40 protein-coding genes are annotated in these 47,398 nt (G+C 60.8%); 17 read left to right on the top strand and 23 right to left on the bottom strand.

Annotated elements, in window-relative coordinates:
• The first annotated feature begins 53 nt into the window (after positions 1–53).
• From trpE to NW852_RS12260, 4 genes are all read left to right on the top strand, one after another.
• On the top strand, positions 54–1,550 hold the full coding sequence (gene trpE / locus NW852_RS12275) for an anthranilate synthase component I (protein WP_414372345.1): 1,497 nt from the start codon (positions 54–56) through the stop codon (positions 1,548–1,550).
• Positions 1,551–1,556: 6 nt separating this feature from the next.
• Positions 1,557–2,354 (top strand): phytanoyl-CoA dioxygenase family protein, encoded by a 798-nt coding sequence (locus tag NW852_RS12270; protein WP_414426786.1) that lies wholly within the window; start codon positions 1,557–1,559, stop codon positions 2,352–2,354.
• Between the two features lie 83 nt (positions 2,355–2,437).
• On the top strand, positions 2,438–3,502 hold the full coding sequence (gene chlG / locus NW852_RS12265) for a chlorophyll synthase ChlG (RefSeq protein ID WP_414372284.1): 1,065 nt from the start codon (positions 2,438–2,440) through the stop codon (positions 3,500–3,502).
• A gap of 156 nt (positions 3,503–3,658) precedes the next feature.
• Entirely contained in the window at positions 3,659–4,114 is a 456-nt protein-coding gene (locus NW852_RS12260) for a hypothetical protein (RefSeq protein ID WP_414426785.1), read from the top strand.
• A 20-nt stretch (positions 4,115–4,134) separates the two neighbouring features.
• Here NW852_RS12260 and NW852_RS12255 read toward each other — a convergent pair whose 3' ends face one another.
• The 3 genes from NW852_RS12255 to NW852_RS12245 all read right to left on the bottom strand — a co-directional run bounded on the left by NW852_RS12255 (position 4,135) and on the right by NW852_RS12245 (position 7,269).
• Positions 4,135–5,502, bottom strand: coding sequence for an MFS transporter (locus tag NW852_RS12255; protein ID WP_414426784.1), 1,368 nt, complete (start codon positions 5,500–5,502; stop codon positions 4,135–4,137).
• A gap of 66 nt (positions 5,503–5,568) precedes the next feature.
• Complete coding sequence (locus NW852_RS12250; RefSeq protein ID WP_414372286.1) at positions 5,569–6,981, bottom strand: aspartate ammonia-lyase; 1,413 nt, start codon at positions 6,979–6,981, stop codon at positions 5,569–5,571.
• Positions 6,982–6,990: 9 nt separating this feature from the next.
• Positions 6,991–7,269, bottom strand: coding sequence for a hypothetical protein (locus tag NW852_RS12245; protein WP_414365574.1), 279 nt, complete (start codon positions 7,267–7,269; stop codon positions 6,991–6,993).
• 300 nt (positions 7,270–7,569) lie between these two features.
• Between NW852_RS12245 and infC the strand changes: the two genes are divergently transcribed.
• The 3 genes from infC (at position 7,570) to NW852_RS12230 (ending at position 10,686) form a co-directional block, all read left to right on the top strand.
• Positions 7,570–8,127 carry a translation initiation factor IF-3 gene (gene infC / locus NW852_RS12240; protein WP_414365575.1) on the top strand — a complete coding sequence of 186 codons (558 nt, stop codon included), beginning with the start codon at positions 7,570–7,572 and terminating at the stop codon, positions 8,125–8,127.
• Positions 8,128–8,142: 15 nt separating this feature from the next.
• Complete coding sequence (gene bcp / locus NW852_RS12235; RefSeq protein WP_414365576.1) at positions 8,143–8,607, top strand: thioredoxin-dependent thiol peroxidase; 465 nt, start codon at positions 8,143–8,145, stop codon at positions 8,605–8,607.
• Positions 8,608–8,742: 135 nt separating this feature from the next.
• The gene (locus NW852_RS12230) at positions 8,743–10,686 is read left to right on the top strand and encodes a serine/threonine-protein kinase (RefSeq protein ID WP_414372287.1); all 1,944 of its coding nucleotides are present in this window, start codon (positions 8,743–8,745) and stop codon (positions 10,684–10,686) included.
• A gap of 144 nt (positions 10,687–10,830) precedes the next feature.
• Here NW852_RS12230 and NW852_RS12225 read toward each other — a convergent pair whose 3' ends face one another.
• The 3 genes from NW852_RS12225 to NW852_RS12215 all read right to left on the bottom strand — a co-directional run bounded on the left by NW852_RS12225 (position 10,831) and on the right by NW852_RS12215 (position 13,388).
• Positions 10,831–12,345: a DUF697 domain-containing protein gene (locus NW852_RS12225; protein WP_414372288.1), complete on the bottom strand. Its 1,515-nt coding sequence runs from the start codon at positions 12,343–12,345 to the stop codon at positions 10,831–10,833.
• A gap of 262 nt (positions 12,346–12,607) precedes the next feature.
• On the bottom strand, positions 12,608–12,775 hold the full coding sequence (locus NW852_RS12220; RefSeq protein ID WP_414365579.1) for a hypothetical protein: 168 nt from the start codon (positions 12,773–12,775) through the stop codon (positions 12,608–12,610).
• A 61-nt stretch (positions 12,776–12,836) separates the two neighbouring features.
• Entirely contained in the window at positions 12,837–13,388 is a 552-nt protein-coding gene (locus NW852_RS12215) for a fasciclin domain-containing protein (RefSeq protein ID WP_414372289.1), read from the bottom strand.
• A 157-nt stretch (positions 13,389–13,545) separates the two neighbouring features.
• Here NW852_RS12215 and NW852_RS12210 point away from each other — a divergent pair, with 157 nt between their 5' ends.
• Positions 13,546–15,303: a phospholipase D-like domain-containing protein gene (locus NW852_RS12210; protein ID WP_414372290.1), complete on the top strand. Its 1,758-nt coding sequence runs from the start codon at positions 13,546–13,548 to the stop codon at positions 15,301–15,303.
• Between the two features lie 18 nt (positions 15,304–15,321).
• On the opposite strand, the gene NW852_RS12205 is transcribed toward NW852_RS12210, so the two are convergent.
• Positions 15,322–16,296, bottom strand: a complete 975-nt coding sequence (locus NW852_RS12205; RefSeq protein WP_414365581.1) for an acetyl-CoA carboxylase carboxyltransferase subunit alpha — start codon at positions 16,294–16,296, stop codon at positions 15,322–15,324.
• Between the two features lie 171 nt (positions 16,297–16,467).
• On the opposite strand from NW852_RS12205, the gene NW852_RS12200 reads away from it, so the two are divergent.
• Positions 16,468–17,001: a hypothetical protein gene (locus tag NW852_RS12200; protein ID WP_414426783.1), complete on the top strand. Its 534-nt coding sequence runs from the start codon at positions 16,468–16,470 to the stop codon at positions 16,999–17,001.
• Between the two features lie 23 nt (positions 17,002–17,024).
• On the opposite strand, the gene NW852_RS12195 is transcribed toward NW852_RS12200, so the two are convergent.
• The 7 genes from NW852_RS12195 to nrdJ all read right to left on the bottom strand — a co-directional run bounded on the left by NW852_RS12195 (position 17,025) and on the right by nrdJ (position 26,669).
• Positions 17,025–17,504, bottom strand: a complete 480-nt coding sequence (locus NW852_RS12195) for a bis(5'-nucleosyl)-tetraphosphatase (protein WP_414372295.1) — start codon at positions 17,502–17,504, stop codon at positions 17,025–17,027.
• Between the two features lie 5 nt (positions 17,505–17,509).
• Positions 17,510–18,745: a hypothetical protein gene (locus tag NW852_RS12190; protein WP_414372297.1), complete on the bottom strand. Its 1,236-nt coding sequence runs from the start codon at positions 18,743–18,745 to the stop codon at positions 17,510–17,512.
• Positions 18,746–18,812: 67 nt separating this feature from the next.
• Positions 18,813–19,013, bottom strand: a complete 201-nt coding sequence (locus tag NW852_RS12185) for a hypothetical protein (protein ID WP_414377308.1) — start codon at positions 19,011–19,013, stop codon at positions 18,813–18,815.
• A gap of 32 nt (positions 19,014–19,045) precedes the next feature.
• The gene (locus tag NW852_RS12180; RefSeq protein ID WP_414426782.1) at positions 19,046–21,232 is read right to left on the bottom strand and encodes an argonaute PAZ domain-containing protein; all 2,187 of its coding nucleotides are present in this window, start codon (positions 21,230–21,232) and stop codon (positions 19,046–19,048) included.
• A gap of 59 nt (positions 21,233–21,291) precedes the next feature.
• On the bottom strand, positions 21,292–21,690 hold the full coding sequence (locus NW852_RS12175; protein WP_414372300.1) for a hypothetical protein: 399 nt from the start codon (positions 21,688–21,690) through the stop codon (positions 21,292–21,294).
• 107 nt (positions 21,691–21,797) lie between these two features.
• The gene (locus tag NW852_RS12170; protein ID WP_414372302.1) at positions 21,798–22,994 is read right to left on the bottom strand and encodes a hypothetical protein; all 1,197 of its coding nucleotides are present in this window, start codon (positions 22,992–22,994) and stop codon (positions 21,798–21,800) included.
• An 87-nt stretch (positions 22,995–23,081) separates the two neighbouring features.
• Entirely contained in the window at positions 23,082–26,669 is a 3,588-nt protein-coding gene (nrdJ, locus tag NW852_RS12165) for a ribonucleoside-triphosphate reductase, adenosylcobalamin-dependent (RefSeq protein ID WP_414426781.1), read from the bottom strand.
• Between the two features lie 331 nt (positions 26,670–27,000).
• Between nrdJ and NW852_RS12160 the strand changes: the two genes are divergently transcribed.
• From NW852_RS12160 to NW852_RS12150, 3 genes are all read left to right on the top strand, one after another.
• Positions 27,001–28,215 (top strand): site-2 protease family protein, encoded by a 1,215-nt coding sequence (locus tag NW852_RS12160; RefSeq protein ID WP_414372306.1) that lies wholly within the window; start codon positions 27,001–27,003, stop codon positions 28,213–28,215.
• 86 nt (positions 28,216–28,301) lie between these two features.
• Positions 28,302–29,609 carry a M16 family metallopeptidase gene (locus NW852_RS12155; protein ID WP_414426780.1) on the top strand — a complete coding sequence of 436 codons (1,308 nt, stop codon included), beginning with the start codon at positions 28,302–28,304 and terminating at the stop codon, positions 29,607–29,609.
• Positions 29,610–29,625: 16 nt separating this feature from the next.
• Positions 29,626–30,909 carry a M16 family metallopeptidase gene (locus NW852_RS12150; protein ID WP_414426787.1) on the top strand — a complete coding sequence of 428 codons (1,284 nt, stop codon included), beginning with the start codon at positions 29,626–29,628 and terminating at the stop codon, positions 30,907–30,909.
• Positions 30,910–30,995: 86 nt separating this feature from the next.
• Here the strand turns inward: NW852_RS12150 and NW852_RS12145 are convergent, their stop codons facing one another.
• Positions 30,996–31,715, bottom strand: a complete 720-nt coding sequence (locus NW852_RS12145) for a DUF554 domain-containing protein (protein WP_414372310.1) — start codon at positions 31,713–31,715, stop codon at positions 30,996–30,998.
• 158 nt (positions 31,716–31,873) lie between these two features.
• On the opposite strand from NW852_RS12145, the gene NW852_RS12140 reads away from it, so the two are divergent.
• Together NW852_RS12140 and NW852_RS12135 are read left to right on the top strand one after the other, a co-directional pair.
• Positions 31,874–32,398, top strand: coding sequence for a GNAT family N-acetyltransferase (locus NW852_RS12140; RefSeq protein WP_414364013.1), 525 nt, complete (start codon positions 31,874–31,876; stop codon positions 32,396–32,398).
• Between the two features lie 3 nt (positions 32,399–32,401).
• Positions 32,402–33,112 (top strand): esterase/lipase family protein, encoded by a 711-nt coding sequence (locus NW852_RS12135; protein ID WP_414363992.1) that lies wholly within the window; start codon positions 32,402–32,404, stop codon positions 33,110–33,112.
• A gap of 6 nt (positions 33,113–33,118) precedes the next feature.
• On the opposite strand, the gene psb29 is transcribed toward NW852_RS12135, so the two are convergent.
• Positions 33,119–33,838, bottom strand: a complete 720-nt coding sequence (gene psb29, locus NW852_RS12130) for a photosystem II biogenesis protein Psp29 (protein WP_414363993.1) — start codon at positions 33,836–33,838, stop codon at positions 33,119–33,121.
• 151 nt (positions 33,839–33,989) lie between these two features.
• Here psb29 and proB point away from each other — a divergent pair, with 151 nt between their 5' ends.
• Positions 33,990–35,105 carry a glutamate 5-kinase gene (gene proB, locus NW852_RS12125; RefSeq protein WP_414372314.1) on the top strand — a complete coding sequence of 372 codons (1,116 nt, stop codon included), beginning with the start codon at positions 33,990–33,992 and terminating at the stop codon, positions 35,103–35,105.
• Between the two features lie 22 nt (positions 35,106–35,127).
• On the opposite strand, the gene arsJ is transcribed toward proB, so the two are convergent.
• Together arsJ and NW852_RS12115 are read right to left on the bottom strand one after the other, a co-directional pair.
• On the bottom strand, positions 35,128–36,414 hold the full coding sequence (arsJ, locus tag NW852_RS12120; RefSeq protein WP_414372316.1) for an organoarsenical effux MFS transporter ArsJ: 1,287 nt from the start codon (positions 36,412–36,414) through the stop codon (positions 35,128–35,130).
• Positions 36,415–36,441: 27 nt separating this feature from the next.
• Positions 36,442–37,452: an ArsJ-associated glyceraldehyde-3-phosphate dehydrogenase gene (locus tag NW852_RS12115; protein WP_414363996.1), complete on the bottom strand. Its 1,011-nt coding sequence runs from the start codon at positions 37,450–37,452 to the stop codon at positions 36,442–36,444.
• A gap of 373 nt (positions 37,453–37,825) precedes the next feature.
• Here NW852_RS12115 and NW852_RS12110 point away from each other — a divergent pair, with 373 nt between their 5' ends.
• Positions 37,826–38,392, top strand: coding sequence for a hypothetical protein (locus NW852_RS12110; RefSeq protein ID WP_414426779.1), 567 nt, complete (start codon positions 37,826–37,828; stop codon positions 38,390–38,392).
• Between the two features lie 54 nt (positions 38,393–38,446).
• Here NW852_RS12110 and murI read toward each other — a convergent pair whose 3' ends face one another.
• Positions 38,447–39,325 (bottom strand): glutamate racemase, encoded by an 879-nt coding sequence (murI, locus tag NW852_RS12105; protein ID WP_414377734.1) that lies wholly within the window; start codon positions 39,323–39,325, stop codon positions 38,447–38,449.
• A 54-nt stretch (positions 39,326–39,379) separates the two neighbouring features.
• Positions 39,380–41,251 (bottom strand): N-acetylmuramoyl-L-alanine amidase, encoded by a 1,872-nt coding sequence (locus NW852_RS12100; protein ID WP_414372319.1) that lies wholly within the window; start codon positions 41,249–41,251, stop codon positions 39,380–39,382.
• 160 nt (positions 41,252–41,411) lie between these two features.
• On the opposite strand from NW852_RS12100, the gene NW852_RS12095 reads away from it, so the two are divergent.
• Positions 41,412–42,530, top strand: coding sequence for a hypothetical protein (locus NW852_RS12095; protein WP_414426778.1), 1,119 nt, complete (start codon positions 41,412–41,414; stop codon positions 42,528–42,530).
• Positions 42,531–42,589: 59 nt separating this feature from the next.
• Here the strand turns inward: NW852_RS12095 and NW852_RS12090 are convergent, their stop codons facing one another.
• The 3 genes from NW852_RS12090 to NW852_RS12080 form a co-directional block, all read right to left on the bottom strand.
• Complete coding sequence (locus NW852_RS12090) at positions 42,590–44,890, bottom strand: DUF1796 family putative cysteine peptidase (protein WP_414426777.1); 2,301 nt, start codon at positions 44,888–44,890, stop codon at positions 42,590–42,592.
• 329 nt (positions 44,891–45,219) lie between these two features.
• Positions 45,220–46,554, bottom strand: coding sequence for a sensor histidine kinase (locus tag NW852_RS12085; RefSeq protein WP_414372325.1), 1,335 nt, complete (start codon positions 46,552–46,554; stop codon positions 45,220–45,222).
• 24 nt (positions 46,555–46,578) lie between these two features.
• Entirely contained in the window at positions 46,579–47,160 is a 582-nt protein-coding gene (locus tag NW852_RS12080) for a tRNA-(ms[2]io[6]A)-hydroxylase (protein WP_414338312.1), read from the bottom strand.
• Positions 47,161–47,398 lie beyond the last annotated feature (238 nt).

The raw sequence follows: 47,398 nt of genomic DNA, 5'->3' as shown, positions 1-47,398 counted from the left end.
TGGTTGCCCGCCTTAGGGTAAAGTCGAGAGGCAAACCGCAGGAAGTGCAGGCCATGATCTCCCCTTCCCTGAAGGAGTTTCTCGCCCTCAGCCAACAGGGCAACTTCATCCCGGTGTACCAGGAATGGGTGGCGGACTTGGAAACGCCTGTCTCTGCCTGGTACCGGGTCTGTGCCGGGCGGCCCTACAACTTTTTGTTGGAATCGGTGGAGGGAGGGGAGCAGGTGGCCCGCTACAGCTTCCTCGGCTGCGATCCCCTGTGGGTGCTAGAGGTGCGCGGGGATCAGGCCTTGCAAATCCACCGCGACGGGCGTCGAGAACAGCACCACGGGGATCCCTTTGCCATTTTGGCCCGCTGCCTGCAGCCCTATGAGCCGGTGCACCTGCCGGAGTTGCCCAGCAGCATTGGCGGGCTGTTCGGCTACTGGGGCTATGAGCTGATTCGCTGGATTGAGCCCAAGGTACCCATCCATCCCCCGCAGCCAGGGGATCCGCCCGACGCCATCCTAATGCAGGTGGACAGCATCCTGATCTTCGACCAGGTGAAGCGCAAGATCTGGGTGGTGGCCTTTGCCGACACGCGCCAGCAGCCGGCGGAGCAGGCCTACGCCCAAGCTTGCCAGCGGGTGGAAACGCTGCTGCAACAGCTCAGCGCTCCCCTGTCGCTATCCCACTTCAGCCTCGACTGGAAGCCCCACCTGCCCGATGCCATTCCCCCCAGCACCCTCAGCCGCGCCGCCTACTGCCAGGCGGTGGAGCAGGCCAAAGCCTACATCCGCGCCGGCGAGATCTTTCAGGTGGTGCTCTCGCAGCGCTTGACCAGCCGCTTTGACGGGGATCCCTTTCGCCTCTACCGCTCCCTGCGGCTGATTAACCCCTCCCCCTACATGGCATTTTTGCAGTTTGGGGATCTGTGCCTGATTGGCTCCAGCCCAGAGGTGATGGTCAAGCTCAGCCGGGTGGGGGAAGAGCGCATCGCCACCGTGCGTCCCATCGCCGGCACCCGCCCCCGCGGCGCCACCCCTGCCGAAGACCGCCAGTTGGAGCAAGAGCTCTTGGCGGATCCCAAGGAGCGGGCGGAGCACGTCATGCTGGTGGACTTGGCCCGCAACGACCTGGGAAGGGTCTGCCGCCTGGGATCCGTGCAGGTGGACGACCTGATGCAGATTGAGCGCTACAGCCACGTGATGCACATCGTCAGCAACGTGGTAGGGCAGTTGGATCCCCGCCACAGCGCCTGGGATCTGCTACGGGCCACCTTTCCTGCCGGCACCGTTACCGGCGCCCCCAAAATTCGCGCCATGCAGATTATCCACGAGCTGGAAGGGTGCCGCCGCGGCCCCTACGCCGGTGCCTACGGCTACTATGACTTCTCCGGCCAACTGAACACCGCCATCACCATCCGCACCCTGCTGGTTCAACGGGGCCAGGTGAGCGTCCAAGCCGGGGCGGGCATCGTGGCCGACTCGGATCCAGAGCGGGAATATCAAGAATGTTTGAACAAGGCGCGGGGCATGCTGATGGCAGTGGCCAGTCTGCAAAAGGGGTAAAGGTTCATGTTAGCCGAGGTGCGCTTTAGCCATACAGGACAGCAGCCGGATCCGGAGACCGTAGAGCAGGCGTTTCACCTGTTTTCCACCGAGGGCTACCTGGTGCTGCCGGAGATCTTCCCCACGGCGCTCATCGACAAGCTGCACAGCAGCTTTCTGGCCACCTACAGCCGCTACTGCACCCACGAGAACCACACCGACGCCCTGTTGGTGGGCAATCGACGAGTGATGGTGACGGTGCGCCTGGAGGGGCCCTTTAACGATCCCCTGCTCTATGCCCACCCCTTAGTCCTGCCTATTTTGCAGCGAATCTTGGGATCAAGCCTGATCCTGAGCGGGATGGGGGTGGTAGTTTCTCTGCCGGGATCCGCCGACCAACAGGTTCACCGGGATCTCTCCCACCTCTTCGGCGACGCAATTCTGGATGCCATCATCCCCTGCTATGCCCTCAATCTTCTCATTCCGCTGGTGGATGTCAACGAAGAGAACGGCATAACCCGTCTCTGGCCCGGCAGCCATGCCGTTTTCGAGGCCCACTACACCGAGCTGGTCCGGCAGATGCCCTTTGTCGATCCGCCGCTGGCCAAGGGATCCTGCCTGCTGTTCGATTACCGCTTGATCCACCTAGGCCGGGCCAATCGTTCTACCGCTCCCCGGCCCCTCCTTTACAACACCTACAGCCGACCTTGGTTCCGGGATCCCGTCAACTACACCCGGCAGCCCCCCTTGGTGATCCCGGCAGCCGAGAAAGAGCGGATCCCGGCCCAGCACCAATCCCTATTCGTGGCAGCGCAGATTGTCTAGAGGAAAGTTTTGAGGAACGGGGGAAGATGCCTCAGAATGGGGGTGGGTATCCCCGTTGTTGAAGTTTGATTGCGCACCCCACTATGAGCGAAAGCACCTCTCAAGAGCCATCTTTGGCGCCAGCGGCAGACGCAATGGCCCCTGCTGCCGATCCCAGCGCAGAAACCGCGCCGGCTCCTGAAACCGACCAAGGATCCGCCAGCCGGCGTGTCCGTCAACTTTTGGGCATGAAAGGGGCAGAGGTGGAGTCTCGCTCTGTTTGGCAAGTCCACCTGCAACTGATGAAGCCCGTCACCTGGATCCCGCTGGTGTGGGGCCTGATTCCGGGGGCGGCCTCTTCTGGCCACTTTACCTGGACTTGGGAGAACGTGGCCCTCATCCTGGTGGGCATGATCCTGGCCGGCCCCCTGATGACCGGCTACACCCAGACTCTGAACGAGTACTACGACCGCGACATCGACGCCATCAACGAGCCCTACCGCCCCATCCCTTCTGGGGCCATCTCCCTGCAGCGGGTGGTTATCCAGATCTGGGTGCTGCTGATCTTGGGGCTGGGGTTGGCCTATGCCCTGGACTGGTACACCGGCCACGACTTCCCGGTGATCACCTGCATTGCCCTGGCGGGAGCCCTAATTGCCTACATCTACTCGGCGCCGCCCCTGAAACTAAAGCGCAATGGCTGGCTGGGCAACTACGCCCTGGGCGCCAGCTACATTGCTTTGCCCTGGTGGACAGGCCACGCCCTGTTTGGCCAGCTCAACTGGACAGTCTGCATCCTAACTCTAATCTACAGCTTGGCCGGCTTGGGGATTGCCGTGGTCAACGATTTCAAGAGCATGGAGGGGGATCGGCAGTTTGGCCTGGCCTCGCTGCCGGTGATGTTTGGCGCTATGGGGGCGGCCTGGATCGCGGCGCTGATGATTGACCTATTTCAGTTCGGCATGGCCTCGTTTTTGCTGGGAGCCGGCCTAAAGCTCTACGCCGCAATTTTGGTGCTGCTCATTATCCCCCAGATCACCTTCCAAGACATGTACCTGCTGCGGGATCCGCTGAAGAATGATGTGAAGTACCAGGCCAGCGCTCAGCCTTTTCTGGTGTTGGGCATGTTGGTGGTGGGTCTGGCGCTGGGGCGTTCCGGGCTGTGGTAGTCGAGCCGAAGGCCAAGTGCCCATCCTGGCAAGCGAGGTGACGGCTTCTGCCCTGGGTCATCCTCTCTACCGGGGCCAAGATCAAGTTAGGGATCCCTCTAGGGTAGCCGATGGATCCCAAAGAGTGGAATGGCCCTGGGCCAAAGGAGAGGTCCGATGAAACTGTTTTTTCCCCGCCCACTGGGGCTAAGCCTGGCTTTGCTCTTGGGGGCTGTCGCTCCTGTACAAGCTCAGCGGATCGTCATTGATGGCCGCGGGATCGTTGTCGAACCCAGCACCGGTGGCTCGGTTATCCTCAACCCCGACCAGCCGCTCTTGGCTCCGTTCCCGCCCGGGGGAGTTCCTTTTTCCATCGATGCCGAGGGCCAAGTGGTCTCTGCCCCTGGCTACCGCTGCAGCGCCGCCACTGCTGCCGACAACTCCCCCATCATCTGCCGCTCCCAGTTCAATCCCAACGACGTGGTGGTCTACGAGCGGGATGGCCGCTCCAACACCTTCTTCGTCAATACCGACAACACCGGGATCCGGCCCAGCGGCAGCGGCCTGCGGATTCTGCCCAACTCCGAGCCGGTGCAGCCCTCCGGCAGCGGCCTGCGCATCATCCTCAACTAAAGAGGGGAAGCGGCTCTTGTCTAGGCGGATCCCGCCCGTCTTGCTTCTAGTTCCTGCAGGATCTGCCGGTGGCGCTGCCGGGTGATGGGGTAGAGCCACACCAGCAGGATGCCGCCGATTAAAACCACCGCCGGCAAGGGGCCAATGGCAAGGCGGATGGCCAACAGGGCCGATTCCGGCTGGGTGGACGGTGGCTCCCCGGCCACCGAAGGGATAAAGCCAGACCACTCCAGAACTTGCCCTAGGAAAAACAGCCCCAGTCCTAAGCCTACCTTTTGCAGGAACACCATCAAGGCGTAGAAGATCCCTTCCCGCCGCTCCCCAGTTTGCAGCTCATCCAGGTCGATGACATCCGGCAACATCGACCAGGGGCCGAGATAGGCCGTGGCCGAAACCCCCACCCCCGCCAACAGCGCCAGGGCAATCATGAACCGCTCCTGGCCGGGCTGTAGGAAAAACAGGCCGGCTTGGGAGATCAGCCAAAACCCCGCCCCGATCAGGTACATGGCGCGCTTGCCCAGGTGGGCGCTCAGTCGCGTCCAGGCAAACAGGGTCAGCACCGCAACGCTCTGAACCGCCAACACCACCAGCGAGATCCACACTTCCGGCAACTGCATCCAGAAAACGATGAAATAGGGGATGATCGTGGCCGTAAACTGAAACGCCAGCCAAGAACACAGGTAGATGCCGCTGACAAATAGATAGGGGCGGTTGCTGAAGGCCACCCGCAGTTGCTGCAGTAGGGGCAGCGGATCCCGCCAGGATTGATACTGTTCTCGCACCCCCCAAAAGCAGAGCAGCAGGGGCAGAGCCGAGATTACCCCAAAACAAGCTCCCGCCAGCAGATGGCCAGCAGCCCGATCCGGCAGCAGGTTAACCAAAAGCGGAAAGGTGACTACTGCAACCATGCTGCCCCCCACCGAGAAGGCAAAGCGGAACTGGTTGAGCTGGGTGCGCTCGTCGTAGTCTTGGGTTAGCTCCGCTGTCAGAGAGGCATAGGGAATGTTGGCGGCAGAGTAGAAGGTGTTAAACAGCAGCGACACCGCCAGGTAATAGGCAAACAAAAGCCCAGTTCGACCGGGAAAAGGGATCCACCACTGCGCCGCAAAGGTCAGGGCAAAGGGAAGAGCCGAAAACAGCAACCAGGGGCGGCGACGGCCCCAACGGCTGCGGGTGCGGTCGCTGAGGATGCCGATGAGGGGATCGTTGAGGGCATCCCAAAAGCGGGTGATGGCGTAGATGCTGCCGGCCAGGCCCGCCGCCAGGCCGACAGTATTGGTGAGAAAGGGCAGCAGGAAAAAGATGAGGATATTGGCCGTCATGCCCGTGCCCAGATCCCCCACCCCATAGGCCAGCTTGGTCCACCAGCTTAGTCGTCTGTCGGCCATGGCTTGCTCGGCAAAGGGGTGTTGACGGGGAAGGGGCGGAGGCCAATGGCCTTTGTGGCAGAGGGGCTAGACGCGCATCTGGCTCATTGCCTCTAGATCTAGCACCCTGGCCACCTCTTCTGGACTCATCAGGTTGCGCTCTAGGACAATCTGGCGGATGGGCTTCCCCGTTTCCAGGGAGATCTTGGCCACTTCTGCCGCCTGCAGGTAGCCAATGTAGGGGTTGAGGGCAGTCACCAAAGCCAGTGTCCCCTCTGCATAGCTGCGACAGCGATCCGCCTGGGCGGTGATGCCGCTGACGCAACGTTCAGTAAAGACCCGCAGGCTGTTGTTGAGGATCTGCAGGCTATGCAGGAGGTTATAGGCAATCAGGGGCATCATCACGTTGAGTTCAAACTGCCCTGCCTGGGCCGCAAGGACAATGGCAGTGTCGAGGCCGATGACCTGAAAGCAGACCATGTTCAGCATCTCAGCCATCACCGGGTTGTACTTGCCGGGCATGATGGAGGAGCCGGGCTGCACCGGCGGCAGTTGGATCTCTTTAAGGCCGGTCTTAGGGCCGGAATCCATCAGCCGCAGGTCATTGGCCAATTTGATGCCGTCTTGGGCCAGGTTGCGCAGGGATCCCGATAGGTGCACCAAGGGGGCCATGCTCTGCATCGCCGCCATGGGATGGGGAGCCGGCGTGAGGGGCAACTGGGTGTACTCTGCCAGCCGCTGCACCACCTTTTGCCGGTATAGGGGATGGGTGTTGAGGCCAGTGCCAACGGCGCTTCCCCCCAGCCCCAGGCTGCACAGGGCTTGGCTGGCCTCCTCAATCCAGCGGCGGTGCTGGGCAAAGATGGCTGCGTAGGCGCCGAAGCTGTCCCCTAGGCGCACCGGCACTGCATCCTGCAAATGGGTGCGGCCCGCCTTGAGGATGGCGCGAAACTCCTGCGCCTTTTGCTCCAGCGCCGCCACCAGGTTGTCCAGCGTGCCCAGGAGATCCCGCCGCACCCGCAGCAGGGCGGCCAGACGAATGGCGGTGGGGATGACATCGTTGGTGGACTGGCCATAGTTGACATGGTCGTTGGGGCTAACCCGCTCGTAGCGCCCCTTAGGCTCCCCCAGAATCTCTAGGGCGCGGTTGGCCAGCACCTCGTTGACGTTCATGTGGTGGGAGGTGCCTGCCCCGGCCTGGTAGACATCCACCACAAACTGATCCCGCAGGGATCCCTGGAGGATCTCGTCCGCTGCTTGGACGATGGCCTTGGCCACCTCAGGGGGAATGCAGCCCAGCTCGCCGTTGACTTCAGCCGCCGCCTTTTTAATGAGTACACAGGCCTCCACGTACTCCGGTAGCGGCTTGAGGCCGCTGATGGGAAAATTCTCCAGGGCGCGGGCGGTTTGGATGCCGTAGTAGACCGACTGGGGCAATTGCCGCTCCCCCATCGAGTCTCGCTCGCTGCGCACTTGCAGTGGGTCTGTCTTTGGAACCATAGCACAGCTTTAGCTGGCAGGGCTCTCCTCAGCGGGTTTTTGGGAAGGCTCCTGCAGGGCTAGGGATCCCTTTTCCTGGAGGGCGGCCAGCTGTTGGCTGAGGCGCTCGTTGTTTTCCGCCAAGACGAGCACCATGGCCGCGCAGGCCAGATGGACTCCGGCCCGGAATTCGGCCGAGGTTTTGTACTGGGCCAGCGCCTCGCTGTCTCCTTCCCGCGGGCTTAGGATCAGTTGCACCGACTTTTGGGCCAACTCTTTCAGTTCCCGTTCCGTTAAACCGAGCTGCACTGCTTCTGCCCTCCCTTCTAACCGGAAAACAAGCCCCACCCTGCCCTCTCGCCAGCAGGATTGCCACTTTGGTTATCCTACCGCGGTTGCTGCCCCAATCCGGCATCCTTACTTCCAGTGGATCGGCTCAGAACCCCTAGAAGAAAACAAAAAATGCCAGCTAGTATAAGTGCAGCATGCTTTGCCCTTCTGGCCGATGGCCCACTTGGGGGTGCAAGTCCATCGGCCGGCAACGGCGCAAAATAGCCTGCTATTCTCTGAGTACTACCCATCTTGGTTGTTGTTCACAGAGAGGAAAACTTGTCCGTAGAACGTCCACTTGACCGCTTTCCCCACAAGCAGCGCGCAGAGCTGCCGGCGATTAACGAGCGCATCCGCTTCCCCAAAATTCGCCTCATCGATACCGATGGCACCCAGTTGGGGATCATGAGCCCGCGCGAAGCCCTGCGCTTGGCCGAAGAAAAAGATCTGGACTTGGTCTTGGTGAGCGACAAAGCGGATCCCCCGGTCTGCCGCATTATGGACTACGGCAAGTTCAAGTTTGAGAAGGAGAAAAAAGAACGGGAGGCCCGCAAAAAACAACACACCGCCGAGATCAAGGAAGTGAAGTTTCGCTACAACATTGGCGAGCACGACTACCACGTGCGCCTGCGCAGCGCCCAGCAGTTTTTGGGGGATGGAGACAAGGTGAAGGCCACGGTGATGTTCCGCGGCCGCGAGGCGCAGCACGCCGAGTTGGGAGAAGAATTGTTGCACCGCCTGTTCAAAGACCTAGAAGACGTGGCGGAAATGCAGCAGCCCCCCCAGAAGGAAGGGCGAAACATCATCATGATCCTCTCCCCGAAAAAATCGACCTGAGGATGAATCCCACCGATGCCGCTAGCAGTTGGGGATCCCGCGCCGGAGTTCACCTTGCCCGATGCCGAGGGCAACTTGATCAGCCTGGGCCAGTTGCGGGGCCGGCGGGTGGTGCTCTATTTCTACCCGCGGGACAACACCCCCGGCTGCACCCGAGAGGCCTGTGGCTTTCGGGAGGCCTACGCCGACTATCAAGCCCACGGGATCCAGATCTTGGGGGTGAGCCCCGACGATGCCCGCTCCCACCAAAAGTTTGCCCAGAAGCTGCAACTGCCCTTTCCGCTGTTGGTGGATGAGGGGGCCAAAGTGGCCAGTGCCTATGGGGTCTATGGCCCGAAAAAGTTCATGGGCAAAGTGTACAACGGCATTCACCGCACCACCTTTGTCATCGATCCGGAAGGGAAGATCGAGGCCATTATCACCAAGGTCAAGGTGGAGACTCACGCGGCGGAGCTGCTCCAGCAGTTAACTGGCTCCTAGTCTCTCTGTTGGGGGGTGCAGGGGGAGGGGGAGCCCTGTCGGCAAAGCTGCCGATAGGTCTAGCGTTCCCCTGCCGAGGTTAGGACAAAAAGGGATCAGTTAAGGGATATAACAATACAAATACAAAGTGCTGGTATGGATTCCCCTGGGGCCGTGTCCCGACGCACCCGTACCACCAAGTCCATTCACGAGAGCTACCAAATTTTGGGTCTGGCTGGCCAAGGGCAGTATGGGCGTGTGTTTTGCGCCTGGCCCCGCCAAGGGGGGGAGCTGGTGGCCCTCAAGGAGCTGCCGGCGGAGCGCTTTCCCACCCCCAACCTGCTGCGGGAGCTGCGCTACCTGCTGACGTTGAACCACCCCAATATCACCCGCTGCTACGCCCTCGAACATGCCCGTGAGGGGCGCTATTTGGTGTTGGAGTACTGCGAGGGAGGCACCCTGCGGGAGTTGATCGACCAGGTGGAGCAGGGGCTGTGGCTACCGGTCAAGCAGGTTTTGGGCTTTGTGGATCAGATCTTGGCCGGCTTGGATCATGCCCATCGACAGGGGGTAATTCACTGCGATGTGAAGCCGGAGAACATTTTGCTCAAGCCCACGCCGCAGGGTTGGCAACTGAAGCTGACGGACTTTGGCATCGCCCGCCACCCCCAACCTGCTCCTGGCGAGATCACGGCTACCGGATCCCCGGCCTACATGGCCCCGGAGCGCTTCTACGGCCAGTTTAGCCCCGCTTCCGACCTCTACGCGGTAGGGATCATCCTCCTGGAGCTGTTGACGGGTCAGCGGCCCTTTTCCGGCTCCCCCAGCCAGTTGATGCACGCCCATCTCAACCAGCGGTTTGTCTGTCCAGAGGGGATCCCGGCCCCGCTGCAGGAGCTGCTGGAGATCACGTTGCGCAAATTGCCCCTGCGGCGGTTTCGCACGGCGGCGCAGATGCGCTCGGCTCTGGCGGTGTTGGCCCAGGAGTGGCAGGAGCCAGCCAGTTGCTGGGTTGGCCCTCGCCTGCCCCGGTGGTCTCCCCCCGGTTTGCAGATCTGGGATCTGCCGGATCCAGGTTTTGTTGGCGGTGGCGGGATCGAGTCCCTGCCTGAGCAAAAGTTCTACATCTGCGAGGATCCCGGCGGCTGCCGCTCTCCGCTGCTGTTGCGGGTGACCTCCCAAAAGCTGGAGTGGCTAGAGCTGCAGGCCCTTGCCTCAGGAGCGCTGCCTCTAGCCCGTTTCTCCTTGGCCGAACCGTTGCAGCAAGTGCTGCCCTTGCCGAGCTTCCCGGAGGCTTTGGCTTTTTCCAAAAGCAGCCTTTTGCACCTAAGTCCCGCACGCATCCGTACCTTGCTGAGTTTTGCGGAGGATTGGCGGGCCACCTGGCTAGAGGAGCGGCAGGAGCTAATCTGGGCCACCGCCCAAGAGCTGGGGGCTGTGCAGTGGCAGCCAAAAGGGCCAACCGCCGCTCAGCCCTTCCCTGAGTTCCACTGCTATTTCCGCTGGCCTGGGCAGAGGTTGCAGCCGGATGGCCAGGGATCCCTGCCCCGCTTGCTGGCCCTCTCGGATTATCTAGTTTTGCTGACAGGTGCGGGGCGGCAGTGGGTGCAGATGAGCCTTTTGCCCTATCCCACCGGTTTGCCTTTGCAGCCGGGATCCCAGCCGCTGCGCTATCACCTACCCCTGGATCCCAAAGGGAGGGTGCTCAGCTTGGGGGAACGGCTGATTTTTGCCCCCAGGGATGGAGAGGGGCAGGGATGCTGCCCCCACCTTTGCTCGGTGCAGGTCAACCCTCTGCGGCTGCGCCGCTGGTTTTTGAAGGGGTGGCCCCTGCAGATGGCCAAGGCCCCTTGGGGCGTGCTGCTGCTGTGTCGCGAGGGAGAGGAGTTCTCTTCCCTTTGGTTGTATAGCAAGGGGGGGGATCCCTTGGCCCAGGTGGCCGTGCCGCCCGGATCCGAGGTGTTGCAGGTGGGGCAAAGGGGACTGGTCTGGCTGCAAGTGCCCAAGACCGGGAAGCCGCAGCAATTTCAGCTTTGGCAGTTGGATCTTAACCAGTTGCCGGCCAATGGCCATGCTGTTGAGGTGGTTTCTTTGGGCTAGCGACGGGTCAGTTGCCAGGGATCCTTGCCACTACCTTCGGCTCTGCTTCCTTGGGGAGCGGGAAAAATAGGGGCTGAGAGGGCAGACTGTTTCGCTGCCAACTCTTTGCCCTGAAATGGCTGTAACTGAGCTTGGGCTGTTTGGCTAGCTACTGGAGTGGGCTTGGCGAGCCAATTGCTTGAGAAAGGTCAGAGGATGACGGTTGTGAAGCTGCTGCTTGAGCCGCTCTTGCAGGAGCTCCTCCTGCCAGGGATCCCCCGATTGCAGCCACTCCAAGTAGCTGAGCCCTGCCACCCGCGTCAGATAGGCCCCGCTAGCCGCCTGCAGGGGGATCCCCACAAACATCCAGGGGCTGGCTTTGAGGACAGAGCCTAGGGAGTGGGTAGCCAGCTCTAGTCCCCCGAGCTGCACAATCATTTGCGCCAGGCTGCGGGCAATTTGCTGGGCCTGCTGCAGAGTGATGCGGCGATCGAACACCTGATGCAGCTCCCCGATCATACGCGCCTGGATGGCTACCCCGGCCAGCACATCCAAGGCCGGGAGGGGGGTCGCGGCCAAGGCAGCGGCCGTCGCCCACTGCATCCGTTCCACGATCCGGCGACCCTGTTGGTGGCGCTCTTCCCGCAAAGCCTGTTGGACGGCCTCGCCCAGCGTTTGGGTCTGCAACAGGGCGTTGGCCAGGCGCAGATGGGATCCCTTTTGCTGTAGCAGGCGGGCCATCTGCTGGATGAGGGCGGCAGTATCGGGGGGCTGTGGCTCCCAGGTCTCTTGCCGGGATCCGTCTGGAAAGCAGTAGCGGACTTTCAAGGGCTCTGGGTCGGCAGCAATGGCCACCACCTGCTCAGGGGGGATGACGCCGGCGGTGCGCTGGCGCAGGTGGGCCAAGATGATCTCCACCTCTTCCGGCAGCATTTGATCCGTCTTGTTGAGGGCCAGGATGGTGGACTTCCCCAGCCGGGCCAGCTCCAGCAGCTCGGCATATTCCGAGGCCAGCAGATCCCCGGCCACCACCAAGATCAGCAGATCGGCCTTCTGGGCCAGGGCGCGCGCTTCTGCCTCGCCGGCGCCGCCGATGGTCAGCAGGCCAGGGGTATCGGTGAGGGAGATGGGGCCGCTCCAGCCCTCCAGCCGATAGGTGTGAACGGATCCCTGCTGGGTAGTGCCCAGGGTGGGAGCGGTTTCCCCCACAGGCTGCCCCATCAAGGCGTTGATCAGAGAAGTTTTGCCAGCAGAGGCAGTGCCGAACACCACCAGGTGCAATTCCTCCTGGGCCAGCCGCCGGTCGATTTCCTGCATCTTGGCCTGTAAGGCGCGACGGCTGATCTCGTTTTGCAGCTTCTGGATGAGGCGATCGACATCCTGCAGATCCGCCTGCACCTGATCCCGGGTCAACTTAACCCGCCGTTTGCCTGGGGTGGGATCCCTCTGCTGTTGGCGAGCCTGTTGCCACCAGCGCTGCACCGCCAGCCCTGCCGCCACCGTTCCTCCCAGGATGCCGGCCACCACCAGATCTGCGAGCGGCACCGAATAGGGAGCAACAAAGCTGTAGATGCCACTAACCCATTGCAGGTATTGGCTGAGAGCCGCCAAGCCCAGCCCCGTCAATAACCACAGCCACGTGGAGCGCGACAACACCATGCCAACCCACAGCTTGCCCAAATGCCCAATCCGGAACGGAGCCTGATCTCTAGAGAAGCTCTGAAGATCTATCCAGAGGTCTACAAAGGCAAGAGAAGCGATTGCAAATTCAGGACGGCTAAACCCTCTCCGCTGGCAACCCCGGCGCAAGCTGGAGCCGCAGCCTCTTCTTTAGCATAGGGCTTAGTGTAGCTGAGCATACAATTTTTTCGGGTGAGCCAGCGCAGGGACGGCTGACCCCAGCTAGGGAATCAACGAGAGAGGCAGGCACTGAAGAGCGTCCTCAGCCCAAGCGGCCAGGGATCCCCGTCAAAACCGCCGGCGGCTCCAGCGGCGCCGGCAGAAACTCACCCCCTCGGTAGTCCAGTAGCTGCACCAGGAGCAAGTAGCCCACCCCCAGGGCAATGGCCAAAGCTCCCGTAACAATAGCCACCCACTTAGGCCGTTCCACGCTGGGCCTCCCCAATCACTGCCGGACTTGATCTTAATGATGCCTGATGATGCCTGAAGCCTTAGCGAGGTGGGATCAAGACGGTGTCGATGACGTGGATGATGCCGTTGGCAGCTTGAATATCCGCGGTGATCACGTTGGCGTTGTTGATGCGAATCCGTCCGCCCTCAAGAAGGGTGACAGTGACAGGGGATCCCTGCAAAGTCGTGACCTGCTGGCCGGACCTGAGGGCGCTGGAGGGGGCCAAGCCGGGAACCACGTGGTAGGTGAGAATGCGCACCAGCTCTGCCCGGTTCTCAGGCCGCAGCAAGGCTTCCACCGTGCCAGGGGGCAAAGCGGCAAAGGCAGCATTGGTGGGAGCAAAGACCGTGAAGGGGCCTTCTTGCTGTAAAGTCCCCACCAAGCCCGCTGCCTGCAGGGCCGTCACCAAGGTACTGAAGTTAGGGTTAGCAGCGGCAACGGCGACGATATTCGGCAGTGGCGTAGGGCTGGGAGAGAGAGTCGGAGTGGGCGTCGGCAGGGCAATGGCTGTATCGTTGCTGGAACTGCCACAACCGACCAAGGCCAAGCAGACAGCCGCCGTCAGTCCAAGGGTGAGGGCTTTGCGGTTCATAACAAAAGTTAATAACTCAAAACGTTCGTCCCGATCCTAGGGTCAAAAGCCGTTCCCGCACGGGTGGCCCTAGAGCAGAGCAGGGATCACCTTTGCGTAGAAGTGGCTACGGTAAAGTTCGGTATTTTGGGTGTGATTGCTGGAGGGGAGAAAGGGGATGAACGGGATCCCATCTTGGCGGCGGCAACTGCGGCGTTGGCTGCCCTGGGCTGCCCTGCTGCTGCTCCTGGTGGCAATTGGCTACTGGGTAGGCCCCCGACCCCGACCTTATCCCCAAGAGCCAGAGCTGCCCACCCTGGCCCCTCTGCCGCAGCACCCCCGCATCCGGGTGGCCTTCAACCAAAGCCGCGAGAGCACCTATCGGGATCCCTATCGCCAGGTCTATCGCTACGGCTACAACCTAGAGGAGTTGATTATCTCTCAGATTCGCTCTGCCCGGCAGTCGGTGGATGTGGCGGTGCAGGAGCTGAACCTGCCTCTCATTGCCCAAGCCCTAGCCGAGCGGCGGCAGGCCGGGATCCCGGTGCGGGTGATTACCGAAAACACCTATGTGCGGGCCTGGCACCAGCTCACCCCTGCCGAAGTGGGGGCGCTGGACGAGCGCAGCCGTCAAAAGTTCGAAGAGTACCGCCACCTGGTGGATGTGAACCGGGACGGACAGTTCTCCCCTGAGGAGATCGCCAGCCGGGATGTCTATGCCCTGCTCGATGGGGGGCAAGTGCCCTGGCTGGATGACACCGCCAACGGCTCCAAGGGCAGCGGCCTGATGCACCACAAGTTTGTGATTATCGACGGGCAGCGGGTGCTGACCGGGTCGGCCAATTTTACCCTCTCCGATATTCACGGGGATTTCGATGCCCCCGGCAGTGTGGGCAACGCCAATCACCTACTGCTGCTCGATAGCCCCGAGCTGGCCCGCATCTACACCGAGGAATTCAACCTCATGTGGGGGGATGGGCCAGGGGGATCGCCCGACAGCCGCTTCGGCGTGCAAAAGCTCAGGCGCCCCCTGGAGACGGTTTACCTTGACGATGCCATCGTGGGGGTGCATTTTTCCCCTGCCAGCCGCTCCCTGCCCTATGAGGCCACCTCCAACGGCCTCATCGCGGCCACCCTGGCCCAAGCGCGGCAGCAGGTGGATCTGGCTCTGTTTGTCTTTACCGACTCAGGCATTGCCAACCAGCTCAGGCAACTGCGCCAGGAGCGTAACGTAGAAATTCGCGGCCTGTTTGACCCTGGCTTTGCCTTTCGTGACTACAGCCGCACCCTGGAGATGTGGGGGCTGCTGCTCCCCGACGAAAACTGCCGGGTGGACGCGGCCCGCCTGCCCTGGACAGTGCCCGCCTCCTCTGTGGGCGTGCCCAACCTCGCTCCGGGAGACAAACTGCACCACAAGTTCGCCATCGTTGACCCCGGCACCCCCCAGGCCACGGTGATCACCGGATCCCACAATTGGTCGGTGGCGGCCAACCACCTCAACGACGAAAACCTCTTGATCATCCGCAACCAGCGGGTAGCGGATCACTTTGTGCGCGAGTTCGAGCGGCTCCTTGCCGAGGCCCGCTTTGGCCCCAGCCGCCGCCTGCAGCAACAGGCGGAAGAGAGAGCCCGCCTCTGCCCCAGCCCTGTCCCCGTTGCCCTCTCCCCATCTGAAGCAGAGCCGGAGCTGCTGGAAGTCGAGGCGATCTCCGTTCCTAACAGGGGATCCCCTTCCCAGCCGGCTACCCCGCAATCTTCTCGCGTGAACTTAAACACCGCCACCGCGGCGGAGCTGGAGCAGTTGCCCGGCATTGGCCCGGGCCTGGCGCAGCGCATCATTGAGGCCCGCCCCTTCTCCTCCTTGGAAGATGTGCAGCGGGTCAAGGGCATCGGCCCGGCCCGGATTGAGCAACTGCGGGATCGGGTCACCTGGTAGGGATCCCGCCTAGCTCTCCTAGGCCAGCTCCAGAAAAGCTCCCATACGACGAAACTTTTGGTAGCGCTCCTCCCGCAACTCCCGCCCGCTCAGGGCAGAAAGTTCCTTGAGATGTCGTAGGAGCGCCTCCTTTAGGGTCTGGGCAGCTTCCAGAGGAGCGCGGTGGGCGCCGCCAACCGGCTCTGGCAAGATCTCGTCGATCACCTCCAGTTGCAGCAGATCCTGGGCAGTAATGCGCAGGGCGGCGGCGGCTTGGGGCGCTTTCTTGGCATCTTTCCAAAGGATGGCCGCACAGCCTTCCGGCGAGATCACCGAATAAACGGCGTGCTCAAACATCAAGATGCGATCCCCAACGCCAATGGCCAAAGCCCCTCCGGATCCCCCTTCGCCGATGACAGTGCAGATGATGGGGATCTCCAGCCGAAACAGGGTCTGCAGGTTGGTGGCGATGGCCTCCCCTTGGCCCTCAGCCTCTGCCTTGACTCCCGGATAGGCCCCCGGCGTATCGATAAAGGTCAAGAGCGGCAGGCCAAAGCGGTGGGCGTGTTCCATCAGCCGCAGCGCCTTGCGGTAGCCGGCGGGGTTGGGCATGCCGAAGTTGCGGTGGATGTTGTCTTTGGTGTCGCGGCCTTTTTGGTGGCCCAGGATCATCACCGGCTGATCCCCCAGCTTGGCCAGGCCGCCGACGATGGCCGGATCGTCTTGGCCGTGGCGATCCCCGTGCAGCTCAAACCAGTCGTCGCAGATGGTCTGCACATAGTCCAAGGTGGTGGGGCGGCGGGGATGGCGGGCCACCTGCAGCCGCTCGACAGGCGTGAGCTGGCTGAAAATCTCGCGGCGCAGCTCTTCGGCTTTGGCCTCCAGCTGGCGAATCTGCTCGGAGGCGTCGATGTCGTTTTCTTCGGCCAAGGCCCGGATTTCCTGGATGCGCTGTTCGAGGGCGGCAACAGGCTGCTCAAACTCCAGCAGCAGTCGGTCGGTAGCTTTGGTCATGAGCAGTTGAAGTAACCTTGAGTTAAAGTGTGAGGCTGATGCGGGTCACAGCTTTTGAGGTGGTAGGCTGCTGAAGGCCAGGAGCCACTCGCATGGCGGCGCGTAGCGCTATCTTCTCACATCCGGATTTTCTAAGCTAGAGAAGGCCCTCTTCTGGCTCCGCTCAAACCTGTGTTTTCCTCCTCCCACTCCTCTGCACCTCTTCCCCCCTGGCTGCGCTGGTCGGTGGTGGGATCCGTCGTCCTGGCCATCGCAGGGGGCGCCTTTTGGCACTACGCTCAGCCGGAGCGGCAAATCCGAGTCCACACGCAAAGGTTGCTGCAAGCTGTAGAACGGCGAGATTGGGCCCAAGTAGAAAACTTAGTGGCCGACACTTATCGCGATGGCTGGGGCTTGGACAAAGAGCAGGCACTGGCCTACAGCCGCGAGATCTTCGGCCAGTTTTTGCGCCTGCGCATCCGGCCTCAAGAGCTACAGGTGCAGCTCGGCCCTGGGGAGCAAGGCCAAGCCACCCTCTGGTTTATTATTGAGGGATCCGGCGGCCCTCTGGCCAACCTGACGCGGGATCAGGTAAACGCGCTGGAACAGCCCTTCCGCCTGGACTGGCAGCGGCGGGATCCCTACCGTTGGGAGCTAACCCGTCTGGAGAACCCTGCCCTGGAATTGCCCCTTCTCCCTGGTCAAGGACAAGCGGGCCACAAATGAAGGGAGGTCAAGCTGCCCGAAATTTAGAACTTTCCTGCCTGCCAAAGCTGCTCCAAATGGGTCTGGCAGCGCCGCAGGATTTGGCGGCTTTCTTCGAAGGTAATTTGCTCCAAGGCTTCGGGGTAGGAGCACCAGCGGTAGGCGGCTACCTCCTCCGGCTGTACCTGCAGCTCAGGGGGAGGAAACTGGGGCGGCAGCAGGGCCACGTAGTAGGTAACGGTCTTGGCCACCGCGTTCCCCTCTGGATCTGTGAAGGTGTAGGCCTCCTGTAGCGTCAGGGGGTCGGGCTGGCCGGGCAGGGTCAGAAGCTGGTAGTCGGTCAGGCCGGTTTCCTCGCGCAACTCCCGCCGGGCTGCGGCCAGGTCGCTTTCGCCCTCATCTTTGTGCCCTTTGGGGAAGGCCCAATGCCCTTTCTGGTGCTGGATGAGCAGGTAGAGGTGGGATCCCTGGGCGGGCGGGAGGGGCAGCACCGGGATCACGCCGTAGGCAGCATCGGTCAGCATGGGAGCTAGTCTCCAAAGAGTTTGATGGCAGGTGGCCTGGGATCAAAAACCTCGTTGGGATCCACCCGCGGGCGCTCCACCCCTTGCAGGGGCGAGAGAGGGCGACCGGTGTCGAATTGAAAGAGATAGATGGGCAACTGGCTGCTCCCTAAAGGCAAGAAGGCCAAGGTATCGATCTGGGTGAGGGCATTGCGGCTGGCCGGTCGGGTGAGGTTAAAGGCGGCGATGCGGTCTTCCAAGGGGGTCTCTGCGGCAGTGCGTCTGCCCAGGCCAATGCTAAATTGCTGGTTCCCCCGCTCGTCCACTCCTAAGGGCCGCACCTCTCCCAGCTCGACTGAGGGACTGCTCTCCGGCAGACCGGCCACCACCGGCGGCGCATCCAGCGGCGGCTGTGAGGGCAAAAAGCGCAACTGCACCCCCTCCGGCAGAAGGCGATAGTCCTGGTAGTCGTGCCGGATGGCAAGGGATCCCCTGAACACGCGGCGGGTCAGGCCCTCCAGCGTCCAAAACCCATAGCCCACATTGATGCGGCTGCTCTCCGGCAGCCAGTAACGGGTGCCTCCCTGGGGAGCAGGCACTGCCGTAAACCCCATGAGGACATAAGCCTGCCCCCACACCCCTGACAAAAACAAGAGCACCTGCCGCGGCAGCCCTGACTCCGGCTCCAGCCACAGCTCCCGCAGCTGGCCCTCCTGCAGGGGCTCTAGGCGCAAGTGCTGGACAGGGGATCCCGCCAGATCCGCCCGTTCTGAGGAGACGACGCGGTAGCGGCTAGGATCAGCCTCTAGCTCAAAACTTACCGAGGGCAGGAGCGCTTCGGGCCGGCTCACGTACACCGAATACAGCTTGAGCAGGTCCGATTGGTTCACCACCTCCAGTTGCCGCGAATCCAACAGGCGAATGCGATCCCCTTCAGCTACCCACGCCTGCCAACTGCCGTCACGGCGGCGGAGCACATCCAGGGTGGCTGTGAAAGTTTGGGATCCCTCCACCCGCACCTGCTGGCGGTACTGCAAGTTGGGCAGAGGCGGCAATTGCTTCAGGGCAGCGTTGTAGCGCCCTAGCCAAACTTGGGGATCCAGCTCGGCGCTTGGGGAAGAAGCGGGATCCGACTGGGCCAAGGCCGGATCTGCCGCCTGTAGGGCAACCAGCCCCGTTAGCAGGAACACCACTCCGCTGAGATAGCCCCCGCGGGATCCCTGCCGTCGCCACCTTCTCGGTTCGAACTGTCTAGGCGACATCAGCTTACCTCGGCTTGCCCTGCTAAATTGAGAGGCTCCCCAGCAGGGATCCCTCCTGCCTGGACGCCTACTCGATGGAAATAGACTGGGGGCCTTGGGTGGGGGCGGGTGAATCCTCCACCCTCAAGCCCTGGGACTCCAGCCAACTGCGCAGCGGATCTTGCTTGATATCCAAGCCCAGCAGGCCGCTCAGGAAGCCCCCGCAGAAGACAACGGGGTTGCTCAAAAAGGTCTTCCAGACCTCGTTGTTGGTGAACATAGCCAACATGCCAAACCCTTCCCTATCCTAGCAGGGCCAAGCTAGACGGCAATTAACTTCTGGCGATCTATGCTTTGCAGGACATTGAAGATGTTGCTGCCAAGGCGCTGGAACTCCTTGCCGCTTTTGTCAGCAAAATGGAGTACCCAGGGAAGCCTGCAGGCTTGGAATCCACTGGCAGGATGAAGTTGAGAAAGGTGATAAGTCTGTACAGCCAAGACCTCCAAAGGCGTACTGCCATATTCGTGGACAACTCGCAGGGGCCTTGCGCTGCCAATAGAGCCTGCGCCTTTTCTGCTAATGGGCTCGCTTGTTACCAGAGTAAATGACTTTCGCGAGTAGTCGAAAACAACGGTGCCTATTTTGGCGTCTTTGTACTTACCTTTTCCTTCTTCTATCCCCATCCTTCCTGTACCGCTTTTGCGTATGCCAACAATATCCACAGCAATCTTTTCTTTTTCTAGCTCCTCAATTGTTCTACTAAATTCGCCTCCTTGAACTAAACCATCCCTCATCAAGAGAACCTTGCTGGGATAGCGATCAAGCTTGTCATGAAACTTATTGACAAGTTTGGACACAGTTCGATAAATTGCGTCGCCGGAGAAGGTTTCTCCTCTCTGCACAGCAGGCAGCTCCCAACCTAAGCTCTGCCCATCGGCCAGCACAGCAAAAGCAGAGGCTCCGTAGTATAGCTGCCGATTAGTGCCCACATCAAAGCCAATGATTAGCTCAGGGCGTTCAGGATGGTCGAGGGGTTCCAGGAGTACCGGCTGCCATGCTGCCTTACACAGAAGCCCTAGGACGACGTTTAGGGCTTTGTAGGGATCAGCGCCAGGGATCATAAACTGGGTTGCTATCCCCGCTGCAAGGGCCTCCATGCGGATCTTTTGCTTGCGCTCATTGGGCGACCAGGGCATGACAACCAAAACGGTTTTGATCCCTTGGTCAGCCCAGCGTTGCCAGAATCTTTTTCGGGCAAGATCGCCTTCAGGCAAGTCTTGCTGAGTGGCATAGAAGCCCAGTTCAACTTCTACTCCGCTTTTTTGGGCTACCTCAAGCAAGCACTTGCGCACTTCGCTGGGATACTCTCGCCTGTTGTCATAGAGGTTTAGGCATCCAAACTTAGTCTCGCCTACTTTTGCACATCCCTGATACCTAACTCGAGCAGGATTTTGAACTTGCCTACGATCCGATCCCAATAGCTTTGGCTTGGGCAAGATGTAACCCTGGGCCTTCAGGGGTTCAATTTCCACCTTGGGAAGGTTGTAGACATTCTCTATGATAGTCTTTACAGTCTTTTCAGACTCTTGCAATCGTTCCTTCAAGCTTTTTCTGACATGCTTGATAACACGGTCGATAACTTTGCTACCAAAACCTTTGTTGTCTTCTAGACTGGCTAGCGTTTCCAAGGTCAAAACAGGCGATAGCCTCCGAGACAGATGGGGAAAACACCTTTGCTTTGAAGCTACTTCGACTACCCAAGAGCTTTCCACGTCCTCTCTAGGTGCATTGTACTTCTGCAAATGATACTCCGCCAGACTAATCTTCAGCTCTGGCAACTGAATCTCTCGCGGCGACTGATTGGAAAAAATACCCAGATATTCCCAAGTCTCGCGTTTACCATATGTATTCCGAACCCACTTGATTGGGATATCTGGATAGTTTTCCAGCCATTCATGCAAAGTCCACGGCGTGTAGAGGCGGTGATGAATATCGACTTCTAAGTAAAGCTTTCCATCTGGTTCAACAGCAACATCTATTCTTCTTGCTCTGTGGATTTCCCAGCCATCCCCGGAAAGTTCTACCCCTTCCTGAGCAGTGATCCACCAGAGCAGGCCTCCTCCTATCGATTCAACTGCAGTTTTGGTGTACAGAGATCTAAGGCGCGACTCTATCCTCTTGCGCTCAAAGCTTTCGAGGGCGCTTCTTTCTTGAGCATTGGCACAGGTTAGAACCCTAAGCCCACACTCTTCTAACTCCCATTCTGGTGTTTTGAGCTGGCTGGGCGAGACTCTTTCCCGTGTGATAATGCGACTCCCCAAACGAACGGCTATTACACCCAGCCGATTGCAAACCTTAGCAATAGCTTTCTGCTCTTCTCCTGGCTCCGGAAGTGGGTTTGGCCTACAGGCGTACTCATAAAAGGAGAGGTCTTCCTGAGCTAGCTCCTTAACAAAGAAGCGATTGAGTATAACTTCAACTGACTGGTTCTGGTGAAGCAGGCTCATTGGTGGATTCTTCGTCATCTTTCCAGGACAAGCCCTAGCCCCTTGTTAAGATCCCCAGCTCAAGGACGAAACAGCTCCGGTGGGGCCAGGTCATAGCTAAACGCCTCGGCTTCAAAGTGGCCGCTCATGCCCACCACTTGCCATTCAGCGCTGCGATTTCCTTGGCGGAAGCGCAACCGCTGCGCCCGCAGGGGCACCACCTGGATGACCTCGGCTGGAAACGCCTGGTACTCCCCCAGGTACTGCCGGGGATCCGGCGGCAGGTCGGCACTGCTTTCGATTTGAATCCAAAACACCCGCCCCGCCTGGTTGCCGTAGGCCCGGATCTGCTCTTGGCCTTGGTACTGCTCCACGCCCCGTAGCCGCTGCCGCCCTACCTGCATAGACTTAGCCCACTCCGGCAAGGGATCCCCCAAACTAATGGACCAAGCCGGCCCGCCCAATCCCAGCCAACCCAACAGCAGCAGAACCCAAAGCCAGAGCCAGCAGCGTGGCCTTCTACGTGCAGGGACCCCCTCCTGGGCAAACATTGGTTTCCTCCACAATTCAACTCAAGGCCTTGATCTCAACGTAGGCGAAAGCCAATCCGACCGCGTTCAATATCGAAAGCAACGTCGGCGTTGAAAAACAGGGGCATGCCCAGCAGTTGCACCCTTTGGTTGCCGTTCACAAAGATCCGATCCCGGCTGGGCGTTACCGGAAAGCCCACCCGAATGCGGTAGTCAAATGCCCCCTCCAGGACGGCGCGCCATTCCGACCCGGGGGGCAGGGTTGAGGTGGGAAAGGGAGGGGATCCCAACAGGCGAACGTTGAGGAAGATGTCGGAGGCGCCGCTGTCAAATAGGGTGGGACTGAGGACATTTTGAATAGAGGTATTGCTGATGCTGTAGGCCACCTGCAGGGCTTCATCCCGCCAGATGGGCGTGCCATCGGGAAAGCTTCCCACCTGAGGCAGTTGCCGGAAATTGAAACCAGCGGTGTTGGCCTCCGTCAGGCCGAGGGTGAAAAGGCCTTGCACAGAGTCGAACCCACCTGTTTGGAGGATGTACCCAGAACCCAAATTGCCCGGCAGGCGAGGGAGGGGGCTAAACAAGTTGGCATCGGGGCTGCGCTCGTCTAGGGAGGTGCCAAGGATCCCAGTAAAGGGCCGCCCTGGTCCAAATAGGTTGTCGGAGCAGGTGGCCACCAGACCCTCCACACAGGTAATTTGGTCAATCAACTGAATCGTTACCGGCTCTTGACTTTGGATCCCGCCCAAGCCAAAGGGAGCGCGGGCCAGCACTCCGATAAATTGTGTGCCATCGGCAAAGGTTACTGTGGAAGGGATCCCTGTCCGCTCCAGGCCAAGGCGGCCTGCTGCTGACGATAAGATGCGCAGCCCTGCCGAGCCGGTGTCCAGTAACACCTCGGCCTCCCCCCCTGCCACTTCCACCCTCAAGCTCAGCAACTTAAAGCGGCTATTGCCCAGAGTGCGCACCGTCAGAGGGATTGACTGGCTGCCCGGCTCAGGCGGAGGCGGGAGCAATCCAGGAGGGGAGGTCCCAGAGCCCTTGGGGCTAGAACAGGCGATCCCCAGCAGCACCACCAGCGCCAGCACCAGCCCCCCCAGTCTGCGCCGGATTTCCCTCGCCCAGGCTTTCTTTTGGAGCCGCTCTCCTGTCTGCATCAGATCCCACTCCCCCAGCCACCAAACGCTTGGGCAGGGAAAACCCAACTGCGCCCAGTGCGCCTGCCCTGCCGATGGGGCTGCCGAGGCGCGCACGGCTATCCCAGCCAAGAACAGTCTAGCCAGGGCCGGCTAGCGGAGAAGGGGCAACAGCACCTAGCTTGGGCGGGATCCCCCCTTCTGCTAACGGGGCGGGTTCTCGCTCTGCGGGCTGGCCTCCGGCATTAGACAGCCGAGAGCATCACACCCTGCCGGCCCCTCTGCCATGAGGGCGAGGTTGCGGTCGTAGCGCGCCAGGGCCTCGTAAAAGTTGTCGGTTTTTCGTCTTTGCTTGACTTCAGCCATCAGCCGTTCATAGGTGGCTTTGTCAATTTTCTCAAAGGGCAAGCGGGGGAAGGGAGCGTCGAAGCGCGCCAACAGCGCTGCGCTAATGTACCCCTCGTCGTCGCGGATGGCCTCGTAAATGCGGGATCCCAGCGCCTCGATCTCGTCCTCCCGCAGCTCGATGGTGGCTGAGGTGTTGTGGGTAGTGTAGTACTTTTGCACCTGCATGTAGAAGTCAAACTGGGCCAGGGCAGAGAAGCGCTCAATCTCAATCTCCTCGGCGCCGGGCAAATTGGCCCACTCCACCTCCACCGGCAGCTCCACCAGCCACTCGGTACAGCGGGGATCAAAGGGATCGTTGAGCAGGTTGCCGTTTTCGTCCTTGTCCGCCTGGGCAGGCACTACCGAGTAGCCATAGTCCAGACAGGCGAGGGCCACGGGGTCGTTTTTGGCAAAGGTGATGCGGCGGATGTAGCGCTGGGCCTTGGGCGGGTGCCAGCCGGGCGAGGCGTTGGTGAGCAGGGACTTGGTGCCAGCAGGCTGAACAGTGGTGCAGCGGTTGGGACGGCGCAACCCGTGGCGGTCGCAGTAGTCCCAGACCACGCGGTGGACAACCTCCTTCCAAAAGCTGAGGTATTCCCGCTCCTGCTGCTTAAACTCCCGCCCCAGGGGCGTATCCGGCCTCCCCTCCTGCCACCAGCGCAGCCAGTCCACCCCAAAGGCTTTGACGCAAAAGTCAAACAGCCCCGTAAACGAGACGCCGACGATGGGATCCCACTCCCGCGAGCGCTGGAAGCGGGGCTCGACAAAGCGATGGTGCAACAGTGCCGCCGCCGTCAGGGCCCCGGCTGTGAAGGCCTCCTCTTGTTCCTGGCGGTTGTGGGGATCCAGCCGGTTGAGGTGGATCTCAGCCAGGTTGCAGTGGAAGTCGCATCCAATGATCTCGCCGCAAGGGTTTAACCCATACCGCCGCAGCCGGTGCTCCAGTTCAGCCTCGGGCAGGGTTGGCCAGTGGTGTTTTAGCCAGCGTCGAGCTTCCTCTGGGCCTTGGGAGGCATAGATGTTGAGGAAGGTCTGTTTCAATTCTGGAGTGGCGAGCAGGTCGGCATTGGCCCGCGCCACAGCTTCCCCCGCCCACTGGATGGCTCCCTCGCCGGAGTAAAACTGCTTGCGCACTGCCGCAATGCACTCTTCTCGCGTTGGCTTGCGGTGGAACACACGCGTGTGGTTGGCCATGCGCAGGGCATCCCGCTCCGGGTCAATTCTCCAGTTGCCCTGCTCGTCCTGCTGCCAGAGGTTGTCCTTGGCGCTGGATCCCAGCTCGTCGTCGGCGGCAAATTGGCGCATGCCCGCGCTGTTGTGGGTGAGATAGCCATTGCAGTAAAAGCAATGGGCCTCTTCGACTTCAATGTCGTAGGTTCGTACCCAGTCATGGCTGCCTAGGCCCTTAACTGTAACGGGGATATCCAAATCCAACCCCGACTCAGCCAAGTATCGTTCATAGTTGGCTTCGACCGACCGAGCTCCTTGGCAGCCCATGCCGTGCATCTCAGTGTAGCTGTATACTTCCCGCAGCAGGGAGCCCGGAATCGTAAAGCCATGCGTCTCCAGCCCTTGGGGCAACTTCCCTTTAGCTGAGTAGGGAGCCACCAAGGCGTTGTACCGAGCCTTGAATGCCGGTAGGGTAAGGCTGTATTGAACCTGCCAGTTCTCCTGCTGGGGGGGGAGGATTTGGAGTCGGCCTGCAATACCCAGACTGGAGAGAACAGCCCCCACTTGCAGGGCAAAGGAGCGGTGGACAGTTGTCAGCAATTGGGGGGGATGACTACGGGTTGACCCATCGCTGTCGATAAGGCCTGCCAGGTAAGCTGACCGTACCTCAACGGTGCCGCGCAGGATAAAGTCGGGAACTTGCAGGGGTTGCTTTGGTTTCTTAATGTGCCGCTCGAAATACTCCGCCAGCGGGATGCAGGAACACACAAACCTTGCCCTGTTCTCCCCTGGCCCATAGCTGCAGGTAGCTGTCAGCCCGAAGGCGGCTAGCGCCTGCTCCAGCTTAGCTTGGAGACGGGAAAGCAGCTCGGGATCCAGGGTATTGGCACTCCACTCTAGGTGACCGTAGGGCTTGCCGTGGAGATCGCGCCCCAGCGCAACATACCCACCCCCCTGGGTAAACCCAATGAGCCAGGCCACCTCTGTTGTCAGGGGCGGGATGTGCAGGGGCTTTGCGGTGGGGCTTTGGCTTGGACGAGGTGCCGTAAAGTCCTCAGGGAGATGGGTAATGGTGCCGGGGAGAACTTGGGTGTTGTGCAGCAGACGATCCCCTTCGACTAACTCGTGGGTACTTTTCCATGCGATATTCCCCCGAGCGTCTGCCAAAACCGCATGGCGGTGGTTCAAAGTTGAAAAGAAAGGAAGGGCATTGGTCTCTATTTCGTAAACTTCTTGGATCCCTTGGTCAAACTTGTTGACCACCCGACGAAACCCAAGGGGGGTCTGAACCCAATCGCCTACCTGCACATCCTTGATGGGCACCAGACCTTGTGAGGTGTGCACCAAGGCGTTTTCAGGTAAGCACCGCCGAATGTTCCCCGCCACAATCGTCACCGCCGCCTCGTCGATGAGCAGGCAGCACTCCACCGAGTTCAGTTGTCTGCCCACCGCTTTGTTGAGGATGGCGGCACAGCGCTCGTAGAGGCCGGGCAGCTTGATGGGGTTGGCCACCCCCCCAAACCCCTGTAGCCGCTCGCCGGCAGGGCGGACATCGCTCAAGTCCACCGTCACCTGAACCTCGCCGCCCAAGCTGGGATCCGCCGCCAGCTCCAGCAGCGCCTGGTAGGACTCCACCCAGCCCCGCCGGCTATCCCCCACCTGGATGTGCACGCGGGATCCCTGCCGCTGGATGCGGGTGTGCTCCTGCCGCTGCTCTCGGGGGGTGGCGCCGAGGGATCCCACCACCTGGACCTGTAGGCGGTTGAGGATGGGGGGCAACTGGCTGATGAACTGGGGCTCCAGCACCGCCCCTGTGCCACAGCCCATCATGGCCAGATCCATCATCAGGCCAAAGGAGGGCCAGTCGACCACGGTGAGGCTGGTGCAGTTGTAGGCGCCGGAGTAGTTTTCCGGCTTTTGGATCCACGCGGTGCCCATCACCCACAGGGCCCGACCCGAGATCAACGCCTTCAACTGCCGCTGCAGATGTTCCACCAGCTCCCGCTCCTGGGGAGTGAAGCGTCCTAGGCGGGCAATGTCGGCCAGGGTGCGATCGCAGACGTCGCTCCAAGTCTCGCGGCTGCCATCCGGGCGCCGCCGACTGTAGGTGCGGTAGAACACTGGAGCGGCCGTCGGAGCTGTTGCTGGGAACTCGCCCCCAGAACCCAGCGCTTGCCCTTGTAGCAAGGGCACCGCTTTGCTCTGTTCGCTTGAGCGGGACGAAATCGACACCATAGCCACACCCCTCCTGCAAAGCTGCCCGTGGAGTCCGACGAAACTGGCTTTTTGTTTTGATTTTCCTTGCCGGCCAGGGCCGTCCCAGAGGAGTTGCCCGACCCGCCGGCCATCCAAATGCCCAACTAGGCTACCACAATCATCAAGGGGCAGGGGGTGTCGTGGGCTCTGGCTATCTTCCCCAGCTCCCCCAAGTGGGGGCAGGCGGGGGATCCGTTACCAAGCCCTGGAAAGGGCTAGAGTGGAAAGGAAGGGATCCCCAACGGAAGGGTTGCCTGCTGTCTTAGAAACTGTGCCCCTTGGGCAAAAGCTGTGTAGGGAGTTGAGGGCTATGACCAGTCGCCTGCGCATTGGGAGTTTGTGGGGGATCCCCCTCTTCCTGGACTACACCTGGTTTCCAGCGGCTGTGTTGCTGGTGCTCTCCTATGGCCTGGTGACGGCGCTAGGGCTGTTTCTCTCCTTGCTGGCCCACGAGTTGGCCCACAGCTTGGTAGCCCGCGCCTATGGAGTCCGGGTGAGTTCCATCACGCTGTTTATCTTTGGCGGCATGGCGGCCATCGAACGGGAAGTTCCTCGCCCCCTGGGCGCTTTTTGGGTGGCCCTGGCAGGGCCCCTCCTCAGCTTGGGCTTGTTTGTCCTCTTTAGCGTGGCCGGAGCTTGGATGGGGCCAGGATCGCCGCTAGTCTCAACCCTCGCCAGCTTGGCTGCCATCAACCTAATGATTGCCCTGTTTAATCTGCTGCCAGGTTTGCCCCTAGATGGGGGGCAGATGCTCAAAGCGGCCATCTGGGCTTGGACAGGGGATCGGCAAAAGGGCATGCTCTGGGCAGCTCGCGCTGGCCAAGGAGTGGGCTGGGGCTTAGTAGGCCTAGGTCTGCTGGTGGTATTTTGGGGAAGCCTCAACGGCCTTTGGCTAGGCCTGATTGGCCTATTCATTTTAAACAGCGCCCGTCGCTATGAGCAGTATGCGCAACTGCAGCGCGTGTTGGCCCGCCTGAAGGCCGCAGACGTCATGAGCCGTCGGTTTCGCGTCCTGGATGCGGGCATGAGCCTGCGGGAGCTTGTCGATCGCTACCTGGTTCCCGCTTCCCTCCAGCCAGAGGCAGGAGGGGGAGTTCAGGAAGTGTACTTTGCCGAGGAGGACGGCCGCTACCGGGGCCTGGTGAGGCCGGAACTGCTCAACGACATCGAGCGCAGCCAGTGGGATCATCTCACCCTCAAGGCCATTCTTAAGCCAATGGAGCAACTGCAGGGGGTGCGAGAGGAGACCCCTGTCCTCCAGGTGATGCAGATGATGCGCCAGGCGGAACCCCGTCGCGTCTTGGTCTTCACCCCCAGCGGTGCCATTGCCGGCTTGATCGACCGCGGCGATGTGGTAGCGGTAGCGGCGCGGGAGCTGGGGGTGATCCTGCCCCAGGAGGTGGTGCAGCGGCTACGCGACAGCGAAGAATGGCCCCCGGGCTTCCAAGTGGAAGAAAGCCTAGCCGACGAAGGATCCCCTAGCTTTTCGTGGCCAGGAGCAACGGATACCCCTTCCAAAACCTAGAGAAATGACCCCTCCCTGGAGTATTCCAGGCGCGGACGGGGGGTTGTCTTGCTAAAATTAAGTTTGTTCTCTATCGATTAAGAATTTTGAGCCGCCTACCTCGTCTTCTGCCTGCTTACACCCATCGCTTAAACAGCGGGCTGCGCGTTATTCTTCACCCCGTTCCCATTGCCGACTCGGCTACGGTGGACGTCTGGGTACAGACAGGCGGGCGCAACGAGCCGCCGCAGTGGCTGGGCATCTCCCACTTTCTCGAGCACATGGTTTTTAAGGGCAGCGAGCGGCTGGCCCCCGGCGAGCTGGATCGCGCTATTGAAGGGCGGGGAGGCATCACCAACGCTGCTACTGGCCAGGATTACACCCACTACTACATGACAGTAGCTGCCGCCGATCTGCCGGAGACTTTGCCCTATCTGGCAGAGGCGGTGTTGCGGGCTGGGATCCCGCCCGAGGAGGTGGAACGGGAGCGCCAGGTGGTTTTGGAGGAAATTCGCCGCGCTGCTGACGACTTGGGATACATCACCTACCAGCTCCTCATGGAAACTGCCTACGGGGAGGAGCACCCCTATGGGCGACCAGTGCTGGGCACGCCGGCAAGCCTGATGGGGTTGACCCCAGAGCTGCTGCGCGCCTACCACCGCGGCTGGTACCGGCCCGAATACATGACAGTGGTGGTGACGGGAGGCATTGACCCTGAGCAGACGCTGGCACTGGTGGAAAAGGAGTTTGGCGGCCCCGCCAGTGGCCCTGCCTGGACAAGGCCCCCACTCCCGCCTCAGCCCCGCCCGCAGGGGATCCTGCGCCGCGAGAGCACCCATGCCCGCCTAGAGCAGGCCCGTCTAAAATTGGCCTGGCCCACAGTTAGCCTCGACGCCTGGGAAGAGGTTTGCGGCCTAGAGCTGCTGGCTGCCGTGCTGGGGGATGGGCGCACTTCGCGGCTGGTGCATCTGCTGCGGGAACAGCGGGGCTGGGTGAGGGCTATCGGCTGCTCTTCGCTGGTGCTGAAGGAGGGGGGGCTCTTTTGCATCAGCGCCCACCTGGAGGTAGAGGATTTGCCACGGGTGGAGGCAACCCTCCTGCACGAGATCGAGAAGTTGCAGCAGGATGGCATCGGCCAAGCGGAGCTGGAGCGCGCTCGGCGCATGCTTACCCACGAACTTCTCTTCTCCGCCGAGTCCCCCAGTCAACTGGCGAGCCTCTACGGCTACTACGAGACCCTGGTCGGGGTGGAGCGCCTCCAGGAGTACCTGGAGCTGTTGCAAGCGTTTACCCCAGCGCAAATCCGCGAGCTGGCTCAGCAGTACCTCTCTCCTGAGGCTTACGTGGTGGCTCTGCTCAAGCCGGCTGCATCTGACGCTGCCGCGGCTTCGGAGCTCCAACTGGCCTGCCGCTAGTGATCCTCAAGCTGTGATGCACCCCACCCTGCCCACCTCCCAGCGTGGCCGGCTGCAGCGCCTCCACCTGGCCAACGGTATCACGCTGCTGTTGGGCCAGAACCCGACGGTGGAGATCCTGGCCGCCCACTGTTTTTTTCGTGGCGGCAGCCGGGTAGAGCAACCGCAGCAGGCGGGCTTGAGCCACCTGCTGGCCGCTGTCCTCACCAAGGGCACTCGGCAGCGCAGCTCCCAAGCTATTGCCGCTTGGGTGGAATCGTTGGGAGCTTCCCTTTCTGTAGACAGCGCTGCTGATCATTTCGAGGTTGGCCTGCGCTGTGTATCGGAGGACTTTCCGGAGCTGTTGCAGTTGCTGGCGGAGATCCTCCGGGATCCCAGCTTTCCCGAGGCGGAGGTGGCGCGGGAGCGGGAGCTGATGCTGCAGGCCATTCGCGCCCAGCAGGAACGGCCCTTTAACCTGGCCTGGGATCAGGTGCGGCAGGCCCTCTATGGGGATCACCCCTACGCCCTGCCGGGGTTGGGACGACTGGAGACGGTGGGATCCCTGACCCGCGAGGATTTGCTAGCCTACCACAGCACCTACTGCCGCCCGGAGGGAATGGTGATGGCGGTAATTGGCCCAGAGCCGCCGGAGACGATGGCAGCCCAAGTGGAAGCTGTCCTGGGAGATTGGGTGAGCGCTGGCCCCCCTGCCCCCGATCCCAATCTGCCTCTGCCCTCCTTGGAGAAGCCGCAACTGCTAAAGCTCTCCCAACCCACCCAGCAGACAACGATTGTGCTTGGCTTTCGCGGATCCCCTGCCTCTTCTGCGGATTATCCCGCCCTGAAGCTACTGGCCACCTACCTGGGCAGCGGCCTGTCCAGCCGTCTTTTTGTCGAGCTGCGGGAGCGCGGCGGCTTGGCCTACGAGGTCTCCGCCTTCTTTGCCACCCGTCGGGATCCCGCCCCTTTTGTGGCTTACCTGGGCACGGCAGCGGAGAACACTCCCGTGGCGCTGGAGCGCTTGCAAGCAGAGATCCAGCGCCTCCATGACACACTCCTAAGCAGCGAGGAAGTGGGGATGGCCCAGCGCAAGCTTTTGGGCCAATATGCCCTTAGCAAACAGACCAACGCCCAAGTGGCGCAACTGGCCGGCTGGTACGAGATTTTGGGGTTGGGCATGGAGTTCGACCAGCAGTATTTGCAGAGCGTGAGGCAGCTTACCCCTGCCCATCTCCAGCAGGCTGCAAAAACCTACCTGGTCAACCCAGCTATTGCCCTGGTGGGGCCGGAAGAAGCTTTGGCAAAAGTTGAGCTGTAGGTGGGCGCCCCAAGACAGGCTGCTGCCCCGGGTGATCAACAAGGTAACCTTTGCCGCTGCCAGCCCCCAGCTTCCCCACCAGTCCCCTAGAGGTTGAGATCCCAGAGGGGGAAAAATCCCACCAGCAGTTCCACAATGACCAAAGCCGGCAGCAAGTTGGCCACCCGCAGGCGAGCCAGGCCCAGTAGGTTAATGCCAATACCCAGGATGAGGAGCCCCCCGGTCGCTTCCAAGGCGGCAAGCAGGTCTGGGCGCAACAGCGGCTGCAGTTGGTGGGCCAGCAGGGCCACGCCCCCCTGAACCAAGAGCACCGGCAGGGCGGAAAACAGCGTGCCCCAGCCCAGGCTGGCGGTAAAAGCTAGGGTGGCAATGCCATCCAAGGCAGCTTTGACCAAAAGCAGGGAGGGATCCCCCAAGCCATCCTCAATGGCGCCCAGCAGGGTCATGGGGCCGACCACAAACAGGAGGGTGGTGGTCACAAAGGCGCGAGCAATAGGGCTGGGGCCTAGCCAGCGACTGATCTGCTTTTCCAGGGCCTGTCCCAGCCGTTCAAAGGCAGCCTCGAGGTCGATCCCCTCCCCCAGCAAAGCCCCCCCGATCAGGGCCAGCAAAACCGTTACCGCTTGGGCAGCGCTGCTGAGGGTAAGGGCCATCTGGATCCCCAAGACCAACACCAGGGATCCCATAGCTTGTAGCAGGGTTTGGCTCATGCGCTCTGGCAAACGGCGGCCCAGCACCCAGCCAAGGCCACTGCCCACGAGGATGGCAAGGGCGTTGACGAGGGTGCCGGTGCCGGGGAGAGCCATAGGACGTTCTCGCTGGCCAGACTGGATTATAAGTCTCCCTATGGGTCTCTTCCAAGCCGGCGCGGCAGCCGCTGAGCAGACGGGCCGCTTCTGCTGCCGATCCTAGCTATACTGAGGACAGGCTCACAAAGGTGGGCTTTTGCCCCACTGCAATTCCAATGAGTTTTTGGAAAGGCCTGTTTGGCTCAGCAGGGACCGCTGCCACCAAAGCGTCAACACAAACGGCCACACCCCCTCCTCGCCAGGAGACAGTGGCGGTGGGAGGAGAAACCATTGTCTTTAGCCTGGATCCCAACCTGGATCTGTATGAGCTGGAGGAACTTTGCGATGCAGTAGGGTGGTCGCGTCGCCCTATCCACAAGGTTAGGAAAGCCCTGCAACATAGTTTTTTGGTGGTGTCGATGTGGCAGCAGCGGGGCAGCTACCGTCGCCTCATCGGCTTTGCCCGCGCCACCTCTGACCATGCCTTCAATGCCACCATCTGGGATGTGGTGGTGCATCCTGAGTTTCAGGGCCGAGGGCTGGGGAAGCGGCTGATGGAAAAGGTGATCCAGGAGCTGCGCGCCCAGGACATCAGCAACATCACCCTTTTCGCCGACCAGGGGGTGGTCAGCTTCTACGAGCGCCTGGGCTTTACACCTGACCCGGAGGGGATCAAGGGCATGTTTTGGTACCCGCGCTAGCCCATGGCTGCTCTGCCCACGGTGATCTTGCCCGGCTACTTGGCAGGTGCCTCAGAGTACGAGCCTTTGCGTCAGGAGCTGGAGGCCCGCGGCTATGCGGCCCGGGTGGTGCCCTTGCAGGTGTACAGTTGGTTTCCCACGCTGGGGGGAAGGCCCGTCACCCCCATCTTGCGGGCCCTCCAGGCCACTATCCAACGCACCCAGGCCGAGTTTGCAGTTGACCAGGTTAACTTGGTGGCCCACTCCGCTGGCGGCTGGATTGCCCGCATCTACCTGGGATCCGTGCCCTACGGGGGGCAGGTGTGGCAGGGGCGAGAGCACGTTGCCACTCTCATTAGCCTGGGATCCCCTCACACCAGCCGGGAACGCTGGACAAGGCGTAACCTGGACTTCGTTAACACCCACTACCCAGGGGCCTTCTGGCCGCAGGTCAAGTACGTCTGTGTGGCCGGCAAGGCCATTCAAGGGCGCCGCCTGGGCCTGGGATCCCTGTGGCGGCAGGAGCATTACCTGGCTTGGCTGGCCTACAACAGCTACCGGCTTACCGCCGGCCAGGGGGAGCTGTGGGGAGATGGCATCACCCCCCTCGAGGCTGCCCATCTGGCAGGGGCCATCAACCTCACCATTCCCGACTGTCACCACTCCGGTCGCGGCGGGCGGCGCTGGTACGGCTCGCCTGAGGTGGTGGACAGGTGGGCCCAGTACTTGGCTTAGGAGGGCTTAGCTGCCGGGCTCTTGGGGATCGGCGACGGAAGTCCCGGGCAGTGAGGCGGTGGATTGGCGGCGCTCCTGTTGGCGCCGGGCTGCTTTAACCATCTCCTCGACGATGGCCCGCGCCTGCTTCAGGCGATCCAAGCTGCTGCGGTAGAGCTCCAGATCTTTTTTGACTCGCTCCGGCGAGAAGGGCAAGTTGCTGATCACATCCTCCAGAAAGTGGCGGGTGCGCTCTTCCGGCTCCTTGTAGAGCGAGGTAGCCACCGCTTCGTAGGCAGTGTAGAGACCAACCGCCAGAACCCGGCTGTAGGCGTACGGGGACTGGGTCATACGCTGCAAAATGGCCTTCAGCCCGCCCACATCCTCCGCCTCTGGCTTGAGACAGAGCAGGTTGTATCGCTGGACAGGATCCCCGCTGCGCACCAGCTCCAGCAGGTCGCGGGCGTTCTTGCGCAACACCTCCGGCTTCAGGTGCAGCGCCTTGCAGAGGGCGTTGAAGATGGCCTCGCGCTGCTCTGGGGGGTGGTAGGCTTCCATCAGCCTGTCATAGAGGGTAACCAGACCTAGGGCAAAAAAGGGATCGTAGACGAAGGCGCTGTTGACGGTGGTCAGGTGCAGCTCCACCAGCAACTCCTCCACCACCCGCCGGTAGGCGGCGTTGATCGGGCGAGGGTAGGCGCTGAAAAAGGCCGCTTTGGTGGCGGAGAGGGTACGAACAGGATTCACAGCCAGAGAAAGAGAGACCTTGAGACAGACTTATTCCTTCTCCTATTGTCCCCTGCAGCGACTCCGAGGGCAAGCAAGGGCCCTGGTTCCGCTATGGTGGGATACGGATGGCGAACCCTGGCTAGGTCGAGCAAGTGGATCGAACAAGAAGATGGCAGCAACAGAGGGAACAGTGGTGGTGAAGATCGGCACCTCCAGCTTGACAGACATGCAGACGGGCTCGCTGCGCCTTTCTGTGCTGGGGCCGCTGGTGGAGGTGCTGACGCGGCTGCGCAGCCAGGGCTATGCGGTAATCCTGGTCTCCTCCGGAGCGGTGGGAGTGGGCTGTGCCCGCCTGGGCTTGCGCCAACGGCCAGCAGCGATTGCAGAAAAACAGGCGGTGGCGGCGGTGGGCCAGGGGCGGCTGATCCGCCTGTACGATGATCTCTTCTCTGCCCTCAACCAACCCATTGCTCAGGTGCTGCTTACCCGCGGCGACTTCGTGGAGCGCAGCCGCTACGTGAACGCCAATCGCACCTTTACCCAACTGCTGCAGATGGGAGTTATCCCCATTGTTAATGAAAACGATACAGTGGCGGTGGAGGAGCTGAAGTTTGGCGACAACGACTCCCTCTCAGCTTTGGTAGCCAGCATGGTACAGGCCAAGTGGCTAATCCTCCTCACCGACGTAGACAGGCTCTATTCAGCCGATCCCCACCGGGATCCCTCCGCCGAGCCCATCGAGCGGGTGGAGCACGGGATGCCTTTACGGGTCAAGGCGGAAGCCCAAGGCAAAAGTGGCTGGGGCACGGGCGGCATGGCCACCAAGCTTACTGCCGCTCAAATTGCCACCTCTGCTGGCGTGACGGTGGTAATCACCAACGGCAAGCGGCCCGACCAGATCCCGGCCATCTTGGCTGGCGAGCCCATTGGCACCCGCTTCGAGCCAGCTCCCCAGCCTGTTAGCGCCCGCAAGCGGTGGATTGCCTACGGCCTTATCCCCGAGGGATCCCTCACCCTGGACGAGGGGGCAGTGCGGGCAGTCTGTGAGCAAGGGCGATCCCTGCTGCCGGCAGGGATCGTAGAGGTTTCCGGCGACTTTGAGGCAGGAGCTGCCGTGCGCCTGTGTGATCCCAGCGGACGCGAGGTAGGCAGGGGCCTAGTCAACTACAGCGCCGAGGAACTGCGGCGCATCAAGGGCAAAAAAACTGCCGAGATCCCCTACATCTTGGGCTACGAAGGGGTGGATACCGCCGTCCATCGGGATAACCTAGCCCTGCTTGAGTGAGGGATCCCCCTTTCGGCAAGCCTCAATCCCCCGGCTTAACCACCCACTCGACCGGAGTTTTGCTGGGATCCGGCAATTTCAGCGAGAACAGCCCTGCCATCAAAATCAACAGGGTGGAAAACCAGAGGCAGCCCTCCAAACCGTAGAGCTGGAAGAGGATCCCGGAGGTTACCGTCCCCAGCAGGCGGCCACCGGAATTGGCCATGTAGTAAAAGCCCACGTTGAGGGCAACATCGTCATCTTCCGTGTAGGCCAACACCAGGTAGGAGTGCACCGCCGAGTTGAAGGCAAAGACAATCCCAAAGAGGATAAGGCCACCAGTAACTACCCATTCCGGCGGCAGGCCGGCCATAAAGGCGGTGGCAATGATTGCCGGCACTGCTGTCAAGGTAAATGTCCAGATTTGGATGGTTCGGGCCTTGGGAGCGCGACCCGGGCGACCTCCTCCCAGGAGTTGGGGTGCTAGGAACTGGATGATCCCATAGCCAATGACCCAGATGGCCATGTAGCTGCCCACCTGCATGAACGTCCAGCCCAGCTCGTCGTAGAGAAACACCGGCAGGGCCACCACAAACCACACATCCCGCGACCCGAACAGGAAAAAGCGGGCTGCTGAGAGGAGGTTAATCTCACGGCTTTTGGAAAACAGCCGCTTGAAGGGGATCTTCGCCTTAACCTTGCCCATATCCGCCGGCAGTAGCACCCCCGAAGAGAAGATCAAAGCCAGCGCCCCCGCCTGGACAAAATTGGCCATGCGGAAGCCCAGGGGATCCCCGTAGATCTCGGTGAAGATCTGCAGCAGGGCCGCCCCCACAAAGAACCCCGCTCCCTTGAGGGCGTTTTTGGATCCCGTCAGCATCGCCACCCAGCGGAAGAGGCGGGATTCGGCCTCCTTGGGCACCACCAGACGGATGGCGCTTTTGGAGCTCATCTTGGTGAGATCCTTGGCGATCCCGGCCAGGGCTTGGGCCGTCATCACGTAGGCCACCTGGCCCCAGACCGGCCACTGCAGGTTGATCACCCCCAGCATCACCAGGCCGAAGATCTGGATGGCAATGCCTCCGTAGAGGGTGAGCCGCAGGCCAAACAGGGATCCAATCCAGCCGCCCAGGAAGTTGGTGATCACCCCGAAGATCTCGTAGAAGAGGAACAACATGGCAATTTGAATGGGGGTGAAGCCCAACTTGTGGAAGTGGAGCAGCACCAACATGCGGATGGCGCCGTCAGTGATGGTAAATCCCCAGTAGGCGGCGGTTACTAGGGCATAGTTGCGCACTGCGGCAGCTTGGGCACTTGAGACAGAAGTCATGGGCAGGTCTCCAAGGGGGGGATGCTTCTATAAACTGAGAGCCACTTTGCGGGCCAATTCCGCCATGCGGTTGGCGTAGCCCCATTCGTTGTCGTACCAAGCCAGGATCTTCACCTGGGTGCCATCTACCACCATGGTCGAGGGCGCATCCACAATGCTGGAGCGGGGATCCCCCTTGAAATCCACCGAGACGAGGGGCAGCTCCTCATAGCCGAGGATGCCCTTGAGTTCCCCCTCGGCTGCAGTCTTCAAGAGGTGATTGACTTCTTCCACGGTGGTGGGCCGCCTCACTTCGAACACGGCGTCGGTCAAAGAGGCATTCAGCAGGGGCACGCGCACCGCAAGGCCGTTGAGCTTGCCGTTGAGCTCAGGATAGATGAGGCCAATGGCCTTAGCCGAGCCGGTGGTGGTGGGCACCAAAGACAGCAGAGCCGAGCGCGCCCGCCGCAGGTCTTTGTGGGGAGCATCCACCATACTTTGGGTGTTGGTGACGTCGTGGACGGTGGTGATGACCCCGTGCAGGATGCCGATCCCTTCGTGGATCACTTTGACCAAGGGAGCTAGGCAGTTGGTGGTGCAGGAGGCGGCAGTAAGCAGGTGGTGGCGAGCCGGATCGTAGAGGTGGTCGTTGATGCCCATGACGATGTTGAGGGCCTCTTCATCCTGGACAGGGGCAGCCACAATGACCTTGCGCACCCCCGCCTTGAAGTAGGCGTCCAGCTCTGCCGCCTTAACGAATTTGCCCGAGCACTCCAGCACCAGGTCAATCCCCAAATCGGCCCAGGGCACTTCGCCAGGAGATTTAAATTCACTGAAGGTAAGGGTTTTGTCTTGGATGCGCAGCCGTTGCTCAGAGGCCTCGATGTCGATGTTCCAGCGGCCCTGCACCGAGTCGAACTTGAGCAGGTGAGCCGCAGTGGCAGGCCCACCTTTAATCTCGTTGATGTGGGCAAACTCCAGCTCCGGCCAACCCCAAGCCGCCCGCAGCACCAAACGCCCAATGCGGCCAAAACCGTTGATACCTACCCGTGCCGCCATGTCGGTTTCTCCTGGACTCGTTAGGAGGGATCCCAACCTTGACAATCAGGCAAAATCCCGCCTCGAGCTTACCAGAGCTGTCTACTCATTTCAAGGTAAGTTGATGGGTGGCTGGCCGGCCTCTGCTGTCTTTAAGGTCGGCTGTGCCAGGAAGCTCAAGGGGATCCGCCGGGACAGCCGCAAGCGGCAGCAGGGCTTCTCCTGAAGCCGACTCGCATCCCAGATGCACACAGCAGAGTAGCCGGGTAGCCCTGTACTCAGCGCTCCGCGCCGCTGACGCGAGTAGGGCGGGGCGGAAAAGCCTTCGAGCAGCTTTAGCGGCTCACCAACGATGCGGGTCGTTACTCTAGTTTTGGCTCACCACTCAGCAACCATGGACTACGGCTGTCAACAGGTTCTGATTCAGGACAGGAAGCCAGTAGCCCTACTGGAGTACCTCTGCCAGCAGTCCAACAAGGTCTACAACTGCGCTCTGTACTATGCTCGCCAAGTCTCTTTCAAGACCAAGCGACTGGTAAGCTACGCCCAGCTCTGCAGAGAGAGGGTGAGAACCAAGAACAAGCCCTTTGCGGCGATGCATGTCTCCTCTGCACAGCAGACCTGCAAATCGGCAGCAGAAGCACTAACGAGCTTCAAGTCGCTTTTGCAAGCGCAGCCAGACGCAAAGCCCAGGTTGCCACAGTACCGTAAGGCTGGACTGTTTCCCGTAGCCTACCCCAAGCAATGGCCAAAGTTCCAAGAAGGGCAGGTTAGAGTGGGCAAGCAAGTCAAGGCGTGGTTTGGCCTAGACGCTTTCTGGGTGCAGTTCCCTACCCATTTGCAGTGGGAAGACATCAAGGAACTCAGAATTCTACCCCGACATGGGGTGTTCTACCTCGAGTGGGTGTATGCCAAATCTTCTCAGCCCCAACCCCTTGACCCAAGTGATCCGATGGCATAGATAGGCCGTGGGCTTGTGTTGAAGTTCCAGTTGGACTGGGATCTCAGGGCTCGCTCAGGGCCGGCGGGAGTTGTTGACATCCAAGGCCGGCCATTCCACCCGTTCCACCTGTGGCCGAAAGCCCAACCAAGGGCTGGCCAACTGGGCAAACCGCTCCGGATCCCCACTCACGTAGAAGCGGTGAGGTTCTGCCTGGGGCACAGTTGAGGGTCGGCGCAGGCCCCAGAGGCTGAGTTCGCGGGCCAGGGATCCCACCAGTGCCACGCCGGGATCCACCCGTCTGACCGAAGAGGGCAGCAAGGACTTCAGGAGAGGATCCAGCAGTGGGTAGTGGGTGCAGCCGTAGACAAGGGTGTCGATCCCCCGCTGCAGGAGCGGCTGCAAGTAGCGTTCGGCGGCTTGGCGCAGCTCGGGGCCGTCCGACTGGCCGGCTTCGATGAGGGGGACGAACTCCGGGCAGGCCTGCTCCCAGCACTGGACAGTCTGGGGAGAGCGCTTGGGATCCAGGGCGCTGTACTCTTGAATAGCCTTGGAGTAGGCGCGGCTTTTGACCGTGGCCGCCGTGGCAATGACCCCAATGCGGGATCCCTGGGCCAAGGCTGCCTGGGCGCCGGGCAGGATGAGGCCAAGGATGGGCAGGGCAAACTCCCGCTGCACTTGCTCCAAAGCCAGCGCCGAGCTGGTGTTGCAGGCCATCACCACCACTTTCACCGGCTGCGCCTGCATCCAGCGGAGGATCTGCCGCACAAAGGTCAAGATCTCCTCCGGGGAACGATCCCCGTAGGGCAGCCGGGCCGTGTCGGCAAAGTAGAGAAGGCGTTCCTGGGGCAAGCGACGGCGCAAGGCCCGCCAAACTGTCAACCCGCCCAAGCCACTGTCAAACACCCCAATTGGCCAACTGGGATCCGGATCTGAGCCCCACTCCCAACGCATGCTCCCTTCTCCTCAACACCTTGGCTGAAGCTGCTGTATCCTAGCCTGCCCTTTCTAGCGCTTGCGCAAGAAGGTCTCGATGCCATCGGCAATGGCCCGCGCCAAGATGGCCTGGTATTCGGGGGCAGCCAGTTTCCGCCCCTCAGTGGGGTTGGTAACATACCCCAGCTCCAGCAGCACTGAGGGCATGCCCACGGGCGTTTCCCGCACCACAAAAAAGCGGGCCCGCCTCACCCCCCGATCTGCAGCACCGGTGGCTTGCACCAGGCTGCGGTGCAGGATGGTGGCCAGCTCGGCGCTGTCGGGCCGCAGGTAATAGGTCTCGATGCCGTGAACACTGGAGCGCTCCAGAGCATTGGCGTGGATGCTCACCAGCAGAGTGGCGTTGGCCTGCACGGCCCTATCCACCCGCGGCTGCAGCAACACCTCGCGGTCATCGGTGCGCGTCATCACCACCGTATACCCCCGCTCCTGCAACAATTGCCGAACCTGGTGGGAAACGGAGAGCACAATGTCTTTTTCCTGGATCCCACCTACCCCGATGGCACCGGGATCCCGTCCGCCGTGTCCCGGATCGATGGCGATGACCGTCCGGCCCAGGGGGGGAGGAGGGGAAGCTTGGGCAGGCGCCGGCGGCTGAGGGGTGGGCGGCGGTGCGTTGAGAGGCCGCAGCTCCAGGGTGATGCGTCGGGATCCCTGGCCAGGGTTGGGCTCAAAGACATTGAACTCTTCGGCAGGTTGCACCAGAATGCTGACCGTGCGGGCATCTTCCTGCACAAAGCGGATCCGCTGCACCGGTCCCCCGACCGGCAAGCCGGGATCCGGCAAGGACTCGGGCAGGCGTGCCGGGGCCACGTTGATGCGGTAGCCACCGCTTTCGGGATCCCAGCCGGCCCGGTAGAACATGAACCCATCGGCGCTAATGATGAGCTGATTCCCCCGCAGCTCCACAGAGCGTAAGGTAGCCAGCGGCCCTTGGGCCTCGGTTGGGCTGACATCAGGCAGAAGGCTGGCCTGGGCAGCACCGCCAGCAGGCTGGATCCAGATTCCTCCCTGCTGCGGGTCGTAGCGGGCCTCCCAATCCCCACTGGAAGGATCCACATCCAACACCACGCGGGCAATGGTGGGCTCGAATTGCCCCACCCGCAGCCGCAAAACCCCCAGGCGGTTGACAGTATAGATCCGCTGGGTGAGGGCAGGGCTAAGGGTGGTGTTGAGAAAATCCACCACCACCCGATCCGGATCCAGGATGCGCCGCACCGTGGTGGAAGGGCTGCCCTGGGTGCGGATGAAGAAGCCTTCCGCCTGAGGGGAGATGGCCAAGATCTGATGGCCGGAACGGGCAGGTGGGGGAGGTAGCCCGGCATCGGGGCGGCGGGGCAGCGGTGGGGACGGTGAGATGGGATCCCTGGGGCCAGGCACCGAGGGAAAAAGCGGTGCGGTGGGCGAGGGTTGGCCAGCCTGAAGGAATTGGACAGCCCAGCGGGAGGGGCTGGCAGTGAGCAGTTGCAGTTGGTCGAGGCTAAGGGGCTGATCCGGCTGCAGGTGCAGCACAAAGCGAGTGATGGTTGGGGTGAGCTGCCTGATCTCCAACGAAGTAACCCGTCCTGGAAAGGTCTGGGTTTGGGGCTCCCGTCCAAAAAGGGTGTTGGGAAAATCCAGCACTACCCTAGGAGGGTTTTGCAGCACAAACACAAAAGGCCGCACCTCTCCCTCGGTGTTGACCTCTAGCCACCCCCGCTGTGGGTCGTAGTGCCAACGGTCAATGCGAGACAGACCAGGAACAGGGGTTGGCTGCGCTTGAACAGGCAAGGGGGAAAACAAACCTGCCCCGGCTAAAGCCAGTAGCAGCGTCGCTCCCCACAGGGCGCTCTGCCTAGACGGTTTGGGATCCCGTCTTCTCCCCAGCTTGCCCAATTCCCGCATGATCCTCCATCCACTCCAGCACACCTGCTGCCCTCAACTATACCAACCTCCCCCAGCAGCGACCCGAGAAGGAGCGCAATTTCGCCGGTGCTTGCCAGGCTGGGGATAATGGGTAAGGATCCTCGTCCTGCCGCCGCCTTGCTCTGGGAAGTAACTGGCAATGCCCGCCTTCCCCGATCCCCTCGCCCTGGCCCGCGCTGGGAACGGCCAAGCAATTGTGCGAGTTGTTCGGCTGGAGCTGCTGCGACGGGGCTGGCCTGCGCAAGTACATTTTGCTGACAACACCCTGCACATCCACCTGCTGGGATCCCTGCCCCAAGGCCTCTCGCCGCCAGGGGTTGCGGCTCAACTGTTTTTAATGGTGAAGCAACTGCGGATTCCACGCCTCGAGCAATTGGAAATCCGCGCTTTCCGCGGCTCCCAGTTGCTTTGGCAGCGCAGCCTGCGCCTAGGATCCCAGTCGCGTTGGGATCGCTTTTCTTTTGATAGCTGGACAGTCAACCTCTGGGCCTATCCGGCTGCAGTGGTGGTGGCCCTGCTGGTAAACAACATTGCGCTATTGCAGGTGCTACATCTCCCTTGGCACATTTGGATTCACGAGCTGGGCCATGCCACAATTGCCTGGTGGAGTGGGCATCGCGCTTTGCCCTTACCGTTTGGCTGGACCAGCATCAGTTCCCAAAGGGATCCCTTTGTGTACTTTGGGATCCTCTTTTTATTGGCTTTGCTCTTCAAGTCGGCTCGCGAGGAGCGGATCCGATGGCTGCAGCCATTGGCTATTGTTCTTGCTCTGCTGCAGTTTTATATGACCTGGCTCATGCCCAATCGCACCAAAGAAATGCTCATTACCTTTGGCGGTGTAGGCGGTGAGTTTTACATCAGCACCTTCTTAATAGCCTGCTTTTATCTTCGCTTGCCAGACCGCTGGCGGTGGGACTTTTGGCGATTCGTCGTTCTGGGAGTTGCAGCCAGCAGCCTCTGGAGAAGCTTTTGGCAATGGCATAGAATTCAAAAAGGGCTAGCTTCAATTCCGTGGGGAACTCTGCTGGGTGGCCAAGGGGATGCTGGTGGGGATATGAACCGCTTGGTTGATGATTTTGGCTGGAGTGCCGACCAAATTATCCAGACCTACAAATGGTTAGGGAACTTGTGCGTTTTGTTGATATTGTGCTTGTATGTCATATTTTTATTGCAAATGAACGATGAGATTTGGCTAAACCTACAAGCAAGGCTCATCCTCTGGGCTGATGCTCTTTTTAGGCGAAGCAAACGCCACTGAGGTAAGGCGGAGCAGGCCCCTACCGGCAGCTTCGCGTTCTAGGTTAGAATCTCAGACAATTAAGATGGCTGGGGAGGACACCAGAAAAGATTGCGGCTGGAAACTCCCAGAGAATGGAGGATCTCCCTCATGATCCCTGTGCAGTACTGCCAATGCTCGGGATCCGCACACATGCGGTCGGGGTTGAACTCCATATCGCAGTGGATGACATTGGGGATCCCGGCAAACTCATCCGAAGACTGGGGGGAAATGATGAGGAGCAGAAAGGGTTTGCCCTTGCGCTTGGCCGACAATTTATCCATCAAGTCGATCACTGCGCCCCGCTGACAGCCGCCTGTGCGCACAAACAAGATCTGGTCTGCCTTTTCCAAAACATGTAGAAAACGCTTGGCACGGGCTGTGTAGCGGGTTCGCATCCGCTCGTAGATGGGGCTCATGTCCCACAAGGGATCTTCCCCTTCTTCCAGCTCATGGCCAAAAGATAGGCTTGTCCACTTGCTGTGATAAATGCGGCGATCTGCAGGGCTGTAGCGCAAGTATTGGGGATCCCACATGCCCTGAAAATCGTGGTGGATCATATCGGCCACATCCGCTAGGTTGCTGGTGCGGGTCAAATCAAAAGGAAATGCAGGCCCGTCGTATTCCAGCTTGTAGAGCAGCATTCGCACTGCACAGCGATCCCCCAGGGGAACAACAGCAACGCGATGAATATCAGATAAGGCGCATGTGTATTCCAATAGCATGACCGAGTTGGGAGCGGCCTTGACCCGGCTTTCCAACCCCCCTTCTCCAATCATCAACGTGCGGAAAGGAGCATCGCGATAGAGGGGATCCTCATAAACCCCTGATGGCAAAGCTTTGAGGGCAGCCCGCACTTCCTTCCACATGGGGTGGATGTTGTACTCGTGATTGCTCCGATTGATCACGCACAGGCGAGGCCTGGGATCAGAAGAGCCTTTTGAAGATCCACTGAGCTTGAGAAGGGTCAACGATCCATCCTCGAAGATCGTTTCTACTGCTTCTGCGGAAAAGAACTGAGCTATTGGGGAGAAGATGAGGTCGGCATCTGCAGGAATGGAGAGGGTGGTTTGAACCGAACTGTCCTCTTGTATGGAAAGTAAATGTAGGGTCTTGTCTCCTATCCTTGCATCGCTTCTGCCAATATACAGTCCCGGCTGCAGGCGTGATTTTTGGAAAGCAGTCTGCAAAGATTGCCAAGTTGGCGCAAGGGTATAAGGGTAGGGGGTTATATTCACGATGCGAAATTGATCTCTGCCTATTTCTGCAGCTACCCAAAAGCCATTGCCGTCTTCAAAAATGATTCGTTCTGCAGTGGATTGAGCCAGCTTTCCACGAGCCGACAGAACTTGGCCGGGCTCCAAGAGCGAGAGATCGATGGCCTCAAACATAACCCGATGCCCCCTGGAATTGGGGTGAGCGGGGTCAAAAGCAAGGTCTGGTTTCCAGCGGCCCTGACCATCGTCTAGGATGGGCAGCCAATTGAACACAGGGCATCCCCAACCGAGCATCTTTTGCTGAGTTTCCTGCAGAAGCAGATGCTGTTCTGGACCATAGTCGCCGTGAGGATAGACCCCTGCCAAGATGGGCAAAGCGCCTATATTTTGAATCTTCTCAATCAGGCGTCGCAGGCCGTTTTCAAACCGCCTTTGGACGGCACGTCGATGCTCCGGCAGAGCCGTGGCCAAGCCCTCATTTCCCAACGACAAGGCCACAATTACCACGTCCGGTTGTTCGGGAACGACAACTTGATCAAACCGTGCCAGCGTTCGGCTGACCGTAGCCCCCAATTCCGAGAGATTACGCACCCGATGGCCGTAGCGCTCCCGCAAGGCTTTCTGCAACAGCCAGGCCCAACCTCGCAATAGCCAGGCGCTGCACCCCAGGGCAACGGAGCTACCCAAAACAACTATCTTCAGTCCCGGCAAATCTTCAGGCTCAGGCTCAAGAATAGGGGTGGCAAAATAGCCGTAAGGACAGGAAGGGATCCGGCCAAACTCGCCATCTTCCACGATCAAAACTGATGGCAAAGGCTGAGGCTCAAGCGGCACCCAGCGATTCCTATCGGCAGCTTCCCAAATAACTTCGCCATCGGCCTGAACGCGCAGATATCGGTACTCCACTCGAGGGGTCTCTTGAGGCCACTCCCCGGAGGATAGGGGGCCAGAAGTGCCATCTGCCGGGCCTAATGGCAACTCCACCCACCAGAGCGGATAACAAGCGGGATCCGTCTGCAGCCAAACACAGCGGCTCGGATCCCACGCACCCAAGCGAGGGCTGGATCCCACCAGGGCAATTCGATCACCGGGCTGAGTGGTGGCGCGAACTTGGAAACGATACATTTTTTTGGAAGTTTTTGGAGGAGGGGGAGAGGAACTTCTCCGGACTTGCCGGTAAACAGACATACTCAAGCAGTCGGCTTACTACCCTGCCGGCAACTTGCAAGAGAAAGCAGAGGCTGGGATCCAGTTCCGCCTCATCTATCTTAGTCCTGACTTTGCTTTTAAAGAGAAATTCTGAAATCCGGAAACAGAAAATGACGGAAAGTCAGAAAAGGAGCCTCAGCTCAAAAGTAAGGCTATTAAGCCAGGATGTTTGCAGTAAAGAGTAGACTGAACTTTAGCCTGAATTTAACATACTGTCCAAGAATTGTCTGTTTTCTAGAGCACCTTTAGACAGTTTCTGGAGTGCAAGTTTCCAATCGTCGCTGGGGCAAAATCACCTCAAAGGTGGATCCCTGCCCCACCTTGCTCTCAACCCGCACCTGTCCCCGGTGCTGCTCGGTAATGCTTTTGACAATGGCCAGCCCCAAACCTGAGCCCGACCGCCGATTGGGATCCCCGCTGCGGGCCGGATCCACCCGGTAGAAACGGTCGAACAGGTGGGGCAGTGCCTGGGGTGGGATCCCCGGCCCGGTATCTTGCACCTGCAGCACCAGTTCTGGGGATCCGGAGCGCAGCCGCTGTTTTAGCCGCACCTGCACCTCGCCGCCGGGGGGGGTGTGGAGAAGGGCGTTTTCGATTAGGTTGGTGAACAGGCGGGCCAGTTGCTCTTCATCTCCCCAAAAGGCAAAGGGATCCCCTCCCGTCTCCTCTGGGGGGGCGGCCATATCCAGCTTTAGACGGATCCCTTTCTGGTTGGCCAAGCCCTGCAACTCTTCCACCACCTGCAGCAGCAGAGCATCCAGGGCACAGCAGCGGGGCTGGAAAGGCACCATGCCGCTGTCGTGGCGGGCCAGAAACAGCAGGTCGTCCACCAGCCGGCCCAGCCGCAGGCACAGCCGCTCCACCATCTGCCAGCGCTGGCGGGTGTCGGCATCCAATTGGGAGTCTGCCAAAGCCACCTGTACCGTGGTCTGGATGCTGGCCAAGGGGCTGCGCAGCTCGTGGGAGGCATCGGCGGTAAATTGCTTGAGCTGCTGGTAAGACTGGCGGATGGGCTGCATGGCCAAACCGGAGAGCAGCCAGCCGATTCCTCCTACACAGGCCAAACTGGCCGCTACCCAGAGGCTGAGATCCCGAATGAGCTGGCGTGTCGGCTTGCTCACCTCAAACCAGGGGTGGCTGACCCGCAAATACCCCAGCAGCTTCCCACTGGCCAGGATCGGCTCGGTGAACTGGCGCAGCCAATACCCAGGTGCGATGCGGGCGGTGTGCAGGGATCCCTCCGTCAGCAGGGGGGCAGGGATGCCGCCGGGCACGGTGGACCAGATGAGGGATCCCTGGGGATCAAACCACTCCAGGTCGATGTGGTCGTCTGCTAGGGTGCTGGGATCATCCCGAAAGCTGGCTTCCAAGCTGTGGCGGGCCTGCTGCGGGTCCAAGAGGCTCTCGTCCACCACCAGGGAGCGCTCGACAATTTCCACCACATGGCCCAGCGTGTCGTCCACCCGCTCAATCAGGGTTGACTGCACATACCAGTAGAAGCTGCCGGCAAACAGCAACAAAAACACCCCCGTTACCACCGTGTACCAGAGGGCCAGCCACCGCCGCGTTGCCTGGAACATGGGGTTGCATGGGAAGGGGAGAGGTTAGCTGTGGACACGAGGCTCGGGGTGAAGGGTGGAGAGGATCTCGGCTTCCACCTGCAGCAAAGCGTCCAGCCGCTCCTGCACCGGCTCGGCGGGGAACTGTTCTAGCGCCAGATCCAAATACAACTGCCAGTGCCGCTCTTCAGCCGCCGCCAGCCAGAGGTAAAACTGCCGCAGCTCCGGGTCGGGGACGTGGATCCCCAGCAGGCCTAGGCGTTCGTGGCTGCGGGCCTCGATGATGGCGGCCACTAGCAGTGCATCCAAGAGATGCTCCGGCTCGGAGCGGCGTAGGTGCTGGTTGAGGCGGCTGGCATAGGGAGCAGCCGAGAGGGGCCTGATCGGGATCCCCAGCCGTTGCAGGTGCCGGTGAACCCGCTCAAAGTGCTGCAGCTCCTCCCGCGCCAGTGGTGAAAGGGCTTCCACCAGCCGCCCGTTGGCCGGGTAGCGAAACAGCAAACTGAGGGCATTGCCCGCTGCTTTCTTCTCGCAGTTGGCGTGATCTAGCAAGATCAGGTCGAGGTGGCGAATGGCCTGCTCGATCCAGGCCGCGGAAGTTGGCGAGGCCAGTTGTAGCGTCGGCACAGGGTCAGAAGAGGTTGCAGGGATCAACAGCTTCCAAGTTGACCCATCCCGCCCGCTGCGGGAGCAGGGAACGGAACTGGGTCAATCGGATCTTAGCCTTGCCAGCGTACCCCTTTCTGCTAACTCCTAGATCCCGTCTGATGCTCTGGCAGCAGTTGTCCTTATCCCCGGCCCCTCTCCCTGAGGGAGTCAGCCCAAGCGCTCCGCGCCGCTCACGCGACCACCCCCAGCCCCTCTC

Origin of the sequence: Synechococcus sp. H60.1, assembly GCF_047462335.1 — a bacterium.
Classification (GTDB): domain Bacteria; phylum Cyanobacteriota; class Cyanobacteriia; order Thermostichales; family Thermostichaceae; genus Thermostichus.
Note: the sequence above shows the minus strand (reverse complement) of the source record. Positions and strands in the feature narration are given on the sequence as shown.

Coding starts and splice junctions, on each gene's coding strand:
- trpE (WP_414372345.1), top strand. CDS start 54: ATGATCTCCCCTTCCCTGAAGGAGTTTCTCGCCCTCAGCCAACAGGGC.
- NW852_RS12270 (WP_414426786.1), top strand. CDS start 1,557: ATGTTAGCCGAGGTGCGCTTTAGCCATACAGGACAGCAGCCGGATCCG.
- chlG (WP_414372284.1), top strand. CDS start 2,438: ATGAGCGAAAGCACCTCTCAAGAGCCATCTTTGGCGCCAGCGGCAGAC.
- NW852_RS12260 (WP_414426785.1), top strand. CDS start 3,659: ATGAAACTGTTTTTTCCCCGCCCACTGGGGCTAAGCCTGGCTTTGCTC.
- NW852_RS12255 (WP_414426784.1), bottom strand. CDS start 5,502: ATGGCCGACAGACGACTAAGCTGGTGGACCAAGCTGGCCTATGGGGTG.
- NW852_RS12250 (WP_414372286.1), bottom strand. CDS start 6,981: ATGGTTCCAAAGACAGACCCACTGCAAGTGCGCAGCGAGCGAGACTCG.
- bcp (WP_414365576.1), top strand. CDS start 8,143: ATGCCGCTAGCAGTTGGGGATCCCGCGCCGGAGTTCACCTTGCCCGAT.
- NW852_RS12230 (WP_414372287.1), top strand. CDS start 8,743: ATGGATTCCCCTGGGGCCGTGTCCCGACGCACCCGTACCACCAAGTCC.
- NW852_RS12215 (WP_414372289.1), bottom strand. CDS start 13,388: ATGAACCGCAAAGCCCTCACCCTTGGACTGACGGCGGCTGTCTGCTTG.
- NW852_RS12210 (WP_414372290.1), top strand. CDS start 13,546: ATGAACGGGATCCCATCTTGGCGGCGGCAACTGCGGCGTTGGCTGCCC.
- NW852_RS12205 (WP_414365581.1), bottom strand. CDS start 16,296: ATGACCAAAGCTACCGACCGACTGCTGCTGGAGTTTGAGCAGCCTGTT.
- NW852_RS12195 (WP_414372295.1), bottom strand. CDS start 17,504: ATGCTGACCGATGCTGCCTACGGCGTGATCCCGGTGCTGCCCCTCCCG.
- NW852_RS12190 (WP_414372297.1), bottom strand. CDS start 18,745: ATGTCGCCTAGACAGTTCGAACCGAGAAGGTGGCGACGGCAGGGATCC.
- NW852_RS12185 (WP_414377308.1), bottom strand. CDS start 19,013: ATGTTGGCTATGTTCACCAACAACGAGGTCTGGAAGACCTTTTTGAGC.
- NW852_RS12180 (WP_414426782.1), bottom strand. CDS start 21,232: ATGAGCCTGCTTCACCAGAACCAGTCAGTTGAAGTTATACTCAATCGC.
- nrdJ (WP_414426781.1), bottom strand. CDS start 26,669: ATGGTGTCGATTTCGTCCCGCTCAAGCGAACAGAGCAAAGCGGTGCCC.
- NW852_RS12160 (WP_414372306.1), top strand. CDS start 27,001: ATGACCAGTCGCCTGCGCATTGGGAGTTTGTGGGGGATCCCCCTCTTC.
- NW852_RS12150 (WP_414426787.1), top strand. CDS start 29,626: ATGCACCCCACCCTGCCCACCTCCCAGCGTGGCCGGCTGCAGCGCCTC.
- NW852_RS12145 (WP_414372310.1), bottom strand. CDS start 31,715: ATGGCTCTCCCCGGCACCGGCACCCTCGTCAACGCCCTTGCCATCCTC.
- NW852_RS12140 (WP_414364013.1), top strand. CDS start 31,874: ATGAGTTTTTGGAAAGGCCTGTTTGGCTCAGCAGGGACCGCTGCCACC.
- NW852_RS12135 (WP_414363992.1), top strand. CDS start 32,402: ATGGCTGCTCTGCCCACGGTGATCTTGCCCGGCTACTTGGCAGGTGCC.
- proB (WP_414372314.1), top strand. CDS start 33,990: ATGGCAGCAACAGAGGGAACAGTGGTGGTGAAGATCGGCACCTCCAGC.
- arsJ (WP_414372316.1), bottom strand. CDS start 36,414: ATGACTTCTGTCTCAAGTGCCCAAGCTGCCGCAGTGCGCAACTATGCC.
- NW852_RS12115 (WP_414363996.1), bottom strand. CDS start 37,452: ATGGCGGCACGGGTAGGTATCAACGGTTTTGGCCGCATTGGGCGTTTG.
- NW852_RS12110 (WP_414426779.1), top strand. CDS start 37,826: ATGGACTACGGCTGTCAACAGGTTCTGATTCAGGACAGGAAGCCAGTA.
- murI (WP_414377734.1), bottom strand. CDS start 39,325: ATGCGTTGGGAGTGGGGCTCAGATCCGGATCCCAGTTGGCCAATTGGG.
- NW852_RS12100 (WP_414372319.1), bottom strand. CDS start 41,251: ATGCGGGAATTGGGCAAGCTGGGGAGAAGACGGGATCCCAAACCGTCT.
- NW852_RS12095 (WP_414426778.1), top strand. CDS start 41,412: ATGCCCGCCTTCCCCGATCCCCTCGCCCTGGCCCGCGCTGGGAACGGC.
- NW852_RS12090 (WP_414426777.1), bottom strand. CDS start 44,890: ATGTATCGTTTCCAAGTTCGCGCCACCACTCAGCCCGGTGATCGAATT.
- NW852_RS12085 (WP_414372325.1), bottom strand. CDS start 46,554: ATGTTCCAGGCAACGCGGCGGTGGCTGGCCCTCTGGTACACGGTGGTA.